The organism is Massilia agrisoli (genome assembly GCF_020831365.1).
GTDB lineage: Bacteria > Pseudomonadota > Gammaproteobacteria > Burkholderiales > Burkholderiaceae_D > Telluria_A > Telluria_A agrisoli.
In genome coordinates this window covers 279389-334617 of sequence record NZ_JAJHPV010000021.1, presented here as the reverse complement: position 1 = coordinate 334617, position 55229 = coordinate 279389, and the positions used below count along the sequence as shown (strand labels likewise).

The following is a 55229-nucleotide window of genomic DNA, read 5'->3' as shown; positions in this document are numbered from 1 at the left end:
ATCACCTCCAACAACGAGAAGGAGCTGCCGGACGCCTTCCTGCGCCGCTGCTTCTTCCATTACATTAAATTCCCGGACAAGGACACGATGGAGCAGATCGTCCAGGTCCACTACCCGAGCCTGAAGCAGGACCTGCTGGCCGCCGCGCTGCAGACCTTCTACCAGCTGCGCGACGTGCCTGGCCTGAAGAAGAAGCCGTCGACCTCCGAGTTCCTCGACTGGCTCAAGCTGCTGCTGGCCGAAGACATCCCTCCCGAAGCGCTGCGCAACCCGGATGCGAAAGCCGCGGTGCCGCCGCTGCATGGCGCGCTGCTCAAGAACGAGCAGGACGTGCACCTGTTCGAACGCCTTGTGTATATGTCGAGGACCAACCGCTGATGATCCAGGTCGACGCGATCGCGCTTGAATTCAACGGCATCCGCCTTGAGCCTCTGATGCTCGGCCACGCCGACGGGCTGCGCGCTGCCGCCAGCGACGGCGAGCTGTGGAACATACGCGTCACCTCGGTGCCGGAGCCGCACAACGTCGAACCCTACATCCTGAAGGCGCTGGAAATGCCGGACCGGATTGCGTTTGCGGTGATCGATATCGCCAGCGGCGCGGTCATCGGCACCACCAGCTACCACGACATCGTACCGGCGATTGGGCGCGTCGAAATCGGCTGGACCTGGTACGCAAAGAGCCGCCAGCGCAGCCACGTCAACACCAGCTGCAAGCTGCTGCTGTTGTCGCACGCTTTCGACACGCTTGGCTGCGCCGTGGTGGGCCTGCGCACCGATAACTTCAACCATGCGTCGCAGGCCGCGATCGAACGGCTCGGCGCCAAGATGGACGGCGTCATACGCCACCACCACCCGCGCCGCGACGGCACCGTACGCGACACCGTCATGTACAGCATTGTGCGCGGCGAGTGGCCCGAGGTGAAATCGCACCTGCATGACAAGCTGCAGCAGCACCCTTCCCCATGCTGATCGACTTCTTCTTTACCCTGAAGGACGCCAGGATACCGGTGACCATCAAGGAGTTCCTGACCCTGCTCGAAGCGATGGAGAAAAGCGTCATCGCGCCGTCGATGGACGACTTCTACTATCTCTCGCGGCTGACCCTGGTGAAGGACGAGGCCAACTTCGACAAGTTCGACCGCGCCTTCGCCCAGTACTTCAAGGGCGTGCAGGCCGCCTTCGAGGGCAACAAGGCGATTCCGCTCGACTGGCTGCTCAAGCGGATGGAGCGCGAGCTGACCGATGAACAAAGGTCGCAGCTCGAAAAATTCGGGTACGACAAGCTGATGGACCGCCTGAACGAACTGCTCAAGGAGCAGAAGGAGCGCCATGAGGGCGGCAGCAAGTGGATTGGCACCGGCGGCACTTCGCCGTTCGGCAATGGCGGCACCAACCCCGAAGGCGTCCGCATCGGCGGCTCCGGCCGCAACCGTACCGCCGTCAAGGTGTGGGAGCAGCGCAGCTACCGCGACTACGACGCCGAACGCGAACTGGGCACCCGCAACATCAAGGTCGCACTGCGCCGCCTGCGCAAGTTCGCGCGCGAAGGGCTGGACGAGGAACTGGCGCTGGACGCCACCATCCGCGCCACCGCCAGCAACGCGGGCTACCTCGACATCAAGATGCAGCCCGAGCGCAAAAACAAGATCAAGGTGCTGATGCTGCTCGACGTGGGCGGCAGCATGGACGACCACATCGAACGCACCGAAGAACTGTTTTCGGCGGCGCGCACGGAATTCAAGAACATGGAGTTCTTCTACTTCCATAACTGCGTCTACGACTACCTGTGGAAGAACAACCGGCGCCGCAGCAGCGAGCGTTTTCCGACCTGGGACATCCTGCGCAAGTACCCGCCCGACACCAAGCTGATTTTCGTCGGGGACGCAACGATGAGTCCCTACGAAATCCTGCAGCCGGGCGGATCGATCGAGTACAACAATGAAGAAGCCGGCGCCGAATGGCTGGCGCGCTTCTGCAATGCTTTCCCCAAGTTCGTCTGGCTGAACCCGGAACCGGAAGCATCGTGGCATTACCGTCAGTCAATTTCGGTGATTCTCCAGATCATGAACAACCGGATGTTCCCGCTGACAATTGAAGGGCTGGAGCGGGCGATGCGGCTGCTCAGCAAGTAAACGGCGGGTGCGCGCTTTGCGCTTACCCGCCCTACATAAAAGGTCCACGGCAAGTTGCGCAACTCGAATCGTGCGCACCCCACAGTCTTGTAAAATCGGCAAGCGCCAAAACCGCGCTACGAACTCAACAAGGACACCATGCCGGAACTGCTCACGATCCTCACCAACCTGTCCTGGCCGGTCGCCATCTGCCTGGCCTGGCTGGCCGGGGAATTCGGGCACCGCCTCACCGGCCTGCCGAAAATCACCTTCTACGGAATCGTCGGCTTCATCCTTGCCAGCTCCCAGGTGGGCGTGCTGCCAGTACGTGGCGACGGCCCGGTGCTGCTGCTTGCCGATGTCGCTTTCGGGCTGATCCTGTGCGAGCTGGGCTACCGCATCAACCTGCGCTGGCTGCGCACCAATCCCTGGTTCGGCGTGGCCGGCCTGGCCGAAGCCGCCCTCACCTTCGTCGCCGTGTACTTCATCGCCATGGCGTTCGGCAGCTCGGTCATGGCCGCGATGATGCTCGCCTCGCTGGCGATGTCCACCTCCCCCGCAACGGTCCTCCTGGTCGTCAATGAGCTGCGCAGCTCAGGGCAGGTAACCGAGCGGGTGCTGCACCTGTCCGCCCTGAACTGCGTGCTGGCGGTGTTCACCTTCAATATCATCGTCGGCTTCTGGATCTTCAACACCTCCGACGACATCGGCGACGCGATCCTGAGCAGCATGGCCGCGCTGGCGATATCGGCCGCCACTGGCGCCTTCTTCGGCGTCGCCGTGCCCGCGCTGCTGCGCCGCCTCGGCAACGTGTCGCAAGACGCGACTGTCGCTTTCGCGCTGGCCGTGATTTTGCTGGTGACGATCAGCTACACGGCGCAGTTGTCGCCGGTGGTCGCCACGCTGGTGTTCGGCCTCACCGCGCGCCACCGCCGCATTGCCTTCAGCCAGGCGCAAAGGAATTTCGGCGCGCTCGGTGAACTGCTGACGGTGCTGCTGTTCGTCTACGCCGCTTCGCTGCTCGACTGGCGCGACATCGCCGCCGGCGGTGCGCTGGCGCTCGCCGTCGTGGCCGTCCGCCTGGCCACCAAAACGCTGGGCGTGGCCGCGTTCTCGCACTTGTCCGGCATCTCATGGAAAAAGGGCGTGCTGACGGGGCTCGCGCTGGCGCCGGCGTCGGTGTTCGTGATCCTGCTGCTTGAGCATGCGCGCCAGCGCGGCGTGCACGTTGCGGGAGAACTGACGGCCATGGCGGCGGTCATCATCATGCTCGAAATACTTGGCCCGATCATCGTCCAGCGCGCGCTGATGGTGGCCAAGGAAGCACCGGAGTCCTGACATGCTTGAACCCTTCGCACAATCCGAACCGCTCACCTTTGGCGTGGAGCTTGAACTGCAGCTGGTCAGCCTGGCCGACTTCGACCTCAACGCCTCCAGCCCAGACCTGCTGCACCTGCTGGCGCGCAAACCCTTCCCCGGAAACGTGACGCCCGAGATCACCGAGAGCATGATCGAGATTAACTCGAGCGTGCACTCGCGCCACGGACCGCTGCTCGATGAACTGCTGGAGATCCGGGACACGCTGGTGGCAGCGGCCGACCAGCTCAATATCGGGCTGGCGGGCGGCGGCACCCACCCGTTCCAGCACTGGTCCGAGCGGCGCATCTTTCCCAAGCAGCGCTTCCAGGAACTGTCGTCGCTGTATGGCTACCTGGCCAAGCAGTTCACGGTATTCGGGCAGCACGTGCACATTGGCTGCGCGTCGGGCGACGACGCGATGTTCTTGCTGCACTCGCTAAACCGGTACATCCCCCACTTCATCGCGCTGTCGGCGTCGTCGCCCTTCGTGCAGGGGCACGACAGCCTGTTCGACTCGGCGCGGCTCAACTCCGTGTTCGCCTTCCCGATGAGCGGGCGCGCGCCGTTCACGCTGTCGTGGGACGATTTCGCCAACGTCTATTTCGCCAAGATGGAAGCGACCGGCATCATCAAGAGCATGAAGGACTTTTACTGGGACGTGCGGCCCAAGCCGGAGTACGGCACCATCGAGCTGCGCGTGTGCGACACGCCGCTGACGGTGGAGCGCGCGGCCGCGCTGGCCGGGTACCTGCAGGCGCTGTGCCGGCATTTGCTGGAGCGGCGCGAAGAGACGCCGGCCGAGGACGACTACCTGGTGTATAACTTCAACCGCTTCCAGGCATGCAGGTTCGGGTTGGACGGCGCGATCACGCATCCGAAGACGTATGAAACGATGTCGCTGCGCGAGGATATTTTGACCACCTTGCGCAGGATGGAGCCGCACGGCGAAGCGCTGGGGAGCATGGACGCGCTGAGGCATCTGGCGCAGGTGGTGCAGGAAGGCGGGGACGCCACCTACCTGCGACGCCAGTTCGACGAACAGGGAAGCGCCGAGGGCATGGTCGACGCGGCCATCCGGCAGTTCAGGGGGCAGCGCTAAACCCGCTTCCGTAGGGCGGATAAGTCCGCAGGACGCATCCGCCCTGCAAAATCACAGCCGCGTTTCGCGCGCGGCGCGCAAGAACTCGTCGAGGATCGGCGTACAGTCAAGCAGGTCCACCCCGCCCGCGCGGTGGAATTCGGGGTGCCACTGCAGCCCCATCACAAAGTCCGCCCGCTGGTACCGGATCGCTTCCACGATCCCGTCCGGGTCCGACATCGCCTCCACCGTGATATCGCGCCCCAGGTCCTTTACGGCCTGGTGGTGGATCGAATTGACCACCGGCCGCTGCACCCTCGGGAACATCTGCGCCAGCGAGGACCCCGGCGGGAACACCACTTCGTGCCGGTGCGCGTCATAGTCGCTGTGCACGTGCGCGCGCGCGTCCGGCACATTGGTCTCGACGTCCTGGTACAGCGTGCCGCCGAAGGCCACGTTGATCAGCTGGCAGCCGCGGCAGATGCCCAGCACCGGTTTGCCCGCGTCGACGAATTCGTGCAGCAGTTCGAGCTCGTACAGGTCGCGCGCGCGGTCGCCGCTCCACTCGGGCCGCGTGGGCGTCTCGGAATAGGTTTGCGGCGAGACGTCCGCGCCGCCCTGCAGCACCAGTCCGTCCAGGTGGCGCGCGTAGTGGCGCAAGGTGATATTGCTGGGGTGGAGAAGGCCGTTGGTGTTCACCGTCGGGATCATGAACACCAGCACGTCGCGCGACATGACCCACTGCGCGATCGACTCTTCAAGATATTGCAGGTTCTTGCTGCGCAGGCCAGTGGACCCCGGCTCCGGATGGAAGATGCGCGCCGAGACGCCGATGCGCAGGGTGCGCCGCATGAAGTTGCGGCTGACCTTGTCGCGCATGGCGCGCCAGCGCGACCCCAGCACGCGGCGCGCGAGCGCCAGCGGGGTGTCGCCCTCGCGCTGGTAGCGCGGAGCCGCGTCATGGGGGTCGGCGCGGTCGGCAGCGCGCCCTGGCGAGCGCCGGTCAGGGATCCTGGCCGCGGGCTGGCCGGGCTCTGGCGGGGGCGCGACGCGCCGTTCGGGCCTCAGTTCGGGTGACTGGCCGCTGTCCCGGTCGGCCTGGTGATCAGGTGGATGGGGCTTGTCTGTATCTGGCATGCCTCAACTATAGCCCGGACGGGCCCGCGCACGATTAAATTTGCCTTAATCGCCTCAGGCCGGCAGCGAGAGCAGCCGTTGCAGGGCACCGACTAGCGCGCGGTCGGGGATCGGCTTGTCGAGCAGGCCGCGCACCCCGCAGGCGCGCGCGCGCGCGCTGTCGTAGGGATAGCTGCAGCTGACCATCAGCACCACGGCGATGCGCGCGCCGGTATCCTGGCGTTTGATCGCGCTGCACAGCTGATAGGGGTCGATGCCGGTGGCGGCCGTATTAACCATCACGACCGACACCGGCGTTTCATCGCACAGGCGCAGCGCGGCGGGCGCGCTGTCGGTCCATTCGACACCCATGCCGCGCGTGGCCACCAGCCGCGCCACGTGGTCGCGGAAGGCGGCGCCCTTGTCGATGATGAGGACCGCCCCGCAGGAGGGCGATTTGCGCCGCATGATGTATTCGGATGGATCGGTCAGGTCGAGGTCGAGCCGGGGACTGCGGCGGCGCTCGGGGATGAAAGGAAGGCCGCTGGCCATGATGCGGGCCATCGCTTCGGCGCGGCGCGTGACCAGCGCGGCCATCACCATGAACAGCTTTTCCGCTGTGACGGGGCGCGCGATCTGGGGCAAGCCGAGTTCGGCCGGGCACTGGCCCACCACCAGCGCCGGGTGCAGCTCGGCCATGCCATTGGCGGGCAGCGCGGCCAGCGCCTGGACGTCGTCGCCGCTGGCGATGGTCAGGTCAGGCTCCTGCAGGCTGTCGTCGAGCAGGCAGAAGTAAGCCGGCCCGGCGGGCGGCGCCTGGGCCAGGCAAGCCGCGATGCTGGCGTGCTCCAGGGGCGAAAACCCGGCCAGCCGCACCGCAAACGGATATTTTTTCTCGTGCATATTTATAAACACATCAAAACATCGCGCCTTCGCTGCCGGCGATATCGTTCGAATCTAACCACATTCGTGTAGGCTGGCAAGCACTTCATTGACGCCAAATTCCCATCTTTTGCCCCCCGACAAGATAGAATGCGCAAGCTAGCAACATGACGAATTCGAATTACCTCTTCAGCCTGACCAAGTATGGCCACTAAAAAACCTGCATCCGACTACAGCGAATCATCCATCCGGGTCCTGAAAGGACTCGAACCTGTCAAACAGCGTCCGGGCATGTACACCCGGACCGAAAATCCGCTGCACATCATCCAGGAAGTGATCGACAACGCCTCGGACGAAGCGCTTGGCGGGCACTGCAAGAACATCTCGGTGACGCAAAACGCCGATGGATCGATCACGGTGGAAGACGACGGCCGCGGCATCCCGGTTGGACTGCACCCGGAAGAAAACGTGCCGACGGTGGAAATCGTGTTTACGCGCCTGCACGCGGGCGGCAAGTTCGACAAGGGCTCGGGCGGCGCCTACGCGTTCTCGGGCGGCCTGCACGGCGTCGGCGTCTCGGTCACCAACGCGCTGTCGAAGCGCCTGGAGATCACCGTCTGGCGCAAGGAGCCGGACGGCACCGGCATGCACAAGCTGGCGTTCGAACACGGCGACGTGGTCGAGCCGCTATCGTCCATCCCCGCGCCGCGCGACGGCAAAAAGTCCGGGACCCGCGTGACCGCCTGGCCGGACGCGAAGTACTTCGACTCGCCGGAGATCTCCAAGGTCGAGCTGCAGCGCCTGCTGCGCTCGAAAGCCGTGCTGCTGCCGGGCGTGACGGTCACGCTGACCAACGCCAAGACCGGCGACGTCCAGACCTGGAAGTACGACGAAGGCCTGCGCGGCTACCTCAACGAGATGCTGGCGCAGGGCAGCGGCGAACCGCTGATCCCGGTATTCGAAGGCGCCCAGTACTCGAACGGCGAAACCGACGGCTTTGCCGAAGGCGAAGGCGCGGCGTGGGTGGTGGCGTGGACCGAAGAAGGCGCGGTGGTGCGCGAATCGTATGTCAACCTGATCCCGACGCCGAATGGCGGCACCCACGAATCGGGCCTGCGCGACGGCCTGTATGGCGCGGTCAAGAACTTCGTCGAGATGCACTCGCTGCTGCCGAAGGGCGTCAAGCTGCTGCCGGAAGACGTGTTTGCGCGCACCTCCTTCGTGCTGTCGGCAAAAGTGCTCGACCCGCAGTTCCAGGGCCAGATCAAGGAACGCCTGAACTCGCGCGACGCGGTGCGCCTCGTCTCGACCTTCACCAAGCCGCCGCTCGAGCTGTGGCTGAACCAGCACGTCGACTACGGCAAGAAGCTGGCCGACCTGGTCATCAAGCAGGCCCAGTCGCGCCTGCGCTCGCTGCAAAAAGTAGAGAAGAAGAAATCCTCCGGCGTGGCGGTGCTGCCAGGCAAGCTGACCGACTGCGAATCGTCGGACATTACCCGCAACGAACTGTTCCTGGTCGAGGGCGACTCGGCGGGCGGCTCGGCCAAGATGGGCCGCGACAAGGAATTCCAGGCCATTTTGCCGCTGCGCGGCAAGGTGCTGAACTCCTGGGAAACCGACCGCGACCGCCTGTTTGCCAACAACGAAATCCACGACATTGCCGTGGCAATCGGCGTTGACCCGCACTCGCACTCGGACAGCCCGGACCTGTCGGGCCTGCGCTACGGCAAGATCTGCATCCTGTCGGATGCGGACGTGGACGGCTCGCACATCCAGGTACTGCTGCTGACCTTGTTCTTCAAGCACTTCCCTGCCCTGTTCCACCACGGCCACATCTGCGTGGCCCGTCCGCCGCTGTACCGGGTGGACGCGCCGGCGCGCGGCAAGAAGCCGATCCAGAAGCTGTACGCGCTCGACGACGGCGAGCTGGTCGCGATCGAAGACAAGCTGATGAAAGACGGGTTGAAGGAAGGCGCCTGGAGCATCTCGCGCTTCAAGGGCCTGGGCGAGATGAACGCGGAACAACTCTGGGAAACCACGATGAACCCGGACACCCGCCGCCTGCTGCCGGTATCGCTGGGCGACTTCGACCAGGGCGAAGCCGCCGCGCGCTTCAACATGCTGATGGGCAAAGGCGAAGCCGCCGCCCGCCGCGCCTGGATCGAAGAGCACGGCAACGAAACCGAAGCCGACATCTGATTCCCACAATCGGGGCGACAACCATTGCCCGAATGTTTCCAAAATCGGGGTCAGACCACCGACAAATGGAAAGATTTCAAAAAACCGGTGGTCTGACCCCGATTTTGGCAATAAAAACTGAGTTAGAACTATGACTAGTCAAGCAAACCTTTTTGAACAAGCGACCGTCCCGGAGGGCGATGTCGAGACCCTGACGCTGTCGACCTTCGCCGAACGCGCCTATCTCGATTACGCCGTCTCCGTCGTCAAGGGCCGCGCGCTGCCGGATGTGACCGACGGCCAGAAGCCGGTCCAGCGCCGCATCCTGTATCAGATGAATGAGCTGGGCCTGGCCGCCAACGCCAAGCCGCGCAAGTCCGCCGCCGTCGTCGGCGATGTGATGGGTAAGCTGCACCCGCATGGCGACCAGTCGATCTATGATGCGCTGGTGCGCATGGCGCAGGACTTTTCGCTGCGTTATCCGCTGATCGATGGCCAGGGTAACTTCGGCTCGCGCGACGGCGACGGCGCGGCGGCGATGCGCTACACCGAAGCGCGCTTGTCGCCCATCGCCAAGCTGCTGCTCGACGAGATCGACCAGGGCACCGTCGACTTCCAGTCCAACTACGATGGCCAGCACAAGGAGCCTAAGGCGCTGCCGGCTCGCTTGCCGATGGTGCTGCTGAACGGCGCTTCGGGCATCGCGGTCGGCCTGGCTACCGAAATCCCTTCGCATAACCTGGGCGAGGTGGCGCAGGCCGCCGTTGCCATGATCAGGAATCCCAAGATCACGCACGCGGAACTGATGGCCTTCATTCCCGGCCCTGACTTCCCGGGCGGCGGCCAGATCATTACCCCGCCGTCGCAGATCGCCGAGATGTATGGCAGCGGCCGCGGTTCGATGAAGGTGCGCGCGCGCTGGAAGATCGAGGAGCTGGCGCGCGGCCAGTGGCAGGCGGTCGTCAACGAACTGCCGCCGGGCTGCTCGTCGCAGAAGGTGCTCGAGGAGATCGAGGAGCTGACCAACCCGAAGGTCAAGATGGGCAAGAAGGCGCTGTCGCCGGAACAGCTGGCGCTCAAGCAGCTGATCCTCGGCTCGCTCGACACCATCCGCGATGAATCGGGCCGCAACGCGCCGGTGCGCCTGGTGTTCGAGCCGAAGTCGAAGAACCAGGACCAGACCGAATTCATGCTGATGCTGCTGGCGCATACGTCGCTGGAGTCGTCGAATTCGATGAACCTGGTGATGATCGGCGGCGATGGCCGCCCGCGCCAGAAGGGCATCTCGGACATCCTGCAGGAGTGGATCGACTTCCGCTTCGCGACCGTCCGCCGCCGCACCGAATTCAGGCTGGGCAAGGTCGATGACCGCATCCATATCCTGGAAGGCCGCGAAGCGGTCCTGCTAAACATCGACAAGGTGATCCACATCATCCGCAATTCGGACGAGCCGAAGGCCGCGCTGATCGCGGAGTTCCGCCTGTCCGACCGCCAGGCCGAGGATATCCTCGAGATCCGCCTGCGCCAGCTGGCCCGCCTCGAGACCATCAAGATCCAGCAGGAGCTGGCCGAGCTGCGCAAGGAAAAAGGCACGCTGCAGGACATCCTCGACAATCCGGCGACGATGAAGCGCCTGATCATCAAGGAGATCGAGTCCGACGCCAAGCAATTCGGCGATGCGCGCCGCACGCTGATCGAGGAAGCGCAGAAGGCGGTCGTCGAGCAGAAGGTGGTCGACGAGCCAGTCACGGTCATCATCTCGGAAAAAGGCTGGGTGCGCGCGCGTACCGGCATCGGGCACGAAACCGCGCAGTTCACCTTCAAGGCGGGCGACTCGCTGTACGGCGCGTTCGAGTGCCGCACTGTCGATACCCTGCTCGCCTTCGGCGATAACGGCAAGATCTATTCGGTGCCGGTGGCGGCCCTGCCTGGCGCGCGCGGCGATGGCGTGCCGATCACCACGCTGGCCGACCTGTCGGGCGGCGCGGGCGGACGCCCGGTGCGGATCCTGCATTACTTCGCCGGCCCGGCGACGACGAGGCTGATGCTGGCGTCGAACGCGGGTTACGGCTTTATCGCGCAGGCCGGGGATATGGTCAGCCGGCTCAAGGGCGGCAAGGCATTCATCACCCTGGACGACGGCGCGCTGCCGCTGCCGCCGAAGGTGGTTGCGGAGAATGCGAGCGCGGTCGCGTGCCTGTCCGAAAAGGGCCGCCTGCTGGTGTTCGGCATGGATGAACTGAAGACGCTGTCGAACGGCGGCCGTGGCGTGACCTTGATGGAGCTGGAGGACAAGGAGAAGCTGCTCGCTGTTCAGCCGATTACCCAGAAGGGTGTGATCGTGAGCGGCATCTGGGCGACCAAGCCGCGCGAAGTGCCATTGAACGCGACGGGCCTCGCGCCGCACATCGGCAAGCGCGCACGCAAGGGCAAGCCGCTGGTGGCCAAGGTGAAGGTGCAGGACCTCAAGGCCAACGCATAAACAGTCAAATCGGCGGATGCGCTGGCGCTTATCCGCCCTACGAAAAACTGGTTCTGGCCGTAGGGCGGATAAGCGAAGCGCATCCGCCGAATTGACGTAAAAAAGGACAGGCACCGCCTGTCCTTTTTCATTCCAGCGCCAGCGCTTACTTGCTTGCGGCTTTCTTGATATCCGCGGCAGCTTCCGCTTTCGCTTCGGCGGTCTTGGCCGCAGCGATCGCCTTCTCTTCAGCTGCTTCAACGGCGACCTTCTCCGCCTTTGCATCCGCCTTGATCATTTTCTTTTCCGCGGTCAGGTTGGCGTCGGCCATTTTCTTCTCGGCCTTGGCTTCTGCCTTCAGGCGGTCTTCCGGATCGGCTTCCGCGACGTTTTCACGCGCGTCGGCGTGCTTCTTCAGCGCCTTCGATTTGGCTTCAGCCTTCTTCTCGGTCGCTTTGGCGCCAGCCTTGGTGATTTTCTCGTCAGCTTTGGCAACCGCCTTGGCTTCCTTCTCCTGCGCCTTGGCGACGTCCTTCATCGCTTCGTGCTCCGCCTTGACGACTTCCTTGGTTGCAGGGACCGTGGTCGTGGTGGTGGTCGTTGCGGTGGTCTGTGCGAATGCCGAGGTGGCGAACAGGCCTGCGATCAGGGTTGCGAGTACTTTATTCATGGTGGGACCTCTTCTTGTAGTAGTGGATGGGACGAGTCCAGAATAGGCACTGCTCAGCAATGGGTCTGTACGTTGGCGCACTGAGGATGTAACTGTTGTAAGTACCGAAAAACGGCTAAAAAAAAGGCGCCCCGAAAGCCGGGACGCCCGCCGTTATCGGATGCGCTGCTTATTTAGCGATACCCGGCCGCGAGTACAAATCGATGATTTCGGCCACGCCGTCGCTGCAGGCGTTACAGAATTTTTCACTTCGGTCGAACATCAGGCACTGCATTTCGGCGCGGTAGAAGCCCTTGGCTTCGTAATTGGCCCCTTCAAACGCGCCCACCACATGGCGGTTGGGCGATGCGGCAAACAGCTTGTCGTTGAAGCGTAGGTCTTCGCGGAACAGCGCGCTCATCTCGGACTCCGGACGATTCGCTTCGCGCAGGGCGGCGCGGCGCTTCTGGTAAGCGCGCGAGGCTTCTTCGAATTCGGCCTTCGGCCAGGCCGTCGGCAGCGGCGTGCCGTCCTTGACGTGCTTCTTCCACTTCAGCTTTGACGGGTCGCGCAGCGCGGTGACATTAGGCTCCCACGGCTCCATCCGCGCGCCGGTCGACTGGTAGGACACCGGCGAGGTGTAGTACTCGTCGGCCAGGCCGGCGAAGTGGTGGCCGAACTCGTGGACGAACAGGTAGTTGGCCCAGTCGTTGCCTGCCGCCGCGGTGCTGAACTGCCCGAAAATGCCGCCGCCGCCATAGGTTTCGTTGTTGACCAAAATTTCGATGAACTCGTACGGCGCGTGCTGGGCGATGTCGCGCAGCGCGCGGTTGTCGAGCGTGAGCACATAGCGCTCGCTGCCGAAAATGTCGTAGCGCGTGCCCAGCGCCGACGGGTTGTGCACGCCGGTCGATGGGCGGGTGATGCCGGATTTTTCGGTCGGTACGGCCAGCGCCCAGACATTGAAGTCCTTTGCACGCTCCTTGAAAGGCGAGACCGTGAACAGGTAGTCGGCCAGGCGGCGGGCGTCGGCTTCGAACTTCTTCATGTCGCGCGCCGTGTAGCCGTCACCCATCACCAGCAGGTCGACCTTTTGCGGCGACGGACCGTTGACGCGGATCGGGATCGGTTTGGCAGGTGCGGCGGCCTGCTTCTTGACGACTTCCTGCGCGTCCGGGTCGACGTCGACGCTCCACACCACCGAGAACTCGTTGCGCTCGTCGCGCTTGAGGATGCGCACCCGCACCGGCTTGGCAAACTTCGGGAAGCGTACCGACTCCTGGAAGCCGCGGTTCATGCGGTTGGCTTCCTCGGTGGTGCGCCATTCGCCGAAGATGGTGGAGAATCCGCGCGAGTAAAGCAGGTCGCCGGTTTTGGCGTCGACCACTTCGACCCGGTTCTGGCCGCGGTTGGTGTTGTCGAGGGCTTGCGAGAGGTCGCCGGGCCAGGCCAGCGGCTCGATGACGACCTGCTCAAGCGCGTACTGGTCGTGCAGCGCGTTACCGCTGTGGAGATAGTCGACGCGAACGGTCTCCGGTTGCTGGGCGCAGGCAGCGCCTGCGGCAAATACAAGCGCGGCCGCGCACAGGCGGCTCAGGGAAAACAACATGGCAGGTCCTAGCGGGCGTTGGATTGTGCAGCATTGTAATCCTGACTGCTCCCGTTGCGGTACTGGTACATGGGCTGGCGCACGGCGATCGGACGGATGTCCAGGCGCAGCTTGTAGATCGAGTAGGCGTCGGTGACCGGCGACTGGTAGCCGACGCTTTCGCGCACCCGGCTTAAGCGAAATTCGAAGCCGAGGTCCGATTGCTTGTCGAAGGGGCTGCTCATGGCGACGCCGATGGCGTCCAGCTGGTCGCTGTCGATCAGCTTTGCCATCAGGTCGACCACCGCGCTGTTGGCGAGGATGTCGGCGGTGAACAGCGGACCGTTGTAGTAAGGCCGCGAGGGATTGAGCTTGCCTTCGGCCTTGTCGCGCGCCGGGGTGATGGCGCCGGTGGCCAGGTGGAATCGGTCGCCGTTATCGAGGTAGCTGAGCTTGACGTTGCTGACGTTGAATTCACCCTTCTGCGACGTGGCTTCGCTCATATCGAGCAGCAGCGCGCCGCGGTAGCCCAGCACTTCGACCTCGCGGTCGGCGCCGACCACCATCGCGGTGTTTTCGTCGATGCCCAGGCCTAGCTTGTAGCCTTTCTTGAGCATCGCCGGCAGCATGCGCGCAAAGCGCCCGCGTATCAACAGGTGCTGGTCGACGAAGACATCGTCGCCAATGAAGCCGAGTCCCGGTGCGATCTCATTACCCTCGGCCACGCCCTGCCTGAGCGTGGAGAGCACGGTGTCGACCTTGTAGAACATGGTGCTGCTCATGATCGCCGCGCCGGCGCTGGTGCCGGCGATGACGCCGCCGCGCCGGTACATGTCCCACAGCGCGTCGAGCACCCTGGTATTGCTGCCGTCCGGACGCCGCAGCGCGCTGGTGATGCGGGCCTGGTCGCCGCCGGCAAAGTAGGCGCCGCCCGCATTGCGGATGGCGTCCGCCAGTTGCGCGTCGTCGGCGGCTGCCAGCGAATCGCGGCCGACCGGCACGACGAAGGCCCGGGCGCCGTAGCTGTTGAGGCGCGCCGCATTGACGTCGCCCGCTTTCGCCGGGTTGTACGACGCCGCGCCAAACACCGCGATGCGCGCGCCCTGGCCGCCGGCCAGCTGGACGACGCGCGACCACACGGCCGCGTTATCGCCACGCAGCCCGCCGCCGATGATCACAAGCGAGCCCTTGGGCGCCGGAACCTGCGCCGCATGGCACTGCGCGCCCACCAGGAGCGCGATCAGCAGCACTGCATCCCTGAACACGCGATAGAACATCTGACTACCTTTCAGGCGGGTCGGTTCATATAAAGAAGAATACCCGCAAGCAATTCCGAAGATATTGCTGACCATCAACACATTCCGGGCCGCGTGCAGCCGGGCGAGATGTTTGTATAAGATTAATAGATAATTAGGACGGGGACTGTTAGGTACAACACAATCAGGCACGACAATGCACGCACAAACGCATCCAATTTCGATCCAGGACAGCAGCGCTTATTTCCGGCTCACGAGCTTTCATTTCGGCACGCCCGGACAGGGCAAGAAGGTCTACATCCAGGCCGGGTTGCATGCCGACGAAGTGCCAGGCATGCTGGTCGCGCAGTTCCTGCGCAAGGAACTGGCCGCCCTTGAGGAAGCAGGCAAACTCAGGGGAGAGGTGATTTTGGTGCCGGCCGCCAATCCGGTCGGCTTGTCGCAGGCGATCCATGGCGCGCCGTTCGGCCGCTTTGACCTGTACACCGGTACGAATTTCAACCGCGCCTACAAGCATGTGGCCGACGACCTGAAAGCGTCGCTCGCAGGTTTGCTGGGCAGCGATGCCGCCGCCAACGTCGAGCTGGTCCGCGAGCATGCGCGCAAATCCGTTGCCCAATGGAAGCCTGCCACTGACACCGAGGCCCTCAAAAAGATCCTGCTATCGATGGCGATCGACGCCGATATCGTGCTGGACCTGCATTGCGACACTGAATCGGTGGTGCACATTTACACCGGCACGCCGCTGGCCGATGCGGTGCGCCCGCTGGCGGCGATCATGGGCGCGCACGCGGTGCTGCTGGCGCTGCAGGCCGGCGGCGAGCCCTTCGATGAAGCGTGCAGCCGGCTGTGGTGGGATCTGGCGGCCCACTTCGGCCCGGCCTTCCCGCTTCCGCCTTCCTGCGTGGCCACCACTGTCGAGCTGCGCGGAGAGGCCGACGTCAGCTATGCGCTGGCCGGGCAGGATGCGCGCGGCTTGCTGCAATACCTCGCGCATGAAGGTGTGCTCGACCAGGATGCCGGGCAGTTGCCGGCGCCGCTGTGCGCGCCGACGCCGCTCGAAGGCGTCGAGCCGATCGATGCGCCGCATGCGGGCGTGGTGGTATTTCTGAAGTCCCCGGGGGATAAAGTAGAGGCTGGCGACGCGGTCGCCGACCTGGTCGATGCGGTGAGTGGCGAGACCACCACCTTGCGCTGCACGGTGAAAGGCGTGTTCTTCGCCCGCAGCGTGCACCGCCACGTGCTGCGCGGCATGACAGTCGGCAAGGTTGCCGGCCCGGTCGCCTTCCGTACCGGCTCATTGCTGAGCCAGTAGCTCAGGACACGTAGATATTCGGGAAGTATCGCTCCAGCATCGTTTCAGGGTGCTGGGGCGAGGCGAATCCGAACTCTTCGAACAGGCCGTGCCCATTGGCGGTGGCCACGCTCAGGCGGCGCAGGCCCTGCAGGCTGGGATGCGCCAGCAGGGTTTCCATCAGCGCCCTGGCGTAGCCGCGGCCACGGTATTCGGGCACGACGAACAGGTCGTCGATGCTGCCGAAGGTGGCGTAATCGGTGACCACCCGGGCGAACGCCACCTGGCGGCCGTCAACGTAGCCGCCAAAGCACAGCGAGTTTTCAATCGCGCGGTCGACCACGGCGCGCGGAATGCCGACCGCCCAGGTCGACTGCTCGCTCAGGAAACGGTAGATGAGGGGAACGTCGAGTTCCGATCGGTCGGTACTGATTTGCAAGGCGGACATGGCAATGGCACCCAACGAAAAAATCCAATTCTACCGTCGAATGGCAAGAAGCGACGTTCGCGTACGACAGTCACCCGGCCGGCAATCGATCTGGCTCAGTGACTCTTGAGATAGCGCTCGGGCAAGGCCAGCCTGGCGTCCTCTGCGCGCCACAGGACGCTGACGATCCACCAGCGTGCGCCGTCGTTGTAGAGCTGGATGCTGTTAATGCCGCGCATGAACGGCGCGGCGCCCGGCGCCTTGCGCGCTTCGTAGGTGGAGAACACGTGCACGATCTGGCCGAAGGCCTCGCTGGTGCGGGCCAGCTCGGTTTCAAAGAAGCCGTCGGTGGCGAAATGCTTTGCGTTGCGGGCGATGTAGTCTTCCACGCTCATGCTGCGCAAGCCGAAGCTGCCGTCCGGCCGGGCGCCCACGGCGGCCATCTTGCCGTCCGGCGCGAACAGTGCGCGCATGCGGTCCCAGTCGCGCGGCGCGCCGGCCGGCCCGGAAATGACGTCGTACAACGCAGCCACGATGGCCTCGCTCGAGGCCACGTCGGCGGCGCGCGTGCTGGCGGCGCTGGCAACGGCGGTGGCCGGGGCCGCTTGTTCCGCAAGCGCAGCAACCGGCGCGCCGGTGGCAACTGCCGCAAGCGCGGCCAGGATGATCTTCTTCATGTTTGTTCCAACGTAATCAGAGGTAAGGCACTATCCTTGAATTTCGCCGAAAAGTCATCTATACGAGCTGGCTGCAATGCGGCATAAATCCACAGGGCCCCGCCAACCTGTTTATAATCAGGTAATCACCAGGATCAATACATGACTTCACAACTGTCCCAAAAAGGCGAGGCCTGGTCGGCCCGCTTCTCCGAACCGGTCTCCGACCTCGTCAAGCGCTACACCGCCTCTGTCTTCTTCGATAACCGCCTGGCACTGTTCGACATCCAGGGCTCGCTGGCGCACGCCGAGATGCTGCAGGCGCAGGGCATCATCAGCGCCGCCGACCACGCTGAAATCCAGCGCGGCATGGCGCAGATCAAGGGCGAGATCGAAGCAGGCAGCTTCGAATGGCTGCTCGACCTCGAAGACGTCCACCTGAATATCGAAAAACGCCTGACCGAGCTGGTTGGCGACGCCGGCAAGCGCCTGCATACGGGACGCTCGCGCAACGACCAGGTGGCCACCGACATCCGCCTGTACGTGCGCGCCGCCATCGACGACATCACCGGCCTGCTGAACGCACTGCGCAGCGCGCTGGTCGACCTGGCCGAGCGCCATGCCGACACCATCATGCCGGGCTTTACCCACATGCAGGTGGCGCAGCCGATCACCTTCGGCCACCACATGCTGGCCTATGTCGAGATGTTCGGCCGCGACTGCGAGCGCATGCAGGATGCGCGCCGCCGCGTCAACCGCCTGCCGCTGGGCGCCGCCGCGCTGGCTGGCACCACCTTCCCGATCGACCGCGAACGCGTGGCGCGCACCCTGGGCTTCGACGAGGTTTGTTATAACTCGCTCGACGCCGTGTCCGACCGCGACTTCGCGATCGAATTCTGCGCCGCCAGTGCGCTGGTGATGACCCATATCTCGCGCATGTCGGAAGAACTGATCATCTGGATGAGCCCGCGGGTGGGCTTCATCGACATCGCCGACCGCTTCTGCACCGGCTCGTCGATCATGCCGCAAAAGAAAAACCCGGACGTGCCGGAACTCGCGCGCGGCAAGACCGGCCGCGTGTACGGCCACCTGACCGCCCTGCTGACCCTGATGAAGGGCCAGCCGCTGGCCTACAACAAGGACAACCAGGAAGACAAGGAACCGCTGTTCGACACCGTCGACACCGTGGTCGACACCTTGCGCATCTTCGCCGACATGGCCGGCGGGATCACCGTCAAGCCGGACGCGATGCGCTCGGCCGCGCTGCAGGGCTACGCCACCGCCACCGACCTGGCCGACTACCTGGTCAAGAAGGGCCTGCCGTTCCGCGATGCGCATGAGGCAGTCGCGCGCGCGGTACGCGCCTGCGACGACGCGAAATGCGACCTGTCCGAGATGTCGCTGGACCAGCTGCGGGCGTTTTCGCCGCTGATCGGCGACGACGTCTTTGCCGTGCTGACGCTGGAGGGATCGGTGGCAGCCCGCGACCATGTGGGCGGCACCGCGCCGAACCAGGTGCGGGCCGCGATAGCGCGGGTACGGGCACAGCTGGCAAAATGATCAGCGCCCGGTGAGGCGCGATAAATACAATAACGGAGATAGGCATCATGTTCATGTCACTTTCGCGCCTCATTGACAGCCTCAATGAGAAAATCGCCAACACGGTCAGCTGGGCGCTGCTGGCCGCGGTCATCATCTGCGCCGGCAACGCGCTGGTTCGCTATACCTTCAACGTCAGCTCGAACGCCTGGCTGGAAATCCAGTGGTACCTGTACGGCGCCATGTTCCTGCTGGCGGCTTCCTACACCCTCAAGCGCGACGAACACGTGCGCATCGACGTCATCGTCGGGCGCTTCTCGAAGCGCACCCAGGTCTGGATCGACCTGTTCGGCTTTTTGCTGTTCCTGCTGCCGGTCTGCCTGCTGATCCTGTACGACGCGATCCCGTTTGCGCTGGTGTCGATCCAGAGCCAGGAAATGTCGAGCAACGCGGGCGGCCTGATCGTCTGGCCGGCCAAGCTGCTGGTGCCGATCGGCTTCTTCCTCCTGATCCTGCAGGGCATCTCCGAGATCATCAAGCGCATCGCCTTCCTGGCGGGCAAGAGCGACGGCCGCGAGTTCGCCAAGCATGTCACCACGCCGGAAGAAGAAATCGAGGCCATCAAGGCCGCGAACAAGCTGAACTGATTTCACTACAATAATAAATAACTAAGAGACACATGGAACAATTCCTCATCGCGAACATGGCACCGATCATGTTCGGCGCCCTCGTCGTCTTCCTGCTGTCGGGCTTCCCGGTGGCGTTTTCGCTGGCAGCCAACGGCCTGTTCTTCGGCCTGGTCGGCATCGAGCTGGGCCTGCTGCGCCCCGAACTGCTGCAGGCGCTGCCTAACCGGATCTTCGGCATCATGGCCAGCGACACGCTGCTGGCGATCCCCTTCTTCACCTTCATGGGCCTGATCCTGGAAAGGTCGGGGATGGCGGAGGACTTGCTCGACACCATAGGCCAGCTGTTCGGGCCGATCCGCGGCGGCGTGGCGTATGCGGTGATTTTCGTCGGCGCCCTGCTGGCCGCGACCACCGGCGTGGTGGCCGCGTCGGTCATTTCGATGGGCCTGATTTCCCTGCCCGTGATGCTGCGCTACGGCTATAACAAGCGCATCGCCACCGGCGTGATCGCCGCTTCCGGCACGCTGGCGCAGATCATCCCGCCATCGCTGGTGCTGATCGTGATGGCCGACCAGCTCGGACGTTCGGTCGGCGACATGTACAAGGCAGCCTTCGTGCCTGGCCTGCTGCTGACCGCGATGTACGCCGGCTACGTGCTGGCGGTGTCGATCTTCAAGCCGCACCATGTGCCGGCGCTGCCGCTCGAAGCGCGCAACCTGCGCGAGCCAAACGGCGACAGCGGCGTGCGTTCGCTGATGGTGCTGTTGGCAGCGGCGATTGGCGTGGCATTCGCCTTCTCGGCCGCCTGGGGCGCAAGCCACCCGGACCTGGCGCCCGATGAACTGGGCATCTATTCGGCGGCGGCCGGCATCGGCGCCGCCTTCGTGCTGGCGCTGGCCAACCGCTACCTCAAGCTCGGCCTGTTGTCGCGCATGGCTGAAAAGGTCGTGTTCGTGCTGGTGCCGCCGCTGGCGCTGATCTTCCTGGTACTCGGCACCATTTTTGTCGGTATCGCGACGCCGACCGAAGGCGGCGGCATGGGCGCCATGGGCGCGCTGCTGCTGGCAATGATGAACGGCCGCCTGTCGTGGAGCCTGCTCAAGCAGGCGATGAATTCGACCACGCGCCTGGCCTGCTTCGTCATGTTCATCCTGGTCGGCTCGACCGTGTTCGCGCTGGTGTTCCGCGCGGTGAACGGCGACCTGTGGGTCGAGCACTTGCTGACCGGCCTGCCGGGCGGCGTGCTGGGCTTCCTGATCGTCGTGAACATCATGTTCTTCCTGCTGGCCTTCTTCCTCGACTTCTTCGAGCTGGCCTTCATCCTGGTGCCGCTGGTCGGGCCGGTGGCGGAAAAGCTGGGTATCGACCTGATCTGGTTCGGCGTGCTGCTGGGCGTGAACATGCAGACCTCCTTCATGCACCCCCCGTTCGGCTTCGCGCTGTTCTATTTGCGGTCGGTGGCGCCCAAAGAAGTCAAGACCTCCGACATCTACTGGGGCGCAATTCCGTTCGTGGTCATCCAGGTGATCATGGTCACGCTGATCATCGCTTTCCCGCAGCTGGTGTCGGTCGAACAGAAGATCGACATGACGGAAGAGCTGGAACTGCGCATCGACGCGCCTGCCCCGGAACAGGAACTGAGCTTGCCGGACACCCCGGCCCAGGAAGAAGACCAGACCCCGCAGCTGGACTTCTCGACCGACAGCGAAGCCGAGAAAAAATAAGCGGCGCCTGCCGGACGGCGCGCCTCACCGAAAGCCACCCCCACCCCTGGTGCGGGTGGCTTTTTAACCAACTGGGATGACACGTAATGAGCATAGGCGGCAAAACTTTCGACGAGGCGATCAACGCCCTGCATGATATGACCGGCGGCATGGTCGCTATCGGCCGCGACGAACACCTGCAGCGCATCGCCACCGCCCAGGCGCGCATGCGCGAGCTGGGCATGGCGGCGATCTACCTCAACGCCGGCACCAACCTGACCTACTTCACGGGCACGAAGTGGCATCCGAGCGAGCGCATGGTGGGCGCCATCCTGCCCGCCAACGGCGCGCTCGAATACATCGCGCCGGCTTTCGAGGAATGCACGCTGCTGGGCTTCATGCAGGTCGAAGGGCCGGTCAACTGCTGGGAAGAGCATGAGAGCCCCTACCAGCTGTTCATCGACGTGCTGGCGCGCACCGGCATCGCCGCCAGCGACGCGGCGCCGCCGCGCATCGGCATGTGCGAAAGCGCGCCGTGGTTCATCGCCGACGGCGTGCGCAAGCTGGCCGCCGGCTACGTGCTCGATAACGCCAGCGCAGTGACGGCATTCTGCCGTTCGCGCAAGTCAAACGCGGAGATCGCGCTGATGCAGCGGGTGAAGGACATGACCCTGGAAGTGCACAAGGCCGCCGCCAGCATCCTGTACGAAGGGATTACCACCGTCGAGGTAGCCGACTTCATCGCGCGCGCCCACCGCAAGGTCGGCGCCCCCGGCTCGTACTTCTGCATCGTGCTGTTCGGCGAAGCCACCGCCTATCCGCACGGCGTCAACTACGTGCAGGCGCTGCGCGCAGGCGACATGGTGCTGATCGATACGGGCTGCAAGGTGATGGACTATATTTCGGACATCACGCGCAGCTATGTGTTCGGCCAGGCCAGCGAGCGCCAGCGCGCTGTGTGGCAGGCCGAGAAGGCCGCGCAGCTGGCAGCCTTCGAGGCGGCCCAGCTGGGGGTGCCCTGCCGCCGCGTCGACGAAGCGGCGCGCGCATCGCTCGAAGCGCACGGCTTCGGTCCGGGCTACAAGCTGCCAGGCCTGCCGCACCGCACCGGCCATGGCATCGGCATGGACATCCACGAATGGCCCTACCTGGTCGGCAGCGACGATACGCCGCTCGACGTCGGCATGTGCTTTTCGAACGAACCGATGATCTGCATCCCGGGCGAATTCGGCATCCGCCATGAAGACCACTTCTACATGACCGGGCAGGGGCCGCGCTGGTTTACCCAGCCGGCCCACTCGATCGACCGCCCGTTCGGCTGACCCGGCGCACGCGCTTGTTGAACGCGACGCGTGTTTCCACCGAAGGTTTATAATCAAATCATAAGCCGGATCAGCCTGCTTTTCCGGGTGACCGGCGGGTCTTCGGCAGCTACCAGTAGTCGATATTTTGACACGCGATGGACAGGCGCCGTGCGGCGAATTCCACATGACCGAAGAGAACGACAGGTCGTTTAACCAGCTGTTCCGGGCCCATCCCATACCCATGTGGATCTACGACCTGGAGACGCTGGCATTCCAGGCGGTGAACAACGCCGCCATCATGCATTATGGGTACAGCGAAGCGGAATTCCTTGCGCTGACCATCGTGCACCTGCGCCCGCCGGACGAGGCGATGCGGCTGCTCCAGAACCTGAAAAGCACTTATAGCACCGGCCCATCCTTCCAGAAGTCTGGGCTGTGGATTCACCGCAAAAAAGATGGCGCCCTGATCGACGTCGAGATCACCTCGCACGCAATCGAGTTCAATGGGCGCGCATGCCGCTTCGTGCTGGCCCACGACGTCACCGAGCGTGTGCAGGCGGACGCCAGGATCGCACGCCTGAACCGGGTCTATGCGGTCCTCAGCGGAATCAACTCCGCCATCGTGCGCATCCGCGACCGCGACGCGCTGTTCAAGGAAGCCTGCCGCCTGGCCACCGTCGAAGGCGGCTTCCTCAGCGCGGCGATCGCCGTCCCGCAGGCGGGCAGCGATGAACTGCTGGTGGTCGCGGACAGCGGGCGCCCCTTGCCGCCGGTGCCGCCCGACCTGGTCGAACTGTGCCCGGCGGAGCGGGTGATGCGCGAGCATCGCCAGGTCATCTGCAACAACGTCGCGTCAGACCCTGCCTTTGCCCTGCTGGCCGAGCGCATGCATGCGCGCGACGTCCGCTCGCTGGCAGCCTTCCCGCTTGCCGTGGGCGAGCGCATCGAAGCAGTGCTAACCCTGTACGCGAACGTTGAAGACGTGTTCGACCCGGACGAGATGAAAGTGCTCAACGAGCTGGCCGGCGACCTGGCGTTTGCGCTGCTGTTCTTCGAACGCGAGGAACGCATCAGCTACCTGGCCTACCATGACGTGATGACGGGGCTGCCGAACCGGCGCCTGTTCCTCGACCGGCTGGCCCAGCTGGTGCACCTGGACGGCGCCCACCACCCGCTGGTGGTGGCGCTGATTAACCTCGACCGCTTCGCGCAGCTCAACGACGCGCTGGGACGCCACGCCGGCGACGCCCTGCTGGTGCAGATTGCGGCGCGGCTCGGCGAGCGCCTGCCGGAAGCGTTCAACCTGTCGCGCATCGGCGGCGACACCTTCGGCCTCACCTTCGTCGAGCTGGAACGCGCAGAGGAAGCAGCCGAGCTGTTGCGCGACAAGGTGTTCCGCGCGCTCGACGAGCCGTTCCGCCTTGACGGCCAGACCGTGCGTATCTCGTCGCGCGCCGGGCTCGCACTGTGGCCGGCCGATGGCGCCGATGCCGATACCTTGTTCAAGCACGCCGAAGCGGCGCTCAAGAATGCGCGATCGTCCGGCGAACGCTACCTCTTCTACGCGCCGCGCATGAACGCCGCGCTGGCCGCGCGCCTGGCGCTCGAAAACGAATTGCAGGCGGCGCTGGAGCTGGAACAGTTCGAACTCCATTACCAGCCGCGCGTGAACCTGCAGAGCGGCGCCATCGTCAGCGCCGAGGCCCTGATCCGCTGGAACCATCCCGCGCAAGGACTGGTCGGGCCGGTGTCGTTCATTCCACTGGCCGAAGAGACAGGCCTGATCCGGCAGATCGGCGCCTGGGTCATTGACGCGGTGTGCGCGCAGCAGGCACGCTGGCGCGCCAACGGCGGCCAGATCATACCGGTGGCGATCAACCTGTCGGCCGTACAAAGTGCGCAGCCCGACCTGCTGTCCACCATCCGCGGCGCGATCGCAAAGCATGGGGTCGAAGAGAAGTACCTCGAGTTCGAACTGACGGAAACGGCGGTGATGAATAATCCCGACGAGGCGGCGCATAACCTGGCCGCGATGAAAAAGCTCGGCGTGCACTTGTCGCTCGACGACTTCGGCACCGGCTATTCGTCGCTGGCGCAGCTCAAACGCTTCCCGTTCGACTTTGTGAAGATCGACCGCTCGTTTATCGCAGGAGTCGACACCAATCCCGAAGACGCGGCGATTGCCGCCGCCATCGTGGCGATGGCGCACAGCCTGCACCTGCGCGTGGTCGCCGAAGGCGTGGAGACACGCGGGCAGCTCGACGTCATGCGTTCGCTGCGCTGCGACGAAATCCAGGGATATTATTTCAGCCGCCCGGTCGCGGCCGATAAATTCGAAGAAATGCTAAGGAGCGGAATGCTGCTGCCGCCGTCGGAGCCGGGCCTCCACTACCACATCTGAGCCGGGCTATTCCCAGGCCGAATCCGGGATCGTCCCAAGGCCGCGGAACACCGGCTTGCTGAACCAGTACCCCTGCATCAGCTCAATGCCCAGTCCTGCCAGGAAATCGCGCTCGGCGCGCGTTTCGATCCCCTCGGCCAGCACCGTAATCGACAGCTCCTGGCACATGCCGACGATGGCGCGCACGATCGCCTGGCGCGCCGCGCTGGCGTCGATGTCGCGCACCAGGTCCATGTCGATCTTGACGATATGCGGCTGGTATTCGGCCAGCAGGTTCAGGCCCGCGTAGCCGGCGCCAAAATCGTCGATCGCCGTGCGGAAGCCAAAGCGCTGGTACTCGCGGAAGATGTTGACCAGGTGGGCGCGGTCCTGCACCTCTTCGCCTTCCGTCACTTCAAAGATGATCTGGTCGATCGGGAAGCCGTATTCGCGCGCGGCCTGGAAGGTGCTGCGGATGCAGATTTCGGGCCGGTACACTGCGTTGGGAAGGAAGTTAATCGACAAATACTCGCGCATGCCAAGACGGCTGGCCCCGGCCACCGCGCGGACCCGGCAAGCCTGGTCGAAGCGGTAGCGGTTGCTGTCGTTGACCTGTGCCAGCACGCTGGCCGCGGACTCTCCGTTAGGGCCGCGCACCAGCGCCTCATGCGCGTAGATGCTTCGCGTCTTTACATTGACGATGGGCTGGTAGGCGTAATCGAAGTCGAAGGTGAGATGGTCTTCGCCCCGGCATCCGGAGCAGGCAAGGCGTTCGGCGATCGCGAGCGCCTCGGTGGGTGGAGCGGGGAGAATCTCGATCATCGCGGCGTCTTTCAACATCAGGAAGTGAGCCGCGATTTTATCAGGCACGGCACGGGCTCGTGTCGCATTAACGACACGGCCGCATGCTCTTGCGAGGACGTTAATCTTGTCAGGAACGCTTCATCACGAGCGTCAGGATATCGTAGCTGGCCACCAGTTCTTCGTTCTGGTTGGTCACCTGGACGTCCCATGCCACCACCCCCTGGCCGACGCCGCGTTCATCGGTACGGTTGCGGTCGACCTTGCGCTTGCAGGTCAGTCGCGCGCGAATCGTGTCGCCGATTGCCACCGGCGTGATGAAGCGCAGGTTGTCCAGGCCATAGTTGGCCAGCACAGGCCCCGGCGCCGGCGACACGAACAGGCCGGCAGCCGCCGACAGCACAAAGTAGCCGTGCGCGATGCGCTTGCCGAACTGCGAATCCTTCGCCGCGATCTCGTCGAAGTGCATGTAGAAGAAGTCGCCCGAGATGCCGCCGAAGGCGACGATGTCGGCCTCGCTCACGGTGCGGCGGTGGGTCAGCAGCGAGTCGCCCATCTGCAGGTCTTCGAAGTACTTACGGAACGGGTGCAGTTCGCTCTCGCGCACGGCGGCGCCCCGCACGTATTCGCCGGTCACCGCAGCGAGCATCGTCGGCGAACCCTGTACCGCGGCGCGCTGCAGGAAGTGGCGCACCGCGCGGATGCCGCCCAGTTCCTCGCCGCCGCCGGCGCGGCCAGGGCCGCCGTGCTTGAGCTGCGGCAGCGGCGAGCCGTGGCCGGTCGAATCGACTGCTGCTTCGCGCTCCAGGATGTGGACGCGGCCGTGGGACGCGGCGGCGATCGGCACCGCATAGGCGGCGATGGCGGGTTCCTTCGTCACCAAAGTCGATACCAGGCTGCCCTTGCCGCGCGCTGCCAGCGCCAGCGCCTCGTCGATGCCTTCGTAGGTCATCATGGTGCTGACCGGGCCGAAGGCCTCGACGTCGTGCACCGCATCGTTGTTCATCGCATCGCGGCACAGCAGCAGGGTCGGCGAGAAGAACGCGCCGTTGGCGACGCCTTCGCCGACGGGCTTGAAGCCGTCGCGCGCGCCAAACACGATCTCGTTGCCGCGCGCGAGCATCTCGACACGCTCGCTGACGTCGCGGTGCTGGTCGAGCGAGGCCAGTGCGCCCATGCGCACGCCTTCCATCGACGGGTCGCCGACGACCACCTTGGCCAGGCGGTCGCGCAGGCGTTCGGCGACGGCGTCGACGTGCTGCTTCGGCACGATGATGCGGCGGATCGCGGTGCATTTCTGGCCTGCCTTGCCGGTCATCTCGCGCGCCACTTCCTTGACGAACAGGTCGAATTCAGGATCGTCCGGGGTGACGTCCGGGGCCAGGATGGCGCAGTTGAGCGAGTCGGCTTCGGCGGTGAACGGCACCGAATTGGCGATCAGGTTTTTATTCACGCGCAGCTTGGCGGCGGTATCGGCCGAACCGGTGAAGGTGACCGCATCGGCGCCGGTCAGGCGGTCGAGCAGGTCCCCGGTGCTGCCGATCACGAGCTGGAAACTACCTTCGGGCAGCAGGCCCGACTCGTGCATCATGCGCACGACGGCTTCCGTCAGGTAGCTGGTGGCGGTTGCCGGCTTGCCGATGCAAGGCATCGCGGCCAGGAAGCTCGGCGCGAATTTTTCGAGCATGCCCCAGATCGGGAAGTTGAACGCGTTGATGTGCACCGCCAGGCCGCCGCGCGGCACCAGGATGTGGGTGCCGGCGAAGCCGCCCCGCTTACCCAGCGCCATGGCCGGGCCTTCGTGCAGCACGTTCGACGACGGCAGCTCGCGGCTGCCCATGCTGGCGTAGGCGAACAGGGTGCCGATGCCGCCCTCGACGTCGACCCAGCTGTCAGGGCGGGTCGCGCCGGTCAGCTGCGAGATCTTGTACAGCTCTTCCTTGCGCTCCATCAGGTACAGCGCGAGTGCTTTCAGGACGCCGGCGCGCTTCTGGAAGTCGAGCTTCATCAGGGCCGGCACGCCGGTCTTGCGCGCATAGGTGACAGCTTCGTCGAAGTCGATCTTCTCGGCGTGGGTGTGATAGATCAGGTTGTTGTTGACGGCGCTGTGCAACGGGGTCGATGCTTCAGATCCGAGCCAGCGGCCAGCGATCAGGCTTTGAAGGGTTGATACGTTTGTCATTCTGAATTCTCCAGGGAGTGCCCGTCGTTCCCGCGGAGGCGGGAACCCATGCTGAGCCGACTACGGACAGTCAGATGGGTTCCCGTTTTCACGGGAAGTCATTTCCGGCAATGCCGGGAATGACGGGGGGGGTTGCTTATTTAGTGTCTTTTGGGGCGTGCATGTCGGGGCCAAGGTCGATCCGCGCGCGGTTCGGCTCGACTTCGGGCAGCGCGTCAACTACGCGCATCGTTTCCATCGAGCGAATCGCCAGGTCGTGGTACTGCTTCGTGCCAAAGCTCTTCCAGGCCACATCCTTGTCGGTCAGCTCGCGCATCACTTTCGCGGGCGCGCCCATGACCATGCTGCGCGGCGGGATGATCATGCCGGCCTTGACGAAACTCATCGCCGCGACGATTGACTCTTCGCCAACGATTGCCTTGTCCATCACTACCGCGTTCATGCCCACCATGGCATTGCGCTTGATGCGGCAGCCGTGCAGCACCGCGCCGTGGCCGATGTGGCCATCGACTTCGACTACCGTGTCATCTCCCGGGAAGCCGTGCATCACGCAGGTGTCCTGCAAGTTGGCGCCCTCCTCCAGGATCAGGCGGCCGAAGTCGCCGCGCATCGAGGCCAGCGGGCCGATGTAGCAGCGCGGACCGACAATGACATCGCCGATCAGCACAGCACTCGGATGAACGTAGGCGCTCGGGTGTACGACCGGACGCACGCCGTTGATTTCATAAACTTTCACCATGCTTCGTTTCCTTTACATGCCGAGATAGGCGCTTTGCACCTGTTCGTTGGCCAGCAGTTCCGGGCCGGGGCCCGTCAGGATGATCGAACCGGTTTCGATGACATAGCCGACGTCGGCAATCGCCAGAGCCGCGTGCGCGTTCTGCTCGACCAAAAAGATCGTGATGCCTTGCGAGCGCAGCTCCTCGACGATGCGGAAGATTTCGCGGATCAGCAGCGGCGCCAGGCCCATGCTCGGCTCGTCGAGCAGCAGCAGCTTCGGCCGCCCCATCAACGCGCGCGCCATCGCCAGCATCTGCTGCTGGCCGCCGGACAGCATGCCCGCCAGCAGGTGGCGCTTTTCCTTCAACACCGGGAACAGCGCATACATGCGTTCGAGGTCGCCCGCGAAATCGTGCTTCGGCCGCGTGTAGGCGCCCAGGCGCAGGTTGTCTTCGACCGACATCGGGCCGAACACCTGGCGGCCTTCGGGCACCTGGCAGATGCCGGCGCGCACGCGCTTGTCGGCGCTCATGCGGCTGATATCCTCGCCGCCAAAACGAATGGTGCCGGCGCTGGCCGGCTGAACGCCGGAGATCGCGCGCAGCAGCGTGGTCTTGCCGGCGCCATTGGCGCCAACCAGCGCGACCAGCTGGCCTTCGCCGATCTGGATGTCGATGCCGTGCAGCGCCTGGATCGGACCGTAATAGCTGTCCAGCCCCGATACCTGCAGGATTGGCTGTGTGGTAGTTGCGTCTTGCATCGTGATTCCTTAAGCGGCCGCGCCGAGATAAGCTGCGATGACGTCCGGGTTGGCGCGTACTTCGGCAGCAGTGCCCTCGGCCAGCTTCTTGCCGTAGTCGAGCACCAGGATATGGTCGGACAGGTTCATCACCAGTTTCATGTCGTGCTCGACCAGCACCACCGTCACGCCGGACTGCGCCACCTTGCGCACCAATTCCTCGATCTCGCCGGTTTCAGTGTGGTTCAGGCCCGCGGCCGGCTCGTCGAGCAGGATGATCTTCGGCTTGGCGGCCAGCGCGCGCGCAATCTCAAGGCGTTTGAGCGCGCCGTACGACATCTGGCCGGCGTCGGCGTAGACGTACTTGCCGACGCCGCAAAAGCGCATCAGCTCCGCCGCCTCGTGGCGGCAGGCCTCGTCGGCGCGGCGCACCGCGGGCAGGCGCAGCATCGATGCGAACAGGTTCTGGTTCAGGCGCAGGTGCGAGCCGACCATCACGTTGTCGAGCGCGCTCATGTTCATGCAGACCTGGAGGTTCTGGAAGGTGCGGCTCATGCCGCGCCGCGCCAGTGCGTCCGGGGACATGCCGGCGACGTTCTCGCCGTCGAACATGATCCGTCCCGAGGTCGGCGTATAGACCCCGGTGACGAGATTGAACAGCGTGGTTTTGCCGGCGCCGTTGGGCCCGATCACCGAGTGGATCGATCCCTGCCTGACCTTGAAGCTGACGTCCTGCACCGCGTGCACGCCGCCGAAGCTCTTGCTGAGGTTTTCAATCGACAGCATCTTATGCCTCCTTCGGTTTGCGCGAACGCAGGCGCTGGGCAATGCTCGGTACCAGGCCCTTCGGCAGGAAGATCATCGTGGCCATCAGGATCACGCCGAACACGACCACTTCCCAGCCTTCGAAAGTCTGCAGCAGCTGCGGCAAGATGGTCAGCAGCGCGGCGCCGATGATCGAGCCGAATACGGACGCCATGCCGCCTACCACCACCATCGTCACCAGTTCGATCGAATGGAAGAAGCCCGCCATGCCCGGCGTGATGAAGCCGATGTAGTGGGCGCTGATGCTGCCCGCGATACTCGCCACCACCGCCGACAGCACGAACACGCGCGCCTTGAATTTCGCGGTGTCGACGCCGGCGACGCGCGAGGCGACTTCGGAGCCGTGGATCGCCTGCAGCGCGCGGCCGACCGGCGAATCGATCAGGTTCAGCGCGAACCACGTCATCAGGAGCAGTAGCCCGGCGCTGACGGCGTACCAGGCTTTTTCGCCCTCGATCGTGAAATCGAACAGCGTGAATGCCGGGACGCCGATGCCATCCGGGCCGCCGGTCCATTGCGATTCATTGTTGATCGCGATCGAGATGATGATGCCAAGGCCCAGTGTCGCCATGGCCAGGGTGTGGCCCTTGAGCTTCAGGATCGGACGGGCGACGACGAAGGCCAGCACGCCGGTCGCAGCCGCGCCGACGACCAGCGCCAGGACCGGCGGCCAGTTCATGTGCGTGGTCAGCGCCGCCGAAGCGTACGCGCCCATGCCGTAGAAGCCGGCGTGCCCAAGGCTGATCTGGCCGGTATAGCCCATCAACAGGTTGAGCGCGATGACCACCACGGCGTTGAGCGCGATGCGGATCGCAACGTCGATGTAGAACGGATTGGTCAGGACGACCGGCAGCAGCACCAGGATCACGGCAAGCACCAGCAGCCCTGCGTAGCGTTGGTTCAGTGACTTCATACACGCTCCGAAATCTTGGCGCCGAACAGGCCGCGCGGCATGAAGAACAGGATCAGCAGGATCAGCACGAACGGCACCGCGTCCTTGTACGAGGACGAGATGTAACCGGCCGTCATCGACTCGGCAACGCCAAGGATCAATCCGCCCACCACCGCGCCGACGCCGCCCCCTAGCCCGCCCAGCACTGCTGCGACGAAGCCCTTCAGGCCCAGCATGATGCCAGCGTCATACGAGGTGTAGGTGATCGGCGCGACCAGGATGCCGCCAACTGCCCCCAGCAGGGCCGCCAGGCCGAACGACAGCAGCAGCACGCGGCGCGTGTCGATGCCGACCAGTTGCGCGGCCAGCCGGTTGTTCGACGTGGCCAGCATGGCCTTGCCGAGCATGGTGCGGCCGAAGAACCAGGCCAGCGCGCCGACCACCAGCAGTGTGACGCCGAGCACCCACAAGCTTTGCGGCAGCAGGCTGGCGCCGAGGAACTGGATCGGCGTATCGCCCGAAAAAGGCGCCAGCGCGTGCGTGCCTTTGCCGAGCCAGATCTGGACCAGGCCGCGGATGGTCAGCGACGCCCCGATGGTGATGATGATCAGGGTGACCACCTGCGCATCGCGCGCCGGCTCGATCACGACCTTTTCCATCACCACCCCGACCGCGCACGTGACCACAACCGCGATGATGATCGCAAGCGGCAGCGGAACGCCGCCGGCCGACAGCAGGGCTGCCAGCATCCCACCGAGCATGATGAACTCGCCCTGGGCAAAGTTAATCACGCCGCTGGTGTTGTAGATGATCGTAAAACCCAGCGCCGCAAGTGCGTACGCCGAGCCGACCGTCATTCCCGAATACAGGAACTGGAGAAATTGAGCGAGCATGCGAGCCTTACTTCAGCAACTGCCAGTCGCCGTTTTTGACTTCAACCATGCGGAACGCGGAAAGGTCCAGGCCCATATGGTCTTTCGGCGACATGTTGAATACGCCGGTGGTGCCGACGAAGCCCTTGGTGGATTCCAGCGCTGCGCGCACCTTCTCGCCATCGGTGGAGCCGGCGCGCTTGATCGCGTCGACCGACAGGTTCAGCGCGTCCAGCGCATAGCCGCCGAAGGTCGATGGCTCGGCCTTGTAACGGTCGCGGTAGTCCTTGTCGTAGCTGGTGACGATGGCCTTCTGCGGATCGTTCGCCGGCAGCGCCTTGGCGATCAGCAGCGCCGGCGTCGGCAGGCGCACGCCTTCCGCCACTTTGCCCGACAGCTTCAGGTATTCATCGGATGCGACGCCGTGCGACTGGTACATCGGCACCGACGACATGCCGAGCTGGCCGTAGTTCTTGGTGACGATGGCCGGGCCCTGGCCGAGGCCGAACACGAAGACAGCCTGCACGCCAGGGGCGTTCTTGATGCGGGTCAGCTGGGCGGTGGTGTCGGTATCTTTCGGGCCGTAGGTTTCATCGGCGACGAGGGTGATGCCGTATTTGGCGGCGACCGCCTGGGTCTCCTTGCGGCCGGATGCGCCGAAGCCGCTGGTTTCGGACAGCAGGCCGACCTTCGAGATGCCGCGCTTTTTCATGTCCTCGAATACCTTCTCGGCTGCCATGCGGTCGGTGTGTGGGGTTTTGAAGACCCACTTCTTGACCGGGTCGATGACGACCACCGCGCCTGCCAGCGAGATGAACGGCACCTTGGCGCGTTCGACCAGCGGGGCCATGGCCATCGTGGCGCCGGTAGTGGTGCCGCCGATCAGGAAGTTCACCTTGTCCGACTCGATCAGGCGCTTGGTGAAGCTGTTGGCCTTGGCCGCATCGCTGCCGTCGTCGTAGTGGACCAGTTCGAGCTTGCGGCCAAGGACGCCGCCGGCTGCGTTGATTTTTTCAACGTACAGCTGGAGGGTTTTCAGTTCCGGGTCGCCCAGGAAGGCGGCTGGGCCGGAGACCGACAGGACCGAGCCGATCTTGATGGTGTCGGCAGCGAAGGAGGTTGCTGCTGCCAGGGCGAGTGCTGCGAAAAGTGCGGTTTTCTTGAACATGGTTGTCTCCGATGTTGTTGTGATGACCTGCTGGTATTTGGCGGATGCGGCCTCGGCGGCAGCCCTGCTTATCCGCCCTACGGTGACATTTTCGCGTAGGGCGGATAAGCGAAGCGCATCCGCCGTTTTGAACTACGTTTTATACTCGTTCTACGATCAGTGCGATCCCCTGCCCTACGCCGATGCACATCGTGCACAGGGCATAACGGCCGCCGGTGCGGTGCAGCTGGTTCACCGCCGCCGTCACCAGGCGCGCGCCCGATGCGCCGAGCGGGTGGCCGATCGCAATCGCGCCGCCGTTCGGGTTGACGTGCTCGGCATCGTCCGGCAGCCCGAGGTCGCGCGTCACCGCCAGCCCTTGCGCGGCAAACGCTTCATTCAACTCGATGACGTCCATCTGGCCGATCGACAGGCCAGTCATCGCCAGCACCTTGCGCGTCGCCGGCGATGGACCGAAGCCCATGATACGCGGCTCAAGACCCGCCAGCGCCATGCCGACGATGCGCGCCCGCGGCTTCAGGCCAAAGCGCTCGGCGGCGCCGCCGGACGCGATCAGCAGCGCGCAGGCGCCGTCGTTGATGCCCGATGCATTACCGGCGGTGACCGTGCCATCCGGCGTGACCACGCCGCGCAGCTTGGCCAGCATCTCGATATTGGTGTCCGGGCGCGGATGCTCGTCGGTGTCGAAAACACGCGACTCGCCTTTTTTGAGGTGGATCGTTACCGGTACGATTTCGTCCTTGAACAAGCCGGCGGCGTGGGCCCTGGCCCAGCGCTGCTGGCTGCGCAGCGCAAACGCGTCCTGGTCGGCGCGGTTGACGCCAAATTCCCTGGCCACGTTCTCAGCCGTTTCGGGCATCGAGTCGATGCCGTACTTTGCCTTCATCAGCGGATTGACGAAGCGCCAGCCCATGGTGGTGTCTTCGATCCTGGCGGCGCGCGAGAACGCGCTGTCCGCCTTGCCCATCACGAAGGGCGCGCGCGTCATGTGCTCGACGCCGCCGGCGATGACCAGGCTCGCTTCGCCGGCCTTGATCGCGCGCGCGGCAGTGCCCACCGCGTCCAGGCTCGATCCGCACAGGCGGTTGATGGTGCTGCCAGGGACAGCCGGCGGCAGCCCTGCCAGCAGGCCGGCCATGCGCGCCACGTTGCGGTTGTCTTCGCCGGCCTGGTTGGCGCAGCCGTACAAGAGGTCGTCGACCATCGTCCAGTCCACGCCGGGATTGCGGGCGATCAGCGCGGCGATCGGCAGCGCTGCCAGGTCGTCGGCGCGCACGCTCGCCAGCGAACCGCCGAAACGGCCGAACGGGGTACGGATGGCGTCACAGATGAATGCGTCGTTTGCGGTGTTCAAGTCAGTGCTCCTCTGTTCAGTTCTTTGGACGCTTGTCGATCACGCGGCGCGCCTTGCCGGTCATCGTGCGTTCGATGCCTTCGGGCTGGGCCAGCGTAACGCGGGTGCTGACGCCGACAAACGTCTTGATGCGGTGCTCAAGGTCGCGGCACAGCGCGGTGATCGCGTCGGCGGCCAACGAGGCGTCGCGCATCTCTGCCATCACCTCCAGCTTGTCGAGGTGGCCATCGCGCGTCACCTGCAACTGGTAGTGCGGCGCCAGCGCCGGCATCTTCAGGATCAGTTCTTCGATCTGGCTCGGGAACACATTCACGCCGCGGATGATCAGCATGTCGTCCGAGCGGCCATTGATCTTGCCCATGCGGCGCATGGCGCGCGAGGTCGGCGGCAGCAGGCGCGTGAGGTCGCGCGTGCGGTAGCGGATGATCGGCAGCGCTTCCTTGGTCAGCGAGGTGAATACCAGCTCGCCTTCCGAACCGTCCGGCAGTACTTCGCCGGTCTCCGGGTCGATGATCTCCGGGTAGAAGTGGTCTTCCCAGATCACCGGGCCGTCCTTGCTTTCGATGCACTCGCTGGCCACGCCAGGGCCCATCACTTCCGACAGGCCATAGATGTCGACCGCATCGATACCGGCGCGGCGTTCGATCTCGGTGCGCATCGCATCGGTCCACGGCTCGGCGCCGAAGATGCCGACCTTGAGCGAGCACTGGGCCGGGTCCATGCCCAGGCGTTCGAATTCCTCGATGATGTTCAGCATGTAAGACGGCGTCACCATGATGATGTCCGGCTTGAAGTCGCAGATCAGCTGCACCTGCTTTTCTGTCTGGCCGCCCGACATCGGAATGACCGTGCAACCGAGGCGCTCGGCGCCGTAGTGCGCGCCCAGGCCGCCGGTGAACAGGCCGTAGCCGTACGAGATGTGGCAAATGTCGCCGGCGCGCCCGCCTGCGGCGCGGATCGAACGCGCGACCACGTCGGCCCAGGTATTGATGTCTTTTTGCGTGTAGCCGACCACGGTGGCCTTGCCGGTGGTGCCCGACGACGCGTGGATGCGCACCACCTGCTCGCGCGGGACCGCAAACAGGCCGAACGGATAGTTGTCGCGCAGGGTCTTTTTGTCGGTGAACGGGAATTTGGCGAGATCGGCCAGGGTCCGCAGGTCTTCCGGATGCACGCCGGCGGCGTCGAACGCGGCGCGGTAGTGCGGTACGTTTTCATAGGCGTGCTTCAGCGACCACTTCATACGTTCGAGCTGCAAGGCTTGCAGCTCGTCGCGGCTCGCTCGTTCGATCGGCTCCAGGTCGCCCTGGGCTGGAATGCGTTGGACCATCTTCGTCTCCTCCAATTTAACTTATGCGGCAACCTCGGCAACCGGCCCGCTGACGCGGTGCGACTTGCCGCGGAAAAGCGCGATCAGGCGCCCGTCCTGGTTGCTTACCTTGACGTCGTACACGCCGGTTTTGCCGCTCAGGGTCTGTTCGACCGCTTCCGCGACCAGCATCTCGCCTTCGCGGCCCGGCGCGACATAATCGATCGTGCAGCCTGCGCCGACGGTCTTGTGGTTGTGCGAATTGCAGGCGAACGCGAACGCGCTGTCGGCCAGCATGAAAATGTAGCCGCCGTGGCAGGTCTGGTGCCCGTTGAGCATGTCGCGCCGCACCGGCATCGTCATCAAGGCATAGCCTGGCCGGATCTCGCTCAGCTTCATGCCAAGGGCCTGGCTGGCCGGATCGCGGTCCCACATGGTTTTGCCGGCCAGTTCGGCCAGTGCCTGGGCGTCGTGCTGGATATCCTTATGCATGGAAGTTCCCTGATGCTGCGACCTTGCGGCGCAGGAGCGGCGAGACGCGGTAGCGGTCTTCGCCATAAGTGGTTGAAAGGTTGGACAGGACGGTGGCGACATGGGCGAGGCCGACCGCGTCTGCCCAGGCCAGCGGGCCGCGCGGATAGTTGACGCCCTTTTGCATGGCGATGTCGACTGCCTGCGCGCTGCAAACGCCCTGGTTGACGGCATCGGCCGCTTCGTTGGCCAGCATCGCGACCGTGCGCATCACGGCCATGCCCGGCACGTCGTCGAGGCGGGTGACCGCGAAGCCGGCGGCCTGGAACAAGCCGACCACCGAGTTGTAGGCGGCGTCGCTGCACTGGTCTGCGCGCGCCAGCGCGATGCGCTTTGCGCTGCCGTAGTCCAGCACGAGGTCGTACAGCACCGTGTCCGGGTGCTTGTTGGCGGCCGCGCGTTCGGTCGCGCTGCGGCCGTCGGTCAGGAACAGCGCCGCGCCATTGCAGTGGAAAGCCGGCGCCTCGTTTTCGCCGGAGTGCGGCAACGCCTCGCGGTGCGCGACCTTGAAGCCAGCCGCGCGCAGGCGCTCCTCCAGCGGCGCCGTGACAGCGCCGGTGACGCCCGGCTCCATGCTCAGGCCCACCGCGTCAGGCCGTTCCTGCGGCGCTTCGGCCTGCGAATCTTCTTTTTCCGCGCCGGCGGCGTAGTCGAAGAAGCCGCGGCCCGATTTGCGGCCCAGGTAGCCGGCGTTGACCATCTCCTGCTGCAGCACCGACGGGGTAAAGCGCGGGTCATTGAAGTAGGCGTGGAAGACCGACTGCGTGACCGAGAAGTTGACGTCGTGGCCGATCAGGTCCATCAGCTCGAAAGGCCCCATGCGGAAGCCTCCCGCCTCGCGCATGACTGCGTCAAGGGTGGCGGCACTCGCGGCCTGTTCATTAAGCAGGCGCAGCGCTTCAGCGTAGAACGGCCGCGCAACCCGGTTGACGATGAAGCCAGGCGTCGACTTTGCGTGCACAGGGCTCTTGCCCCAGGCGGCAGCAGTGGCATACACGGTGTCGGCGACGCCGCGGCTGGTGGCCAGCCCACTGATCACCTCGACCAGCGCCATCAGCGGCACCGGATTGAAGAAGTGCATGCCGACCAGGCGCTGCGGCAGGCGCAGGCGCGCTGCGATTGCGGTCACCGAGATCGACGAGGTGTTTGTGGCGAGGATGCACTCGTCGTGGACGATGCCTTCGAGGTCGGCAAACAGAGTGCGCTTGACGTCCAGGCTTTCGACAATCGCTTCGATGACGATGGCGGCGTCCTTCAGCTCGGCCAGGCTGGAAGCGCCGGACAGACGGTCGCTGGCGGCCTGCACTTCTTCGTCGGTCATCTTGCCTTTTTCGGCCAGCTTGCCGTACATGTTGCAGATGCCGGTGATCGACGCCTTGACCGCTTCGGGACGCGCATCGAACAGCACGACCTTGTAGCCTGCTGCCGCCGCTACCTGGGCGATGCCGGTGCCCATTGCGCCGCTGCCTACCACCGCAACGATGCTGCCCTTGTCGAGAGCCTGTGCCATCCTCATTCCCCCTTGAAGTGCGCCGGGCGCTTTTCGATAAAGGCGGCGACGCCTTCGCGGTAATCATGGCTGTACCCGAGTTCGCGCATCATCTCGCCTTCGAGCTTCAGCTGCTCGGGCAAGGTGTTGTCCCAGCTCGCCTGCAGCGCCTTTTTGGTGAAGGCCAGGCCCTTGGTGGGGGCGACGGCGAAGTGTTCGGCCATCTTCATGGCGTCGTCGAACAGCGCTTCGTCCGGCACGCATTTCCAGATCAGGCCCCACTGCTCCGCCTTTTCGGCGCTCAGCTTCTCGCCCAGCATCGCCAGGCCGGTGGCGCGCGCGTGGCCGATCAGGCGCGGCAGGTGCCAGGTGCCGCCGCTGTCCGGGATCAGTCCCAGGCGGCAGAAGGCTTCGACGAAACTGGCCGATTTCGCGGCCAGCACGATGTCGCAGGCCAGCGCGATGTTGGCGCCAGCGCCGGCAGCCACGCCGTTGACGGCGCAGATGACCGGCATCGGCAGGGTGCGCAGCGTGTTGATCAGCGGCGCGTAGAATTTTTCGACGGAGTCGCCCAGGTCGACGCCCTTGGCGCCCGGTTCGACCGCGCGGTCGCCAAGGTCCTGGCCGGCGCAGAAGCCGCGGCCCGCGCCGGTCAGCACCAGCACGCGCACGCTGGGATCAAGCTGCGCCGCGTCGAGCGCGGAACGCACTTCCAGGTGCATCGCCTGCGTGAAGCTATTGAGCTTGTCCGGGCGGTTCAGCGTCAACAGCGCGATGCCGTCCTTGATCTGGAACTTGATGTTTTCGTAGTTCATGCGGTCTCCGTTATTTTTTGTTTTATTCGGCCTGGTCGAAGTCGACCACGACCTTGTCCGTCACCGGGAAGCTCTGGCACGACAGGACGAAGCCGCGCGCGATCTCGTAGTCTTCCAGCGCGTAGTTGACGTCCATGTCCACCTTGCCGTCGACGATCTTGCAGCGGCAGGTCGAGCACACGCCGCCCTTGCAGGAGTAGCGCATGTCGATCCCGTGGCGCAGGCCGGCGTCGAGGATCGACTCCTTGTCCTTGTCCATCGTGAAGCTGGTATGACTGCCGTCCATGATGACGGTGACCTCGGTCTCGTGCGATACGGTCGGATCGAAATGGCGTGGCTTGTGCTCGTGCTTTGGAATGCTTGCCGCGAACAGTTCGACCTTGATGTTCGATTTCGGCATGCCTGCTTCCTGCAGCGCGGCGGAGACGCCCAGCATCATGTCCTCGGGGCCGCAGATGAAGGCGACATCGATATCCTCGATGTTGATCCAGTGCTGCATGAACTGCTCGCACTTTTCCTTGGTGATGCGGCCGTTGAACAGTTCGATGTCCTGCTGTTCGCGGCTCATCACGTAGGCCACGTTCAGGCGGTCCATGTAAGTGTCCTTCAGGTCGGTCAGTTCTTCCCTGAAGATGACGGTGGACGATGCGCGGTTACCGTAGAACAGGGTGAACTGGCTGTTCGGCTCCGCCTGCAAGGTGGTCTTGATGATCGAGAGGATCGGCGTGATGCCGCTGCCGGCTGCGAAAGCGGCGTAGTGGCGCTTCGCCTCCGGCTCCAGCGGCACGTTGAAGTGGCCCATCGGCGGCATGACATCGAGCACCGCGCCCGGCTTCAGGTTTTCGTTGGCCCAGGTGGAAAACTGGCCGCCCGGCGTACGCTTGATGGCCACGCGCAGCAGCTTGTCCTGTACCGCGGAGCAGATCGAATACGAGCGGCGCAGGTCCTCGCCGCCGATCATCGCGCGCAGGGTCAGGTGCTGGCCCTGCTGGTACTTGAAGCTGTCCGCCAGTTCAGGCGGTACGTCGAAGGTGACAGCGATGGTGTCGCGCGTTTCGTTACGCACGCCGGCGACATGCAATGGATAGAATTTGCTCATTTGTCTGCCTTAATGGCACTTGAAGTAGTCAAAGGGTTCGCGGCAGTCGAGGCATTTGTACAGTGCCTTGCATGGCGTCGATCCGAACTGGCTGGTCAGCTGGGTATGGGTGGAGCCGCAGTTAGGGCAGGCAATCACCAGCTCGGGCATCGGGCGCCGCTTGACGCCGGCCGTCAGGCCGCTGATATCGATCACCTGCTGCGCCGGCGGCGCGATGCCGTAGCCCTTGAGCGCTGCCTTGCCCGTTTCGCTCATCCAGTCGGTGGTCCACGCCGGCGACAGCTGGCTGACCAGCTTTACCTTGTCGACGCCATGCTGGTGCAGCGCCTCGGTCACCGCTTCGGCGATCACCTGCATCGCCGGGCATCCCGAGTAGGTCGGCGTGATGGTGACGACGCATTCGTCGCCCTGCCATTCCACATTGCGGACGATGCCGAGATCCACCACCGAGATCACCGGGATCTCGGGGTCGGGAACCTCGCCGAGCCAGGCCCAGACCTGCTCAACACTGGCCAGCGCCGCGTTCATTACCAGTCGGCGCCGGGATAGGCGCGCTGCAGGAACTGCATCTCGGCCAGGATATAGCCCAGGTGCTCGCTGTGCCTTCCCGTTTTGCCGCCCTGCTGCATCCAGGCGTCCGCGGGCGGCATTGCCAGCGTCGCTTCGGCGAAGATCTCGCCGACGTGCTCGAGGAACGATGCGCGCAGGTCGGCAGCGGCAGGCGCCACGCCCTGTGCGGCCATCTCGTTGTCGACGTCGTCGTAGATGAACATCTCGCCCGAATACATCCACAGCGCGTCCAGCGCGGCCTGCATGCGCCGGTGGCTTTCAGGCGTGCCGTCGCCGAGGCGCACCACCAGGTCGCCGCTGCGGCGCAGGTGGTAGGTCACTTCCTTGAGCGACTTCTCGGCGATTTCCGCGATGCGCGGGTCGCTCGATTTGGTCAGTCCCTGCATCAGGAAGTAGTGCCAGGTATCGAACAGGAACTGGCGCATCATCGTAAATCCATAGTCGCCATTGGGCTGCTCGACGATCAGGCAGCAGCGCATCTGGTGCGCGTCGCGCAGGTAGGCCAGGTGGTCCTCGGTGCGGCCGAGGCCTTCGATCTCGGCCGCGTAGCCCAGCCACATGCGGGTCTGTCCGAGCAGGTCGAGGGCGACGTTGGCAAGCGCCATGTCTTCTTCCAGCGCAGGGCCTTTGCCGCACAGCTTGCACAGCTGCTGCGACAGGATCAGCGCATTGTCGCCCTGGCGCAGCAGGTATTCGAGTTTGGCGTCCACGGGCGCGCTCACAGGTTCTTGACTTCTTCCGGCATCGGGAAGAAGGTCGGGTGGCGATAGACTTTGCTGTTGGACGGCTCGAACAGCGCGCCCTTGTCGCCCGGGCTGCTGGCGACGATGTCGGTGGCGCGCACGACCCAGATCGACACGCCCTCGTTGCGGCGGGTGTAAACGTCGCGCGCGTTATTGACCGCCATTTCGGCGTCCGGTGCATGCAGGCTGCCCACGTGCTTGTGCGCGAGTCCGTGCTGGCTGCGGATGAAGACTTCCCACAGTGGCCATTCTTTGCTCATTCGGTGCTCCAGTTTTATTGTGTGAGCCGCTTACGCCGCGGCGCGTGCTGCTGCTTTTTTATCGGCGTGCGCGACCAGCGCATCGCGGAACCATGTGCCGTCTTCCCATGCCTTGACGCGGGTCGCCAGGCGCTCCTTGTTGCACGGGCCATTCCCCTTCAGGACGTTGTGGAACTCGCTCCAGTCGATCTCGCCGAATTCGTAGTGCCCGGTTTCGGCGTTGAACTTCAGGTCAGGGTCGGGAATCGTCAGGCCCAGGTACTCGGCCTGCGGCACGGTCTGGTCGACCATGCGCTGGCGCAGTTCGTCGTTCGAGAACAGCTTGATGCGCCACTTGCTCGACTGCGCACTGTTGACCGACTCGGCGTCCGACGGGCCGAACATCATCAAGGAAGGCCACCACCAGCGGTTCAGCGCGTCCTGCGCCATCGCCTTCTGCTCCGGCGTGCCTTTTGCGAGGCTCATCATGATGTCGTAGCCCTGGCGCGCGTGGAACGACTCTTCCTTGCAGACGCGGATCATGGCGCGCGAGTACGGGCCGTAGGAGCAGCGGCACAGCGGGATCTGGTTGATGATGGCCGAGCCGTCGACCAGCCAGCCGATCGCGCCCATGTCGGCCCACGACAGGGTTGGGTAATTGAAGATGCTTGAATACTTCGCCTTGCCCGAGTGAAGGGCGTCGAGCAGTTCGTCGCGCGACACGCCCAGCGTTTCGGCGGCGCTGTAGAGGTACAGGCCGTGGCCCGCCTCGTCCTGGATCTTGGCCAGCAGGATCGACTTGCGCTTCAGCGTCGGCGCGCGCGTCACCCAGTTGCCTTCAGGCAGCTGGCCGACAATCTCCGAGTGGGCGTGCTGCGAAATCTGGCGGATCAGCGTTTTGCGGTAAGCGTCGGGCATCCAGTCCTTCGCTTCGATCTTGATGCCTTCGTCGATGCGCTGCTGGAAAGCGAGCTCTTCCGCACCCATATCCGCTTCGGTCTGGACCTTCTTGAGGCCGGTTTCTACCATCTGTGCATACATGGTGGTTCTCCATCACGTGTTCTGTGAAATCGATAATACGATACATAAAATGAGATGTACACACTTTTATTGTGTCGTATTTAGAATTTGTATCCCTTTGCTGCGCGCGATAGTTAAAAATTAATCGTGCGCCGATTGCCCAGCGAAGTAAACTCCGGCAATCCTTGACAAACAGGCTACCCGCGCCAGACCATGCTCGAATGAAACAATTAACCAGCAGCGAATGGATCAGTCACTTCCTTGCCAGCGACCCGCCCCGCTCGAAGTCGCTGGTGATGACGATTTTCGGCGACAGCATCGTGCCCCACGGCGGCGCGATCTGGCTGGGCAGCCTGATCGAGCTGCTGGCGCAGTTCGGCATCAACGACCGGGCCCTGCGCACCAGCGTGTTCCGCCTGGCGCAGGAAGGCTGGCTGGTTGCCAACCGCGACGGCCGCCGCAGTTCCTACGCGATCCTGCCCGAGGCCTTGCCGCGCTTCCAACGCGCCTACCGCCGCATCTACGACGTGCCGACCATCAACTGGGATGGCAAGTGGACCCTGGTGATGTCAGGTCCGGCCGGGCTGGATGCGCCGGGCCGCGCGTCGCTGCGCAAGCAGTTGCTGTGGGAAGGCTATGCGCTGATCAGCGCCGGCGTGTTCGGCCACCCGGCGGGCGACCCGGCCGTGCTCGACGAAATCCTTGGCCGTGCCCAGGTGCGCGACAGCCTGTATGTATTTAGTGCGGCCGAGCTGCCGCAGGTGCACTCGCGCCCGCTGCGCGAACTGGTCGACGAAGGCTGGGACCTGTCCGACGTGGCCGCCGGCTACCGCCACTTCATTGAAGAATTTGCGCCGCTGCAGGCGCTGCTGGCCGAGCGCGTGGCGCCGGAACAGGCGTTCGTGATCCGCACCCTGCTGATCCACGCCTACCGCCGCGTGCAGCTGCACGACCCGATGCTGCCGGTGGAGTTGCTGCCGCAGCCGTGGCCAGGGGTGGAAGCCTATAACGTGGCGCGCGCGCTGTACATGGCGACCTACCGCGCCGCCGAGGAACATATCATGGCGACCTTGCTGCGCGAGGATGCCCAGGCGCAGCCGGCGGAAGACGCCTTCTACCAGCGCTTCGGCGGGCTGAACAAAGACCCGCTGTCCGAGCCGGTGTACGACGGAATCAAGTGACCGCGCTAGCAGTCCGAACTGAGCGCGGTGTGCGAAAACGCCATCGGGAAGCGGATGGCATCGAGGGTGAGGTCGAGGTCCAGCTCGGGCCAGTAGACCCGGCTGGCGCTCGGGCACTGCACGCGGCAGATCTGGGCGATGGTCGCGTGCTCGAACCACGGAAACTCAACAAACGGCAGGTATAACTCCTCACCATTGCACTGCAGCCAGAAGCCGTGCTGGTTGATGCTGGTGACCTGCGCGCACGAAATGCGGATGGCTGTCATTGCGGTTCCTTCGTGTTCGGAGTGACCCGACGAAGGTATCAAAATGGCAGCGCTGCGCCTTGAGATGGCGCAGCAACAGTCGGTCAGGGCGACACTTTGAAGCCGAATCCGATCGAGCGCTGGAAGTAGTTGTAGTCGATCAGGCTCTGGCCGTAACCCGAAAACAGGTGCACGTAAGCACCCACCTTGCCGGCGATCGGGTAGGTGTAGCCGACCTGCACGCCGCTCTTGTTGGTCGAGGTGTTATAGCGGACCGTGGCGTTGAGCTCCTGGCCGTTGTCCCAGTGGTAGGCGGCCATCAGGTCGCCACGGCCCATGTAGTCGACGATGTCCGGGTTATTGTCGTCGTCCGCCGCCTCGTTGACCCGATTCCAGACGCGCCCGACCAGAGACAGGTTGCCGCTATCGATGCCGAGCTGCGCGTAAGTCCGGTTCCAGCTGCGCGACAGCGACCCGGCCTGCCCGTTCGACTGGTGCACGAAGCCGAGCCCGGCAAAACGCGCATTGATGCCCAACAACGATCCCTTCAAGGGCATCACCGCCATCACTTCCGGCTCGTAATTGGTCTCGCGGAAAGGGCTTGACGCATCGTGGTTGGCGGCCTGCCAGAAGCTCTTCTGCGTGTAACCGAACCACAGGTCGAGCGGCTTGCTGAACGCCTGGTCGATCATCTTGATCTTGAAGCTCAGCTGGTACGCCAGCTCGGCATGCGACAGGCCCTTGTCCTGCTGCAGCAGCGAACGGTAGGGCAGGTAGGGCTCGCCGTTGGGCGCGTGGCTGTAGGTGGCGATCAGGTAATTCGACTGGTGCGCGCGAAAGCGCAGGGCGCGGTTGTCGAGGTCGCCCAGTTCCCAGTGGTTCGCCAGCCGCGACGGCGCGGTGGCGGTGGCGTGCGCGTCCTCGATTTCTTCAGCGTCGGAGTCCGACAGCACCGCAGCAGCGGGAACCGGCGCGGCCGGGGCGGCAGGCTTGGCGACACTGGCGGCGGCCAGCTGGTCGAAACAGGCCAGGCGCGCCACGTTGTCGGTCACCGTCATGCAGTCGGCAAGCGAGGCCGGTGCGGCATGCAGCAGCGGCGCCATCGCGGAGAGGACCAGCAGGCAAGCAAAGGATTTTGGAGCGGGAAGGATATGCATGAAGGGTAGAAAAACGGCAAATGATTGCCGAATACTACGTGACCTGCGGAATTCATGCTGCACGTCCATTCGTGCGCGCAAGCAAATATAAAAATTATATTATTAAGCTAATTTCAACGAACCCGGAGAACCTTCATGTCCCCTTCCATCCTGCGCCTTGCCTCCGCCGCTGCCCTCGCGCTGGCCTCGTTCAGCGCCTCGGCCGATACGGCGACGACGCAAAACCTCGAGATTTCCGGCGTACTGATGGAAAAAGCGGGTCCTTCGCAGCGCTGCCCGTCAAAGTTCGGCGGCACGATTACCGGCCACGGCGTCAGTGACCAGGTTGGCCGCGTCGCCTTCGTGGCAACCGACTGCATCACCCCATCGGGCCCACTGTTCAATTTCGACCAGGGCCGCTTCATCATCATGACGACCAACGGCGACCAGATTTTTGCCGCCTATAGCGGGCAGTTCGTGCCGACCGGCGTGGGCGCGGCTTACGTGTTCAGCGGCGCAACCTTCCAGATCACCGGCGGTAACGGCAAGTATTTCAAGGCAACGGGCGGCGGTTCGCTGACCGGCGGCCAGGACATGATCACGGGCATGGGCACGGTTCAGCTGTCCGGCAAGATCCATTACAAGGCCGACTAAGCACGGCGACCAGCCCGGCCCGCTAGGGGCCGGGCAGCTACGGCTTATTTGCGGCCGGCAGCGATCAGGAAGTTCTGCATGCTCGCTTCGGACACCGAAGCCCACATGTTCTGGTCCTGGCGGAAGCGCTTCCACGGCGTGTAGATCTTGCGGAACTTCGCATTCTTCGCCGCTTCTTCTTCCATCACCTGGTTCGAGATCTTGTACGCCGCATCGAGGATCGGGCGCGAGAAGAAGTGCATCTTGGCGCCGTTCTTGATCAGGCGCGCCAGCGCCGCCGGGTTCTTGGCGTCGTAGTCGGCCTGCATGCTGACGTGGCATTCGTAGCTCGCCACTTCGATGGCCGCCTGGTACTGCTTCGGCAGCTTCTCCCATTCCTTGATGTTGATGTAGAACGACAGCTGCGGCCCGGCCTCCCACCAGCCCGGCGCGTAGTAGTGCGGCGCCACGCGCGCCAGCCCCAGCTTTTCATCATCGTACGGACCGACCCATTCGGCCGCGTCGATCGTGCCCTTCTCCAGCGCCGTGTAGATATCGCCGGCAGGAATTTGCTGCGGCACCGCGCCCATGCGTTCCATCACCCGGCCGGCGAAACCGGCGATGCGGATCTTCAGGCCCTTGACGTCGGCCAGCGTCTTGATCTCCTTGCGGTACCAGCCGCCCATCTGGGTGCCCGTGTTACCGGCCATGAAGTTGATGATGCCGTAGTCTTTGAAGAAGTCGCGCATCAGCTCGCGCCCGCCGCCCTGGTCGAACCAGGCAGTCTGCTGGCGCGAGGTCAGGCCGAACGGCACCGCGCAGTCGAACGCGAAGGTCGGGTCCTTGCCGTAGTAGTAGTAGGACGGGGTGTGGCCCATCTCGACGGTGCCGGCCTGGACTGCGTCCATCACCTGCAGGCCCGGCACGATTTCGCCGGCGGCGAACTGGCGGATCGTGAATTTGCCGCCGGTCAGTTGCGACACCCGCCTGGTGAAGGCGTCGGCCGGGCCGTAGATCGCGTCCAGCGTTTTCGGGAAGCTCGAGGCCAGGCGCCAGGTGATGGCGGGCTGGGTAGCCTGGGCCAGCGCGGGCGCTGCCACCGCGCCGGCCGCGGCGCCAACTGCTGTGTTCTTCAGGAAGGACCGACGTTGCATAGGGTGTCTCCAGAGGGTTTTAAGTGTTTGCCTGAAAGTCAATTGTAGCCGCAGCTTGTGCGATTCCGGTAACCTGCCGCAAGGAATTTAGTATCATCTAGCTCTTTACCCGATTTTCATCACAGGACTTACCATGTCTATCAAGATCAGCAGCCAGTTCGACGCTGGCGCCATCGAGGTCGTCAGCGCCACAAGCGCCAACGCCATCGACCTGAACATCCGCAAGGATTCGCACGCGGACATCACCCAGTGGTTTTACTTCCGCCTGCAGGGCGCGCAGGGTGAGCCGTGCACGATCCGCTTCCTGAACGCGGGCCAGGCCGCCTATCCGGCCGGCTGGGAAGGCTACGATGCGATGGCCAGCTACGACCGCGTGAACTGGTTCCGCGTGCCGACCGCTTTCGATGGCCAGGTCATGACGATCACCCACACGCCCGGCATGGACAGCGTCTACTACGCCTACTTCGAGCCGTACTCGTGGGAACGCCACCTCGAGCTGCTGGACCGCGCGCAGATGTCCGAGCACGTGCGCCTGGTCGACCTCGGCTCGACCGTCGACGGCCGCGACCTGAACATGCTGGTGATCGGCGATCCTGAAGCGAAGAAGAAGGTCTGGGTCATCGCGCGCCAGCACCCGGGCGAGACGATGGCGGAATGGTTTGTCGAAGGCATGCTGGACGCGCTGCTCGATCCGGCCGACGCGTTCGGCCGCCAGGTGCTGAAAGAATGCGTGATGTACGTGGTGCCGAACATGAATCCGGACGGCTCGTTCCGCGGCAACCTGCGCACCAACGCGGCCGGCGCCAACCTGAACCGCGAGTGGAACACGCCGACCATGGAGCGCAGCCCTGAGGTGTTCCTGGTCAAGAACAAGATGAAGGAAACCGGCTGCGACCTGTTCCTCGACGTGCACGGCGACGAGGGCCTGCCGTACGTGTTCGTGGCGGGCAGCGGCGCCTTGCCGACGTTTACCGCGGAACAGGCGGCTGCCGAGAAGAAGTTCTCGGACGACTTCAAGATCGCCAGCCCGGACTTCCAGGACGTGCACGGCTACGGCGAATCGCCATACACCGAAGAGACCATCACGATGGGTTCGCCGCACATTACCCACGCCTTCGGTTGCCTGTCGCTGACGCTTGAACTGCCGTTCAAGGACAACGCCAACGACCCGGACGCGCAGACCGGCTGGGATGGCGCCCGCAGCGCCCGCCTCGGCGCGGCTGTGCTGCAGCCGATCCTGCAGTCGCTGCGCGCCACCAAGTAAGCTTCCCTCCCCAACGCCAGGCGCACCACGCCTGGCGTTTCACCCTCCGTACCCCCCTGCCCCTGTCCGCCCATGCCGGCGTCATTTTCCTTGCGGCAACTTAAAGATGCATTTAAAATCTAACTTATCGGGCGCCAGTCGAGGCGCCACCGTCAGCCGTATCCATCTTTTTGCAGCTCAAACACCAAGGTTAAATGCCATGAATATCGATAAGTTCAAGCACCAGCATGTGGACATTCTCGCCAGCGTTGGCGCGCTGCGCGCTCTCGTCAAGGACGGCATCGCCGAGAACGCCGACCGGATATGCAAGCAGATCATTTCGATGAGCGCACTCATCAAGCTGCACCTGGCGGTGGAAAATTCGGTGCTCTACCCGGCGCTGCAAAGCACCAACAACGCGGCCGTGGCACACATGGGCAAGCAGTTTCAGAACGAAATGGAGTCGATCTCGGCGGCCTACCTGAATTTCGCCCGCCGGTGGAACAGCGCCGCCAGCCTGTCGAGGGATCCGGAAACGTTCCGGTCGGACGCGAACACCGTGCTCAAGGTATTGCATGCGCGCATGCAGCAAGAAAATACCGTGTTCTATCCGGCCATCGAAGCCCTCTGACCCTGGCGCGCGCGCGCCGGAGCGCCGGCATCGACGGTGCGCGCCCGGCCCCCTTCCTTGGCCTGGTATAAAGCGCGGTCGGCGCGGCGCAGGATGTCCGCCATTCGCGTTTCTCCCGGCGCGCGCCGCGCCATGCCGCCGCTATAGTCAAGCAGATAGCCCAGTTCGCGCATGGCGGCGTCCTCCAGGTAGGCACGCACGCGCTGGTCGAAGGCGTGTGCGGAATCTTCCTCGGCCCCCACCAGCAGCACGCAGAATTCTTCGCCGCCGTAGCGGCACACGGTATCGCCGCTGCGGCACGCCGCCTTCAGCGCCATGGCAAAGAACTGCAGGGCATGGTCGCCGGCTTCGTGGCCGCGGGTATCGTTGATTTGCTTAAAGTAGTCGAGGTCGATCATCAGCACGCTCATCGCCCGCTGCGAGCGAATGCTGTTGGATAATTCGATGTCGGCCGCCAGCAACCAGGCGCGTCGGTTCAGCACGCCCGTCAGGCCGTCGGTGGTGGCGAGCCGTTCGAGCGCCCGGGCCGCTTCGTCGCGGTGCGCCAGCAGGATACCCACCAGGGTCAGTACGGCGGTCCCGTTGGTCACCAGTGCGAAGGCCACGTTCACTGGGTGAGGCGTCAGGAAAGCTGGAAACTGATCGGTGAAGAATGCGCCAAGTACGCCCCGCCAGGCGGTGACGATCATCTGCGCCGCCAGTCCGACCACCAGCAGCCAGCGCCAGCGCCCGACCGGAACTGCGGGCCTGCGCACCAGCGTCACGATCATCAGCGCCATCTGCACGGCCAGCAAGCCGTTTGCCCAGCCAACCCGGAACGCGTAGCTGGAAAAGCCTGCCGCATAGCCTGCGGTCATGATAACGGCGACCATGGCCGGGGCGCGGGTGGGAGTGGTGCGGCCGCACCACAGCTCGAAAGCGGCAGCATTGCAGGCAAGGCCGCCGGAAATGCAGCCCATCGACAAGGTAGACAGGGTCAAATCGGCCGCTCCACCGGGCACCATCAAGCCTGAAGCCAGCAGCAGTACCCAACCGGTGGCCTGCAATACAGCCCCGCCCTGGCCGAGCCGGGCCGCCCTGTTGACGTCCCCCATCACGGAGGTCAACGCCACCGCCATGATCAACATGCTAAGCGTCATCGCAACCAGCAGTGAGGCAATATTCAAGGACATGAAGGCGAAGCCTTTGGGGGCGGTGGACAGGGGGTGACGAACAAGGCGCACGGGGCAGGCATGTCATCGAGGCAACAGTATAGCCCACCAACTTGCCCTTCAGCACGAAACATTGCAGAGGCGACGGGGAAGGCCCGGTGTTTTCCCCGCTGGGCTTAACATGATCCAGATCAAGGAAATTGGCTTGCGGTACGCCTACGATCAAGATTGACCCCACACGATGGCCAAAAAATGAAGACACCCGCCCAGCATCCGACCACCCGCATCATCGAACAGGAACACCAGCGCCTCGGCGCTGTCATTCGCGCCATGCTGCACTTCGTGCGCGGCATTGCCGAGGGCGGCGAGGCGCCCCCGTTCAAGGTGTTCCGCGCGATGCTCCTGTATATCGCCGATTTCCCGGAGAAGATGCACCACCCGAAGGAAGACGGACTGTTTGCGCTGTTGAAAAAGCGTACGGCCACCGTGGATGACACCATCGCAGAGCTGGAAGCCCAGCATGCGCAAGGCGAAGCGCTGGTGCGCAATCTCGAACACCAGCTGACACGCTACGAGCTGCAGGGCGGAGCCGCGGCCGATAAGTTCTTCAAGGCTGTCGAGGATTACGCGGCCTTCTACTTCGGCCACATGCGGATGGAAGAAGAAATCATCCTTCCGGCAATCGACAAGTTCCTGACCAGCGACGATTGGTACGACGCCGACCATGCTTTCGCCGTCAACGAGTTCAGTGCCGACATGGCGACCTTCGAACAGCTGTTCTCGATGATCGCCAATATCACCCCGGCGCCGATCGGGCTGGGCGAACCCATCGCCACCCGGCCCGCCTGAACGGCAGGCGCTTGCTAAAAAAGGCTATGTCACCGTTAAGTGTGGAAGCGCTACGCCCTCGTCGTTCCCGCGCACGCGGGAACCCATGCTGAAGACGATCAGTAATAAAGCGACTCGACCTCCAGCGCATACATAGAATGGGTTCCCGCTTTCGCGGGAAGTCGGGTCCGCCAGTGGCGGGCACGACGTGCTCAATTCCATACCTAACGGTGACATAGCCTAAAAAAAATGCCGCCAGGCACAAGCCGGCGGCATTTTCATTTGCGGCGGCGGCCTTACTTGGCGCGGCCGGCGCGGATCAGGAAGTCCTGCATGCTGGCTTCGGAAACCGACGCCCACATGTTCTGGTCACGCTGGAAGCGCTTCCATGGTTCGTAGATCTTCTTGAACTTGGCGTTCTTGGCCGCTTCTTCATTCATCACCACCTGGGCGTTCTTGTAGCAGGCATCCATGATGTCGCGCGAGAAGGTGCGCAACTTGACGCCGTTCTTCAGCAGGCGCGCCAGCGCTGCCGGGTTCTTGGTGTCGTATTCGGACTGCATCACCACGTGCGCTTCATAGGTGGCCACTTCCAGCGCCGCCTGGTATTCCTTCGGCAGCTTTTCCCATTCCTTCACGCCCACGTAGAACGAGAAATTCGCGCCCGATTCCCACCAGCCCGGTGCGTAGTAGAACGGCGCAACCTTGAAGAAGCCCAGCTTTTCATCGTCGTACGGGCCAACCCACTCGGCCGCGTCGATCGTGCCCTTTTCCAGTGCAGGGTAGATGTCGCCGCCGGCGAGCTGCTGCGGCACCACGCCCAGGCGGGTCAGCACCTGGCCGGCGAAGCCAGCCACGCGCATCTTCATGCCCTTGAGGTCGGCCACCGATTTGATTTCCTTACGATACCAGCCGCCCATCTGGGTGCCCGAGTTACCGCCCAGGAAGTTGACGATGCCGTAGCCGCGGAAGAATTCGCGGGTCAGTTCGCGGCCGCCGCCCTGGTCGAACCAGGCGGTGTGCTGGCGCGAGGTCAGGCCGAACGGCACTGCGCAGTCGAAGGCGAATGTAGGGTCCTTGCCGAAGTAGTAGTATGAGGCGCTGTGGCCCATTTCGACGGTGCCGGCCTGGACCGCGTCCATGACCTGCAGGCCAGGCACGATTTCGCCTGCGGCGAAGGTGCGGATGTTGAATTTGCCACCGGTCAGCTGCGATACGCGCTTGGACAGCGTATCCGATGCGGCGAAGATGGTGTCGAGGGACTTGGGAAAACTGCTGGCGAGGCGCCAGTTAATGGTCGGCAGCGATTGCGCGAGTGCCGGGGCAGCAACCGCGGCGGCCGAAGCGCCTACCGCAGCCTTCTTCATAAAGGAACGACGTTCCATATTCTTTGTCTCCTGAGTTTTTTGTAAACCGGCAATACACCAGCTGGACTTAGTGTATTGCTGGCCGCTCAAGCTTGCAACGAAAATATGAGACGAACCCGGCAGTTAGCTGCCGGCGACCACCATCTTCTCGATCAGGATCGACCCGGTCGACTTGTTGCCGCGGGTCAGCACGTCGTTGCCGATGGCGACGATGGCCTGGAACATGTCCTTCATGTTGCCGGCAATGGTGATTTCCTCGACCGGATACTGGATCACGCCATTCTCGACCCAGTAGCCCGACGCGCCGCGCGAATAGTCGCCGGTCACGTAGTTGGTGCCTTGGCCCATCAGTTCGGTGACCAGCAGGCCGCGGCCCATCTTGCGCAGCATGCCGGCGAAGTCGTCCGCTTTCTTCGTGTTCGACGAGGTCAGCGACAGGTTGTGCGAGCCGCCCGCGTTGCCGGTGGTCTTCATGCCCAGCTTGCGCGCCGAGTACGAGGACAGGAAATATCCCTGCAGCACGCCGTTCTCGACGACATTGCGGCGCACCGTGCGCACGCCTTCTTCATCGAACGGGGCCGAGCCGACGCCGCCGATGACGTGCGGGTCTTCCACCACCTGGATGTGCGAAGGGAAGATCGCCTGGCCGAGCGAATCGAGCAGGAAGGTCGACTTGCGGTACAGCGCGCCGCCGGAAGTCGCCTGTACAAAAGAGCCCAGCAGGCCGGCGGCCAGCGGCGCTTCGAACAGCACCGGGCAGGTGCGGGTGTCGAGCTTGCGCGCGTTCAGCCGCGCCAGGGCGCGCTCGGCTGCGTAACGGCCGACCGCTTCCGGCCTGGCCATCTTTTTCGGGTCGCGCACCGAGGTGTACCAGTCGTCGCGCTGCATTTTGGCGCCCTTGCCCGCGATCGGCGCCACCGACAGGGTGTGGCGCGAGAACGGGTAGCCGCCGGCGAAGCCGCGCGAGTTGGCCGACACAAAGTGCGACTGCTGCACATAGACGCTGGCGCCCTCGCTGTTGGTCACGCGCGGGTCGACCTCGAAGGCGGCCGCTTCGGCCCGCTGGGCGATGACCACCGCTTCTTCGGCCGAGATTTGCCACGGATAGCACAGGCGCAGGTCGCGCGGGTTCTTTTCGAGCATGTCCTCGTCGGCCAGGCCGGCGCAGTCATCCTCGGCGGTAAAGCGGGCGATGTTGTACGCCGCTTCGACGGTGGCGCGCAGCGCCGCAGGCGAAAAATCGGAGGTGCTGGCATTGCCGCGCTTCTGGCCGATGTAGACCGTCACGCCCATGCCCTTGTCCTTGTTCTGCTCGATCGTCTCGATCTTGCCACGGCGCACTGAGACCGACAGGCCGCTGCCCTCGCTGATCTCGACCGATGCATCGGAGCCGCCCTGCTCCCTGGCGAAGCCCAGCACGTCGCGTGCGAGCTGCTGGAGCTGGTCCTGGGTATGGATAAAGACGGAGTCGTTCATATTGTGTTTTTCTCGGCTATCCGGTTAAACGGGTATGATAGCAGTCGTTTACTGTTTTTACCGGGAGGCCGTGCGCCTGCCGGAATTCCCTATCATGCCAAATCCAAACCGCGGTGCCTGCGGGTTCCAGTCCAACGAGTTCGAACAAGAGTACGAACGCCCATCGAAATCTGAGCTCAAGCGCCAGATGAACGACCTCCAGAAGCTCGGTGAAGAACTGGTGGCCGAGCCGCGCGACCGGGTCAAGCGCGTGCCGATGCCCGAGGACGTCAAGGACGCGATTCTGATGTGCCAGACCATCACCAACCACGAAGGCCGGCGCCGCCAGATGCAGTTCGTCGGCAAAAAAATGCGCACGCTGGACGAGGAAGAAGTGGCTGTCATCCGCCGCACGATCGACAGCTGGAAAGGCATGTCGAAGGCCGATACCGCCTTCCTGCACGCGATGGAACGCCGCCGCGACAAGCTGCTGGCCGACGACAACGCGCTGACCGTGCTGATGGGCGAGCATCCCGAACTCGACGTGCAGCAGCTGCGCACCCTGATCCGCAACGCGCGCAAGGAGCAGGCCGAGAACAAGCCGCCGAAAGCCTACCGCGAGATCTTCCAGATCCTCAAGGACCTGTCCAAGAAGGGCGCAGCGGCCAAGCCGGACGACGACGACGAAGACTACATCACCGATGAAGACCCGGAAGACGACTGACATGGATATGCTGGTCATCGGCCTGGTGTCGGTATCGGACCGCGCGAGCGGGGGCGTGTATGAAGACAAGGGTATTCCGGCGCTGTCGGACTGGCTGGCGCACGCCCTTACCACGCCCTACCGCATCGAGCCGCGCCTGATCCCGGACGAACGCGAACAGATCGAAAAGACGCTGGTCGAGCTGGTCGACAGCGCGCGCTGCCACATGGTGCTGACGACTGGCGGCACCGGGCCTGCGCGGCGCGACGTGACGCCGGAAGCCACGCTGGCTGTCGGCACCAAGGAGATGCCGGGCTTTGGCGAGCAAATGCGCCAGGTCAGCCTGCAGTTCGTGCCGACCGCGATCTTGTCGCGCCAGGTGGCCGTGATCCGCGAAACGCACGACCACGCGGCCCTGATCATGAACCTGCCGGGCCAGCCGAAGGCCATCAAGGAAACGCTGGAAGGCCTGAAGGACGCGGACGGCAAGCAGCTGGTCGCCGGCATCTTCGCCGCGGTCCCCTACTGCCTCGACCTGATCGGCGCCCCTTACATCGAAACCGACCCTGCGGTATGCAAGGCATGGCGCCCGAAGACAGCGCAGCGCCCGCCCGCAGCTGCGAAAGACAACGCGCAATGAACCAACTGCTCGACAATATCGAAATCGAAACCGCACCGAATCCGCAGGTTGCGGTGATCTGGATGCACGGCCTGGGCGCCGACGGCAATGACTTCGTCCCGCTGGTGAAGGAGCTCGACCTGACCGGACTGCCGGGCATCCGCTTCATCTTCCCGCATGCGAAGACGATGCCGGTAACGATCAATAACGGCTACGTGATGCGCGCCTGGTACGACATCATCGGCACCGACATCGCGCGGCGCGAAGACGAAGCCGGCCTGCGTTCGTCGCAGGTCGAAATCGAAGCGTTGATCGCGCGCGAAAAGGCGCGCGGCATCCCGGCCGAACGCATCATCCTGGCGGGCTTCTCGCAAGGCTGCGCGATGACCCTGCAGACCGGCCTGCGCCACGATGAAAAGCTGGCGGGCCTCCTGTGCCTGTCGGGCTACGTGCCGCTGGCCGACAAGATCTCGAACGAACGCAGTGAAGCCAGCCTGAAGACCCCGATCTTCCTGGTCCACGGCACCCACGACGGCGTGATTCCCGTCGCCCGCGCCCACCAGTCGCGCGACCTGCTCAAAGCCCTGGGCTACCAGGTCGAGTGGCACGAGTACATGATGCAGCATTCGCTGTGTCTTGAAGAAGTTAACGACATCAGCGCCTGGCTAAAAAAAGTCCTGGCCTGAGCATAGAAAGCAGCAAATGAAAAAAACCGGAATGGCAAAGAGCGACGCCAAAAAATTGATGGGCAAGATGAGCGCTCCCGGGGCCGCCGGTTTTGGCAATGCCGATGCAGCAGTGGTCGACCGGCGCGAGCAGCGCAAGCGCGACCAGGCGCTTGGCCTGGTGCCGTTTGCCGTCAAGTTGAACGGCGACCTGGTCCAGCAGATCCACGCGCTGGCA

General features: G+C 64.1%; 53 protein-coding genes (2 of these 53 running past the window's edge). 22 read left to right on the top strand and 31 right to left on the bottom strand.

Features of this window, described 5'->3' with window-relative positions; translation table 11 throughout:
* The 5 genes from LMJ30_RS20410 to LMJ30_RS20390 form a co-directional block, all read left to right on the top strand.
* Nucleotides 1–378, top strand: partial view of an AAA family ATPase gene (locus LMJ30_RS20410; protein ID WP_229434403.1) — the end only. It extends 486 nt beyond the left edge of the window; the window shows 378 of its 864 coding nt (coding positions 487–864); the start codon falls outside the window, past its left edge; it ends in the stop codon at nucleotides 376–378.
* On the top strand, nucleotides 378–971 hold the full coding sequence (locus tag LMJ30_RS20405; protein ID WP_229434402.1) for a GNAT family N-acetyltransferase: 594 nt from the start codon (nucleotides 378–380) through the stop codon (nucleotides 969–971). Before LMJ30_RS20410 ends, LMJ30_RS20405 begins: the two co-directional genes overlap by 1 nt.
* On the top strand, nucleotides 965–2134 hold the full coding sequence (locus LMJ30_RS20400; RefSeq protein ID WP_229434401.1) for a vWA domain-containing protein: 1170 nt from the start codon (nucleotides 965–967) through the stop codon (nucleotides 2132–2134). Before LMJ30_RS20405 ends, LMJ30_RS20400 begins: the two co-directional genes overlap by 7 nt.
* Nucleotides 2135–2272: 138 nt before the next feature.
* Nucleotides 2273–3451 carry a cation:proton antiporter gene (locus tag LMJ30_RS20395; RefSeq protein ID WP_229434400.1) on the top strand — a complete coding sequence of 393 codons (1179 nt, stop codon included), beginning with the start codon at nucleotides 2273–2275 and terminating at the stop codon, nucleotides 3449–3451.
* A 1-nt stretch (nucleotide 3452) separates the two neighbouring features.
* The gene (locus LMJ30_RS20390) at nucleotides 3453–4571 is read left to right on the top strand and encodes a YbdK family carboxylate-amine ligase (RefSeq protein ID WP_229434399.1); all 1119 of its coding nucleotides are present in this window, start codon (nucleotides 3453–3455) and stop codon (nucleotides 4569–4571) included.
* Nucleotides 4572–4622: 51 nt separating this feature from the next.
* Here the strand turns inward: LMJ30_RS20390 and LMJ30_RS20385 are convergent, their stop codons facing one another.
* Nucleotides 4623–5687: a gamma-glutamyl-gamma-aminobutyrate hydrolase family protein gene (locus LMJ30_RS20385; RefSeq protein WP_229434398.1), complete on the bottom strand. Its 1065-nt coding sequence runs from the start codon at nucleotides 5685–5687 to the stop codon at nucleotides 4623–4625.
* 54 nt (nucleotides 5688–5741) lie between these two features.
* A complete protein-coding gene (locus tag LMJ30_RS20380; protein ID WP_229434397.1) occupies nucleotides 5742–6569 on the bottom strand; it encodes a response regulator in 828 nt (275 codons plus the stop codon).
* 183 nt (nucleotides 6570–6752) lie between these two features.
* On the opposite strand from LMJ30_RS20380, the gene LMJ30_RS20375 reads away from it, so the two are divergent.
* Together LMJ30_RS20375 and parC are read left to right on the top strand one after the other, a co-directional pair.
* Entirely contained in the window at nucleotides 6753–8747 is a 1995-nt protein-coding gene (locus LMJ30_RS20375) for a DNA topoisomerase IV subunit B (protein ID WP_229434396.1), read from the top strand.
* A 130-nt stretch (nucleotides 8748–8877) separates the two neighbouring features.
* On the top strand, nucleotides 8878–11208 hold the full coding sequence (parC, locus tag LMJ30_RS20370; protein ID WP_229434395.1) for a DNA topoisomerase IV subunit A: 2331 nt from the start codon (nucleotides 8878–8880) through the stop codon (nucleotides 11206–11208).
* A 145-nt stretch (nucleotides 11209–11353) separates the two neighbouring features.
* On the opposite strand, the gene LMJ30_RS20365 is transcribed toward parC, so the two are convergent.
* The 3 genes from LMJ30_RS20365 to LMJ30_RS20355 form a co-directional block, all read right to left on the bottom strand.
* The gene (locus LMJ30_RS20365; protein ID WP_229434394.1) at nucleotides 11354–11857 is read right to left on the bottom strand and encodes a hypothetical protein; all 504 of its coding nucleotides are present in this window, start codon (nucleotides 11855–11857) and stop codon (nucleotides 11354–11356) included.
* Between the two features lie 169 nt (nucleotides 11858–12026).
* A complete protein-coding gene (locus LMJ30_RS20360; protein WP_229434393.1) occupies nucleotides 12027–13445 on the bottom strand; it encodes an IgA Peptidase M64 in 1419 nt (472 codons plus the stop codon).
* Nucleotides 13446–13453: 8 nt separating this feature from the next.
* Nucleotides 13454–14701 (bottom strand): cyanophycinase, encoded by a 1248-nt coding sequence (locus tag LMJ30_RS20355; protein WP_229434392.1) that lies wholly within the window; start codon nucleotides 14699–14701, stop codon nucleotides 13454–13456.
* Nucleotides 14702–14876: 175 nt separating this feature from the next.
* Here LMJ30_RS20355 and LMJ30_RS20350 point away from each other — a divergent pair, with 175 nt between their 5' ends.
* Nucleotides 14877–15995 carry a succinylglutamate desuccinylase/aspartoacylase family protein gene (locus LMJ30_RS20350; RefSeq protein ID WP_229434391.1) on the top strand — a complete coding sequence of 373 codons (1119 nt, stop codon included), beginning with the start codon at nucleotides 14877–14879 and terminating at the stop codon, nucleotides 15993–15995.
* Nucleotide 15996: 1 nt separating this feature from the next.
* On the opposite strand, the gene LMJ30_RS20345 is transcribed toward LMJ30_RS20350, so the two are convergent.
* Together LMJ30_RS20345 and LMJ30_RS20340 are read right to left on the bottom strand one after the other, a co-directional pair.
* Nucleotides 15997–16422 (bottom strand): GNAT family N-acetyltransferase, encoded by a 426-nt coding sequence (locus LMJ30_RS20345; RefSeq protein WP_229434390.1) that lies wholly within the window; start codon nucleotides 16420–16422, stop codon nucleotides 15997–15999.
* A gap of 95 nt (nucleotides 16423–16517) precedes the next feature.
* Nucleotides 16518–17078: a hypothetical protein gene (locus LMJ30_RS20340; RefSeq protein WP_229434389.1), complete on the bottom strand. Its 561-nt coding sequence runs from the start codon at nucleotides 17076–17078 to the stop codon at nucleotides 16518–16520.
* Between the two features lie 141 nt (nucleotides 17079–17219).
* Between LMJ30_RS20340 and argH the strand changes: the two genes are divergently transcribed.
* The 5 genes from argH (at nucleotide 17220) to LMJ30_RS20315 (ending at nucleotide 24633) form a co-directional block, all read left to right on the top strand.
* Complete coding sequence (argH, locus tag LMJ30_RS20335; RefSeq protein ID WP_229434388.1) at nucleotides 17220–18617, top strand: argininosuccinate lyase; 1398 nt, start codon at nucleotides 17220–17222, stop codon at nucleotides 18615–18617.
* Between the two features lie 53 nt (nucleotides 18618–18670).
* On the top strand, nucleotides 18671–19243 hold the full coding sequence (locus LMJ30_RS20330; protein WP_229434517.1) for a TRAP transporter small permease subunit: 573 nt from the start codon (nucleotides 18671–18673) through the stop codon (nucleotides 19241–19243).
* A gap of 32 nt (nucleotides 19244–19275) precedes the next feature.
* Nucleotides 19276–20949: a TRAP transporter large permease gene (locus LMJ30_RS20325; RefSeq protein WP_229434387.1), complete on the top strand. Its 1674-nt coding sequence runs from the start codon at nucleotides 19276–19278 to the stop codon at nucleotides 20947–20949.
* An 86-nt stretch (nucleotides 20950–21035) separates the two neighbouring features.
* Nucleotides 21036–22250 carry a M24 family metallopeptidase gene (locus LMJ30_RS20320; protein WP_229434386.1) on the top strand — a complete coding sequence of 405 codons (1215 nt, stop codon included), beginning with the start codon at nucleotides 21036–21038 and terminating at the stop codon, nucleotides 22248–22250.
* A 166-nt stretch (nucleotides 22251–22416) separates the two neighbouring features.
* On the top strand, nucleotides 22417–24633 hold the full coding sequence (locus tag LMJ30_RS20315) for a sensor domain-containing protein (RefSeq protein ID WP_229434385.1): 2217 nt from the start codon (nucleotides 22417–22419) through the stop codon (nucleotides 24631–24633).
* 6 nt (nucleotides 24634–24639) lie between these two features.
* Here LMJ30_RS20315 and LMJ30_RS20310 read toward each other — a convergent pair whose 3' ends face one another.
* The 18 genes from LMJ30_RS20310 to paaA form a co-directional block, all read right to left on the bottom strand.
* Nucleotides 24640–25434: an EAL domain-containing protein gene (locus LMJ30_RS20310; RefSeq protein ID WP_267869750.1), complete on the bottom strand. Its 795-nt coding sequence runs from the start codon at nucleotides 25432–25434 to the stop codon at nucleotides 24640–24642.
* A 109-nt stretch (nucleotides 25435–25543) separates the two neighbouring features.
* Complete coding sequence (gene paaZ / locus LMJ30_RS20305) at nucleotides 25544–27595, bottom strand: phenylacetic acid degradation bifunctional protein PaaZ (RefSeq protein ID WP_229434383.1); 2052 nt, start codon at nucleotides 27593–27595, stop codon at nucleotides 25544–25546.
* Nucleotides 27596–27731: 136 nt separating this feature from the next.
* Nucleotides 27732–28334: a phenylacetic acid degradation protein PaaY gene (locus LMJ30_RS20300; protein WP_229434382.1), complete on the bottom strand. Its 603-nt coding sequence runs from the start codon at nucleotides 28332–28334 to the stop codon at nucleotides 27732–27734.
* A gap of 12 nt (nucleotides 28335–28346) precedes the next feature.
* Nucleotides 28347–29075 (bottom strand): ABC transporter ATP-binding protein, encoded by a 729-nt coding sequence (locus LMJ30_RS20295; RefSeq protein WP_229434381.1) that lies wholly within the window; start codon nucleotides 29073–29075, stop codon nucleotides 28347–28349.
* Nucleotides 29076–29084: 9 nt separating this feature from the next.
* Nucleotides 29085–29840 carry an ABC transporter ATP-binding protein gene (locus tag LMJ30_RS20290; protein WP_229434380.1) on the bottom strand — a complete coding sequence of 252 codons (756 nt, stop codon included), beginning with the start codon at nucleotides 29838–29840 and terminating at the stop codon, nucleotides 29085–29087.
* Nucleotide 29841: 1 nt separating this feature from the next.
* Complete coding sequence (locus LMJ30_RS20285) at nucleotides 29842–30792, bottom strand: branched-chain amino acid ABC transporter permease (protein WP_229434379.1); 951 nt, start codon at nucleotides 30790–30792, stop codon at nucleotides 29842–29844.
* The gene (locus LMJ30_RS20280; RefSeq protein ID WP_229434378.1) at nucleotides 30789–31664 is read right to left on the bottom strand and encodes a branched-chain amino acid ABC transporter permease; all 876 of its coding nucleotides are present in this window, start codon (nucleotides 31662–31664) and stop codon (nucleotides 30789–30791) included. Before LMJ30_RS20280 ends, LMJ30_RS20285 begins: the two co-directional genes overlap by 4 nt.
* A gap of 7 nt (nucleotides 31665–31671) precedes the next feature.
* Nucleotides 31672–32811 (bottom strand): ABC transporter substrate-binding protein, encoded by a 1140-nt coding sequence (locus tag LMJ30_RS20275; protein WP_229434377.1) that lies wholly within the window; start codon nucleotides 32809–32811, stop codon nucleotides 31672–31674.
* A gap of 139 nt (nucleotides 32812–32950) precedes the next feature.
* Complete coding sequence (pcaF, locus tag LMJ30_RS20270) at nucleotides 32951–34165, bottom strand: 3-oxoadipyl-CoA thiolase (protein WP_229434376.1); 1215 nt, start codon at nucleotides 34163–34165, stop codon at nucleotides 32951–32953.
* A gap of 16 nt (nucleotides 34166–34181) precedes the next feature.
* Entirely contained in the window at nucleotides 34182–35495 is a 1314-nt protein-coding gene (paaK, locus tag LMJ30_RS20265; RefSeq protein WP_229434375.1) for a phenylacetate--CoA ligase PaaK, read from the bottom strand.
* A 21-nt stretch (nucleotides 35496–35516) separates the two neighbouring features.
* Complete coding sequence (gene paaI / locus LMJ30_RS20260) at nucleotides 35517–35966, bottom strand: hydroxyphenylacetyl-CoA thioesterase PaaI (protein ID WP_229434374.1); 450 nt, start codon at nucleotides 35964–35966, stop codon at nucleotides 35517–35519.
* Nucleotides 35959–37515, bottom strand: coding sequence for a 3-hydroxyacyl-CoA dehydrogenase PaaH (gene paaH, locus LMJ30_RS20255; RefSeq protein WP_371873059.1), 1557 nt, complete (start codon nucleotides 37513–37515; stop codon nucleotides 35959–35961). Before paaH ends, paaI begins: the two co-directional genes overlap by 8 nt.
* Nucleotides 37516–37517: 2 nt before the next feature.
* On the bottom strand, nucleotides 37518–38309 hold the full coding sequence (gene paaG / locus LMJ30_RS20250) for a 2-(1,2-epoxy-1,2-dihydrophenyl)acetyl-CoA isomerase PaaG (protein ID WP_229434372.1): 792 nt from the start codon (nucleotides 38307–38309) through the stop codon (nucleotides 37518–37520).
* Between the two features lie 22 nt (nucleotides 38310–38331).
* Nucleotides 38332–39408: a 1,2-phenylacetyl-CoA epoxidase subunit PaaE gene (gene paaE, locus LMJ30_RS20245; RefSeq protein ID WP_229434371.1), complete on the bottom strand. Its 1077-nt coding sequence runs from the start codon at nucleotides 39406–39408 to the stop codon at nucleotides 38332–38334.
* 9 nt (nucleotides 39409–39417) lie between these two features.
* On the bottom strand, nucleotides 39418–39936 hold the full coding sequence (gene paaD / locus LMJ30_RS20240) for a 1,2-phenylacetyl-CoA epoxidase subunit PaaD (protein WP_229434370.1): 519 nt from the start codon (nucleotides 39934–39936) through the stop codon (nucleotides 39418–39420).
* Entirely contained in the window at nucleotides 39936–40688 is a 753-nt protein-coding gene (paaC, locus tag LMJ30_RS20235; RefSeq protein WP_229434369.1) for a 1,2-phenylacetyl-CoA epoxidase subunit PaaC, read from the bottom strand. Before paaC ends, paaD begins: the two co-directional genes overlap by 1 nt.
* An 8-nt stretch (nucleotides 40689–40696) precedes the next feature.
* Nucleotides 40697–40981 (bottom strand): 1,2-phenylacetyl-CoA epoxidase subunit PaaB, encoded by a 285-nt coding sequence (paaB, locus tag LMJ30_RS20230; RefSeq protein ID WP_229434368.1) that lies wholly within the window; start codon nucleotides 40979–40981, stop codon nucleotides 40697–40699.
* Nucleotides 40982–41011: 30 nt separating this feature from the next.
* Nucleotides 41012–42001 carry a 1,2-phenylacetyl-CoA epoxidase subunit PaaA gene (paaA, locus tag LMJ30_RS20225; RefSeq protein WP_229434367.1) on the bottom strand — a complete coding sequence of 330 codons (990 nt, stop codon included), beginning with the start codon at nucleotides 41999–42001 and terminating at the stop codon, nucleotides 41012–41014.
* A 200-nt stretch (nucleotides 42002–42201) separates the two neighbouring features.
* On the opposite strand from paaA, the gene paaX reads away from it, so the two are divergent.
* Nucleotides 42202–43161, top strand: coding sequence for a phenylacetic acid degradation operon negative regulatory protein PaaX (gene paaX, locus LMJ30_RS20220; RefSeq protein WP_229434366.1), 960 nt, complete (start codon nucleotides 42202–42204; stop codon nucleotides 43159–43161).
* Nucleotides 43162–43166: 5 nt separating this feature from the next.
* Here paaX and LMJ30_RS20215 read toward each other — a convergent pair whose 3' ends face one another.
* Together LMJ30_RS20215 and LMJ30_RS20210 are read right to left on the bottom strand one after the other, a co-directional pair.
* Nucleotides 43167–43427, bottom strand: a complete 261-nt coding sequence (locus tag LMJ30_RS20215; RefSeq protein WP_229434365.1) for a DUF2442 domain-containing protein — start codon at nucleotides 43425–43427, stop codon at nucleotides 43167–43169.
* 83 nt (nucleotides 43428–43510) lie between these two features.
* On the bottom strand, nucleotides 43511–44563 hold the full coding sequence (locus LMJ30_RS20210; RefSeq protein ID WP_229434364.1) for a phospholipase A: 1053 nt from the start codon (nucleotides 44561–44563) through the stop codon (nucleotides 43511–43513).
* A gap of 135 nt (nucleotides 44564–44698) precedes the next feature.
* On the opposite strand from LMJ30_RS20210, the gene LMJ30_RS20205 reads away from it, so the two are divergent.
* Nucleotides 44699–45196 (top strand): hypothetical protein, encoded by a 498-nt coding sequence (locus tag LMJ30_RS20205; protein WP_229434363.1) that lies wholly within the window; start codon nucleotides 44699–44701, stop codon nucleotides 45194–45196.
* A 44-nt stretch (nucleotides 45197–45240) separates the two neighbouring features.
* Here the strand turns inward: LMJ30_RS20205 and LMJ30_RS20200 are convergent, their stop codons facing one another.
* Nucleotides 45241–46329, bottom strand: a complete 1089-nt coding sequence (locus LMJ30_RS20200) for a TRAP transporter substrate-binding protein (RefSeq protein ID WP_229434362.1) — start codon at nucleotides 46327–46329, stop codon at nucleotides 45241–45243.
* A gap of 133 nt (nucleotides 46330–46462) precedes the next feature.
* On the opposite strand from LMJ30_RS20200, the gene LMJ30_RS20195 reads away from it, so the two are divergent.
* Both LMJ30_RS20195 and LMJ30_RS20190 read left to right on the top strand, forming a co-directional pair.
* Nucleotides 46463–47593, top strand: coding sequence for a M14 family metallopeptidase (locus tag LMJ30_RS20195; RefSeq protein ID WP_229434361.1), 1131 nt, complete (start codon nucleotides 46463–46465; stop codon nucleotides 47591–47593).
* A 199-nt stretch (nucleotides 47594–47792) separates the two neighbouring features.
* Complete coding sequence (locus tag LMJ30_RS20190) at nucleotides 47793–48203, top strand: hemerythrin domain-containing protein (RefSeq protein WP_229434360.1); 411 nt, start codon at nucleotides 47793–47795, stop codon at nucleotides 48201–48203.
* Here LMJ30_RS20190 and LMJ30_RS20185 read toward each other — a convergent pair.
* Nucleotides 48179–49375 (bottom strand): GGDEF domain-containing protein, encoded by a 1197-nt coding sequence (locus LMJ30_RS20185; protein ID WP_229434359.1) that lies wholly within the window; start codon nucleotides 49373–49375, stop codon nucleotides 48179–48181. The genes LMJ30_RS20190 and LMJ30_RS20185 overlap by 25 nt on opposite strands.
* Before the next feature lie 231 nt (nucleotides 49376–49606).
* Between LMJ30_RS20185 and LMJ30_RS20180 the strand changes: the two genes are divergently transcribed.
* A complete protein-coding gene (locus LMJ30_RS20180) occupies nucleotides 49607–50203 on the top strand; it encodes a hemerythrin domain-containing protein (protein ID WP_229434358.1) in 597 nt (198 codons plus the stop codon).
* Nucleotides 50204–50478: 275 nt separating this feature from the next.
* Here the strand turns inward: LMJ30_RS20180 and LMJ30_RS20175 are convergent, their stop codons facing one another.
* Both LMJ30_RS20175 and pmbA read right to left on the bottom strand, forming a co-directional pair.
* On the bottom strand, nucleotides 50479–51567 hold the full coding sequence (locus LMJ30_RS20175) for a TRAP transporter substrate-binding protein (protein WP_229434357.1): 1089 nt from the start codon (nucleotides 51565–51567) through the stop codon (nucleotides 50479–50481).
* A gap of 105 nt (nucleotides 51568–51672) precedes the next feature.
* The gene (gene pmbA / locus LMJ30_RS20170; protein WP_229434356.1) at nucleotides 51673–53025 is read right to left on the bottom strand and encodes a metalloprotease PmbA; all 1353 of its coding nucleotides are present in this window, start codon (nucleotides 53023–53025) and stop codon (nucleotides 51673–51675) included.
* 94 nt (nucleotides 53026–53119) lie between these two features.
* On the opposite strand from pmbA, the gene yjgA reads away from it, so the two are divergent.
* The 4 genes in view from yjgA to LMJ30_RS20150 are tightly spaced (at most 16 nt apart) and all read left to right on the top strand, a layout consistent with a single transcriptional unit that may run on beyond the window.
* On the top strand, nucleotides 53120–53728 hold the full coding sequence (gene yjgA / locus LMJ30_RS20165; RefSeq protein WP_229434355.1) for a ribosome biogenesis factor YjgA: 609 nt from the start codon (nucleotides 53120–53122) through the stop codon (nucleotides 53726–53728).
* A gap of 1 nt (nucleotide 53729) precedes the next feature.
* A complete protein-coding gene (mog, locus tag LMJ30_RS20160) occupies nucleotides 53730–54347 on the top strand; it encodes a molybdopterin adenylyltransferase (protein ID WP_229434354.1) in 618 nt (205 codons plus the stop codon).
* On the top strand, nucleotides 54344–55012 hold the full coding sequence (locus LMJ30_RS20155) for an alpha/beta hydrolase (protein ID WP_229434353.1): 669 nt from the start codon (nucleotides 54344–54346) through the stop codon (nucleotides 55010–55012). The genes mog and LMJ30_RS20155 overlap by 4 nt, the downstream gene beginning before the upstream one ends.
* Before the next feature lie 16 nt (nucleotides 55013–55028).
* A protein-coding gene (locus LMJ30_RS20150) for a hypothetical protein (RefSeq protein WP_229434352.1) crosses the window boundary here: on the top strand, nucleotides 55029–55229 show its 5' portion. The gene runs 66 nt beyond the window's last position; the window shows 201 of its 267 coding nt (coding positions 1–201); its start codon is at nucleotides 55029–55031; its stop codon lies off the right edge, out of view.

Excerpts from the sequence above, each read along its gene's own strand:
- LMJ30_RS20210 (WP_229434364.1), bottom strand. The coding sequence starts at position 44,563 with ATGCATATCCTTCCCGCTCCAAAATCCTTTGCTTGCCTGCTGGTCCTC.
- paaE (WP_229434371.1), bottom strand. The coding sequence starts at position 39,408 with ATGAGCAAATTCTATCCATTGCATGTCGCCGGCGTGCGTAACGAAACG.
- LMJ30_RS20190 (WP_229434360.1), top strand. The coding sequence starts at position 47,793 with ATGAATATCGATAAGTTCAAGCACCAGCATGTGGACATTCTCGCCAGC.
- LMJ30_RS20280 (WP_229434378.1), bottom strand. The coding sequence starts at position 31,664 with ATGCTCGCTCAATTTCTCCAGTTCCTGTATTCGGGAATGACGGTCGGC.
- LMJ30_RS20180 (WP_229434358.1), top strand. The coding sequence starts at position 49,607 with ATGAAGACACCCGCCCAGCATCCGACCACCCGCATCATCGAACAGGAA.
- LMJ30_RS20320 (WP_229434386.1), top strand. The coding sequence starts at position 21,036 with ATGAGCATAGGCGGCAAAACTTTCGACGAGGCGATCAACGCCCTGCAT.
- LMJ30_RS20365 (WP_229434394.1), bottom strand. The coding sequence starts at position 11,857 with ATGAATAAAGTACTCGCAACCCTGATCGCAGGCCTGTTCGCCACCTCG.
- paaB (WP_229434368.1), bottom strand. The coding sequence starts at position 40,981 with ATGAGCAAAGAATGGCCACTGTGGGAAGTCTTCATCCGCAGCCAGCAC.
- paaH (WP_371873059.1), bottom strand. The coding sequence starts at position 37,515 with ATGGCACAGGCTCTCGACAAGGGCAGCATCGTTGCGGTGGTAGGCAGC.
- LMJ30_RS20175 (WP_229434357.1), bottom strand. The coding sequence starts at position 51,567 with ATGGAACGTCGTTCCTTTATGAAGAAGGCTGCGGTAGGCGCTTCGGCC.
- LMJ30_RS20400 (WP_229434401.1), top strand. The coding sequence starts at position 965 with ATGCTGATCGACTTCTTCTTTACCCTGAAGGACGCCAGGATACCGGTG.
- LMJ30_RS20350 (WP_229434391.1), top strand. The coding sequence starts at position 14,877 with ATGCACGCACAAACGCATCCAATTTCGATCCAGGACAGCAGCGCTTAT.
- LMJ30_RS20315 (WP_229434385.1), top strand. The coding sequence starts at position 22,417 with ATGACCGAAGAGAACGACAGGTCGTTTAACCAGCTGTTCCGGGCCCAT.
- LMJ30_RS20340 (WP_229434389.1), bottom strand. The coding sequence starts at position 17,078 with ATGAAGAAGATCATCCTGGCCGCGCTTGCGGCAGTTGCCACCGGCGCG.
- paaA (WP_229434367.1), bottom strand. The coding sequence starts at position 42,001 with ATGTATGCACAGATGGTAGAAACCGGCCTCAAGAAGGTCCAGACCGAA.
- LMJ30_RS20360 (WP_229434393.1), bottom strand. The coding sequence starts at position 13,445 with ATGTTGTTTTCCCTGAGCCGCCTGTGCGCGGCCGCGCTTGTATTTGCC.
- LMJ30_RS20355 (WP_229434392.1), bottom strand. The coding sequence starts at position 14,701 with ATGTTCTATCGCGTGTTCAGGGATGCAGTGCTGCTGATCGCGCTCCTG.
- paaD (WP_229434370.1), bottom strand. The coding sequence starts at position 39,936 with ATGAACGCGGCGCTGGCCAGTGTTGAGCAGGTCTGGGCCTGGCTCGGC.
- LMJ30_RS20390 (WP_229434399.1), top strand. The coding sequence starts at position 3,453 with ATGCTTGAACCCTTCGCACAATCCGAACCGCTCACCTTTGGCGTGGAG.
- pmbA (WP_229434356.1), bottom strand. The coding sequence starts at position 53,025 with ATGAACGACTCCGTCTTTATCCATACCCAGGACCAGCTCCAGCAGCTC.
- parC (WP_229434395.1), top strand. The coding sequence starts at position 8,878 with ATGACTAGTCAAGCAAACCTTTTTGAACAAGCGACCGTCCCGGAGGGC.
- paaZ (WP_229434383.1), bottom strand. The coding sequence starts at position 27,595 with ATGACAAACGTATCAACCCTTCAAAGCCTGATCGCTGGCCGCTGGCTC.
- paaI (WP_229434374.1), bottom strand. The coding sequence starts at position 35,966 with ATGCATAAGGATATCCAGCACGACGCCCAGGCACTGGCCGAACTGGCC.
- LMJ30_RS20395 (WP_229434400.1), top strand. The coding sequence starts at position 2,273 with ATGCCGGAACTGCTCACGATCCTCACCAACCTGTCCTGGCCGGTCGCC.
- LMJ30_RS20285 (WP_229434379.1), bottom strand. The coding sequence starts at position 30,792 with ATGAAGTCACTGAACCAACGCTACGCAGGGCTGCTGGTGCTTGCCGTG.
- LMJ30_RS20185 (WP_229434359.1), bottom strand. The coding sequence starts at position 49,375 with ATGTCCTTGAATATTGCCTCACTGCTGGTTGCGATGACGCTTAGCATG.
- LMJ30_RS20380 (WP_229434397.1), bottom strand. The coding sequence starts at position 6,569 with ATGCACGAGAAAAAATATCCGTTTGCGGTGCGGCTGGCCGGGTTTTCG.
- LMJ30_RS20405 (WP_229434402.1), top strand. The coding sequence starts at position 378 with ATGATCCAGGTCGACGCGATCGCGCTTGAATTCAACGGCATCCGCCTT.
- yjgA (WP_229434355.1), top strand. The coding sequence starts at position 53,120 with ATGCCAAATCCAAACCGCGGTGCCTGCGGGTTCCAGTCCAACGAGTTC.
- LMJ30_RS20205 (WP_229434363.1), top strand. The coding sequence starts at position 44,699 with ATGTCCCCTTCCATCCTGCGCCTTGCCTCCGCCGCTGCCCTCGCGCTG.
- LMJ30_RS20375 (WP_229434396.1), top strand. The coding sequence starts at position 6,753 with ATGGCCACTAAAAAACCTGCATCCGACTACAGCGAATCATCCATCCGG.
- LMJ30_RS20310 (WP_267869750.1), bottom strand. The coding sequence starts at position 25,434 with ATGATCGAGATTCTCCCCGCTCCACCCACCGAGGCGCTCGCGATCGCC.
- LMJ30_RS20155 (WP_229434353.1), top strand. The coding sequence starts at position 54,344 with ATGAACCAACTGCTCGACAATATCGAAATCGAAACCGCACCGAATCCG.
- LMJ30_RS20385 (WP_229434398.1), bottom strand. The coding sequence starts at position 5,687 with ATGCCAGATACAGACAAGCCCCATCCACCTGATCACCAGGCCGACCGG.
- LMJ30_RS20325 (WP_229434387.1), top strand. The coding sequence starts at position 19,276 with ATGGAACAATTCCTCATCGCGAACATGGCACCGATCATGTTCGGCGCC.
- paaG (WP_229434372.1), bottom strand. The coding sequence starts at position 38,309 with ATGAACTACGAAAACATCAAGTTCCAGATCAAGGACGGCATCGCGCTG.
- paaX (WP_229434366.1), top strand. The coding sequence starts at position 42,202 with ATGAAACAATTAACCAGCAGCGAATGGATCAGTCACTTCCTTGCCAGC.
- LMJ30_RS20295 (WP_229434381.1), bottom strand. The coding sequence starts at position 29,075 with ATGCAAGACGCAACTACCACACAGCCAATCCTGCAGGTATCGGGGCTG.
- argH (WP_229434388.1), top strand. The coding sequence starts at position 17,220 with ATGACTTCACAACTGTCCCAAAAAGGCGAGGCCTGGTCGGCCCGCTTC.
- LMJ30_RS20200 (WP_229434362.1), bottom strand. The coding sequence starts at position 46,329 with ATGCAACGTCGGTCCTTCCTGAAGAACACAGCAGTTGGCGCCGCGGCC.
- LMJ30_RS20300 (WP_229434382.1), bottom strand. The coding sequence starts at position 28,334 with ATGGTGAAAGTTTATGAAATCAACGGCGTGCGTCCGGTCGTACACCCG.
- LMJ30_RS20330 (WP_229434517.1), top strand. The coding sequence starts at position 18,671 with ATGTCACTTTCGCGCCTCATTGACAGCCTCAATGAGAAAATCGCCAAC.
- paaK (WP_229434375.1), bottom strand. The coding sequence starts at position 35,495 with ATGGTCCAACGCATTCCAGCCCAGGGCGACCTGGAGCCGATCGAACGA.
- LMJ30_RS20215 (WP_229434365.1), bottom strand. The coding sequence starts at position 43,427 with ATGACAGCCATCCGCATTTCGTGCGCGCAGGTCACCAGCATCAACCAG.
- mog (WP_229434354.1), top strand. The coding sequence starts at position 53,730 with ATGGATATGCTGGTCATCGGCCTGGTGTCGGTATCGGACCGCGCGAGC.
- LMJ30_RS20290 (WP_229434380.1), bottom strand. The coding sequence starts at position 29,840 with ATGCTGTCGATTGAAAACCTCAGCAAGAGCTTCGGCGGCGTGCACGCG.
- LMJ30_RS20345 (WP_229434390.1), bottom strand. The coding sequence starts at position 16,422 with ATGTCCGCCTTGCAAATCAGTACCGACCGATCGGAACTCGACGTTCCC.
- LMJ30_RS20275 (WP_229434377.1), bottom strand. The coding sequence starts at position 32,811 with ATGTTCAAGAAAACCGCACTTTTCGCAGCACTCGCCCTGGCAGCAGCA.
- LMJ30_RS20195 (WP_229434361.1), top strand. The coding sequence starts at position 46,463 with ATGTCTATCAAGATCAGCAGCCAGTTCGACGCTGGCGCCATCGAGGTC.